This window comes from Clostridium sp. CTA-17, assembly GCF_054767895.1.
The window spans coordinates 57,672-115,342 of the sequence record NZ_BAAABF010000001.1; the positions used below are offsets into that span (position 1 = coordinate 57,672).

At 27.7% G+C, this 57,671-nt stretch carries 54 protein-coding genes, 1 riboswitch and 1 other annotated feature (1 of these 56 only partly in view); of the genes, 42 read left to right on the forward strand and 12 right to left on the reverse strand.

Annotated elements, in window-relative coordinates; all coding sequences use genetic code 11:
* The 10 genes from trpS to ACYUCG_RS00275 form a co-directional block, all read left to right on the forward strand.
* Window positions 1-875: the 3' portion of a tryptophan--tRNA ligase gene (trpS, locus tag ACYUCG_RS00230; protein ID WP_460267813.1), read on the forward strand. Its footprint begins 124 nt before the window's first position; 875 of the gene's 999 nt are visible here — the last part of the coding sequence; the start codon falls outside the window, past its left edge; it ends in the stop codon at window positions 873-875.
* Between the two features lie 337 nt (window positions 876-1,212).
* Complete coding sequence (locus ACYUCG_RS00235; RefSeq protein ID WP_460267815.1) at window positions 1,213-1,752, forward strand: hypothetical protein; 540 nt, start codon at window positions 1,213-1,215, stop codon at window positions 1,750-1,752.
* Window positions 1,753-1,834: 82 nt separating this feature from the next.
* The gene (locus tag ACYUCG_RS00240) at window positions 1,835-2,947 is read left to right on the forward strand and encodes an anaerobic sulfatase maturase (protein ID WP_460267817.1); all 1,113 of its coding nucleotides are present in this window, start codon (window positions 1,835-1,837) and stop codon (window positions 2,945-2,947) included.
* 161 nt (window positions 2,948-3,108) lie between these two features.
* Window positions 3,109-3,939, forward strand: a complete 831-nt coding sequence (locus ACYUCG_RS00245; protein WP_460267819.1) for a phosphate ABC transporter substrate-binding protein — start codon at window positions 3,109-3,111, stop codon at window positions 3,937-3,939.
* A gap of 223 nt (window positions 3,940-4,162) precedes the next feature.
* Window positions 4,163-4,981 (forward strand): phosphate ABC transporter substrate-binding protein, encoded by an 819-nt coding sequence (locus ACYUCG_RS00250; RefSeq protein WP_460267821.1) that lies wholly within the window; start codon window positions 4,163-4,165, stop codon window positions 4,979-4,981.
* Window positions 4,982-5,062: 81 nt separating this feature from the next.
* Window positions 5,063-5,950, forward strand: a complete 888-nt coding sequence (gene pstC, locus ACYUCG_RS00255; protein WP_265876330.1) for a phosphate ABC transporter permease subunit PstC — start codon at window positions 5,063-5,065, stop codon at window positions 5,948-5,950.
* Window positions 5,951-5,952: 2 nt separating this feature from the next.
* The gene (gene pstA / locus ACYUCG_RS00260) at window positions 5,953-6,777 is read left to right on the forward strand and encodes a phosphate ABC transporter permease PstA (RefSeq protein WP_110029478.1); all 825 of its coding nucleotides are present in this window, start codon (window positions 5,953-5,955) and stop codon (window positions 6,775-6,777) included.
* A gap of 17 nt (window positions 6,778-6,794) precedes the next feature.
* Window positions 6,795-7,556 carry a phosphate ABC transporter ATP-binding protein PstB gene (gene pstB, locus ACYUCG_RS00265; protein ID WP_003453508.1) on the forward strand — a complete coding sequence of 254 codons (762 nt, stop codon included), beginning with the start codon at window positions 6,795-6,797 and terminating at the stop codon, window positions 7,554-7,556.
* Between the two features lie 24 nt (window positions 7,557-7,580).
* Window positions 7,581-8,234, forward strand: a complete 654-nt coding sequence (phoU, locus tag ACYUCG_RS00270) for a phosphate signaling complex protein PhoU (protein WP_240297730.1) — start codon at window positions 7,581-7,583, stop codon at window positions 8,232-8,234.
* A gap of 159 nt (window positions 8,235-8,393) precedes the next feature.
* Window positions 8,394-9,089 carry a response regulator transcription factor gene (locus ACYUCG_RS00275; protein WP_060796538.1) on the forward strand — a complete coding sequence of 232 codons (696 nt, stop codon included), beginning with the start codon at window positions 8,394-8,396 and terminating at the stop codon, window positions 9,087-9,089.
* 177 nt (window positions 9,090-9,266) lie between these two features.
* On the opposite strand, the gene ACYUCG_RS00280 is transcribed toward ACYUCG_RS00275, so the two are convergent.
* The 5 genes from ACYUCG_RS00280 to ACYUCG_RS00300 form a co-directional block, all read right to left on the reverse strand.
* Complete coding sequence (locus tag ACYUCG_RS00280; protein WP_240297731.1) at window positions 9,267-9,890, reverse strand: DUF3793 family protein; 624 nt, start codon at window positions 9,888-9,890, stop codon at window positions 9,267-9,269.
* A 33-nt stretch (window positions 9,891-9,923) separates the two neighbouring features.
* Window positions 9,924-10,340: a flavodoxin gene (locus tag ACYUCG_RS00285; protein WP_060796540.1), complete on the reverse strand. Its 417-nt coding sequence runs from the start codon at window positions 10,338-10,340 to the stop codon at window positions 9,924-9,926.
* 419 nt (window positions 10,341-10,759) lie between these two features.
* Window positions 10,760-12,418 carry a glutamine--tRNA ligase/YqeY domain fusion protein gene (locus tag ACYUCG_RS00290; RefSeq protein WP_061426548.1) on the reverse strand — a complete coding sequence of 553 codons (1,659 nt, stop codon included), beginning with the start codon at window positions 12,416-12,418 and terminating at the stop codon, window positions 10,760-10,762.
* A 251-nt stretch (window positions 12,419-12,669) separates the two neighbouring features.
* Window positions 12,670-12,825 (reverse strand): zinc-ribbon domain-containing protein, encoded by a 156-nt coding sequence (locus ACYUCG_RS00295; RefSeq protein ID WP_003452998.1) that lies wholly within the window; start codon window positions 12,823-12,825, stop codon window positions 12,670-12,672.
* A gap of 154 nt (window positions 12,826-12,979) precedes the next feature.
* Window positions 12,980-14,068, reverse strand: coding sequence for a GerAB/ArcD/ProY family transporter (locus ACYUCG_RS00300; protein WP_242862270.1), 1,089 nt, complete (start codon window positions 14,066-14,068; stop codon window positions 12,980-12,982).
* A gap of 95 nt (window positions 14,069-14,163) precedes the next feature.
* Between ACYUCG_RS00300 and ACYUCG_RS00305 the strand changes: the two genes are divergently transcribed.
* The 14 genes from ACYUCG_RS00305 (at window position 14,164) to ACYUCG_RS00370 (ending at window position 31,925) form a co-directional block, all read left to right on the forward strand.
* Window positions 14,164-15,585 carry a spore germination protein gene (locus tag ACYUCG_RS00305; protein WP_060796543.1) on the forward strand — a complete coding sequence of 474 codons (1,422 nt, stop codon included), beginning with the start codon at window positions 14,164-14,166 and terminating at the stop codon, window positions 15,583-15,585.
* Window positions 15,560-16,684 carry a Ger(x)C family spore germination protein gene (locus ACYUCG_RS00310; protein WP_060796544.1) on the forward strand — a complete coding sequence of 375 codons (1,125 nt, stop codon included), beginning with the start codon at window positions 15,560-15,562 and terminating at the stop codon, window positions 16,682-16,684. Before ACYUCG_RS00305 ends, ACYUCG_RS00310 begins: the two co-directional genes overlap by 26 nt.
* A 194-nt stretch (window positions 16,685-16,878) precedes the next feature.
* Window positions 16,879-18,012: an AlbA family DNA-binding domain-containing protein gene (locus ACYUCG_RS00315; RefSeq protein WP_460267823.1), complete on the forward strand. Its 1,134-nt coding sequence runs from the start codon at window positions 16,879-16,881 to the stop codon at window positions 18,010-18,012.
* A gap of 76 nt (window positions 18,013-18,088) precedes the next feature.
* Window positions 18,089-18,502, forward strand: a complete 414-nt coding sequence (locus tag ACYUCG_RS00320; protein ID WP_460267824.1) for a hypothetical protein — start codon at window positions 18,089-18,091, stop codon at window positions 18,500-18,502.
* Between the two features lie 296 nt (window positions 18,503-18,798).
* The gene (tyrS, locus tag ACYUCG_RS00325) at window positions 18,799-20,019 is read left to right on the forward strand and encodes a tyrosine--tRNA ligase (protein WP_240297735.1); all 1,221 of its coding nucleotides are present in this window, start codon (window positions 18,799-18,801) and stop codon (window positions 20,017-20,019) included.
* 420 nt (window positions 20,020-20,439) lie between these two features.
* Window positions 20,440-21,132, forward strand: coding sequence for a metallophosphoesterase (locus ACYUCG_RS00330; protein WP_011590287.1), 693 nt, complete (start codon window positions 20,440-20,442; stop codon window positions 21,130-21,132).
* Window positions 21,133-21,250: 118 nt separating this feature from the next.
* Window positions 21,251-22,042, forward strand: a complete 792-nt coding sequence (locus tag ACYUCG_RS00335) for a GTP pyrophosphokinase (protein ID WP_087328339.1) — start codon at window positions 21,251-21,253, stop codon at window positions 22,040-22,042.
* Window positions 22,043-22,351: 309 nt separating this feature from the next.
* Entirely contained in the window at window positions 22,352-23,137 is a 786-nt protein-coding gene (locus tag ACYUCG_RS00340) for a hypothetical protein (RefSeq protein ID WP_111917164.1), read from the forward strand.
* Window positions 23,138-23,253: 116 nt separating this feature from the next.
* Window positions 23,254-24,369 (forward strand): AAA family ATPase, encoded by a 1,116-nt coding sequence (locus ACYUCG_RS00345; protein ID WP_078233391.1) that lies wholly within the window; start codon window positions 23,254-23,256, stop codon window positions 24,367-24,369.
* Between the two features lie 13 nt (window positions 24,370-24,382).
* On the forward strand, window positions 24,383-25,720 hold the full coding sequence (locus tag ACYUCG_RS00350; RefSeq protein ID WP_208342456.1) for a vWA domain-containing protein: 1,338 nt from the start codon (window positions 24,383-24,385) through the stop codon (window positions 25,718-25,720).
* A gap of 159 nt (window positions 25,721-25,879) precedes the next feature.
* The gene (locus ACYUCG_RS00355) at window positions 25,880-27,271 is read left to right on the forward strand and encodes a polysaccharide deacetylase family protein (RefSeq protein ID WP_460267825.1); all 1,392 of its coding nucleotides are present in this window, start codon (window positions 25,880-25,882) and stop codon (window positions 27,269-27,271) included.
* Window positions 27,272-27,363: 92 nt separating this feature from the next.
* Complete coding sequence (locus ACYUCG_RS00360; protein WP_460267826.1) at window positions 27,364-29,343, forward strand: glycosyltransferase; 1,980 nt, start codon at window positions 27,364-27,366, stop codon at window positions 29,341-29,343.
* A 258-nt stretch (window positions 29,344-29,601) separates the two neighbouring features.
* The gene (locus tag ACYUCG_RS00365) at window positions 29,602-31,095 is read left to right on the forward strand and encodes a YjjI family glycine radical enzyme (protein WP_198604484.1); all 1,494 of its coding nucleotides are present in this window, start codon (window positions 29,602-29,604) and stop codon (window positions 31,093-31,095) included.
* A gap of 8 nt (window positions 31,096-31,103) precedes the next feature.
* Complete coding sequence (locus tag ACYUCG_RS00370) at window positions 31,104-31,925, forward strand: YjjW family glycine radical enzyme activase (protein ID WP_283704049.1); 822 nt, start codon at window positions 31,104-31,106, stop codon at window positions 31,923-31,925.
* Between the two features lie 180 nt (window positions 31,926-32,105).
* Here the strand turns inward: ACYUCG_RS00370 and ACYUCG_RS00375 are convergent, their stop codons facing one another.
* The gene (locus ACYUCG_RS00375) at window positions 32,106-32,885 is read right to left on the reverse strand and encodes a DeoR/GlpR family DNA-binding transcription regulator (protein WP_421751027.1); all 780 of its coding nucleotides are present in this window, start codon (window positions 32,883-32,885) and stop codon (window positions 32,106-32,108) included.
* 445 nt (window positions 32,886-33,330) lie between these two features.
* On the opposite strand from ACYUCG_RS00375, the gene ulaG reads away from it, so the two are divergent.
* The 7 genes from ulaG (at window position 33,331) to ACYUCG_RS00410 (ending at window position 39,738) form a co-directional block, all read left to right on the forward strand.
* Window positions 33,331-34,395, forward strand: coding sequence for an L-ascorbate 6-phosphate lactonase (gene ulaG / locus ACYUCG_RS00380; RefSeq protein WP_003457064.1), 1,065 nt, complete (start codon window positions 33,331-33,333; stop codon window positions 34,393-34,395).
* Window positions 34,396-34,419: 24 nt separating this feature from the next.
* A complete protein-coding gene (locus tag ACYUCG_RS00385) occupies window positions 34,420-34,854 on the forward strand; it encodes a PTS sugar transporter subunit IIA (RefSeq protein ID WP_460267827.1) in 435 nt (144 codons plus the stop codon).
* 184 nt (window positions 34,855-35,038) lie between these two features.
* Window positions 35,039-36,505: a PTS ascorbate transporter subunit IIC gene (locus ACYUCG_RS00390; protein ID WP_003456976.1), complete on the forward strand. Its 1,467-nt coding sequence runs from the start codon at window positions 35,039-35,041 to the stop codon at window positions 36,503-36,505.
* Between the two features lie 96 nt (window positions 36,506-36,601).
* Complete coding sequence (locus ACYUCG_RS00395) at window positions 36,602-36,892, forward strand: PTS sugar transporter subunit IIB (RefSeq protein ID WP_003457096.1); 291 nt, start codon at window positions 36,602-36,604, stop codon at window positions 36,890-36,892.
* Window positions 36,893-36,999: 107 nt separating this feature from the next.
* Window positions 37,000-38,034 carry a hypothetical protein gene (locus ACYUCG_RS00400; protein ID WP_460267828.1) on the forward strand — a complete coding sequence of 345 codons (1,035 nt, stop codon included), beginning with the start codon at window positions 37,000-37,002 and terminating at the stop codon, window positions 38,032-38,034.
* 138 nt (window positions 38,035-38,172) lie between these two features.
* Window positions 38,173-38,871 carry an L-ribulose-5-phosphate 4-epimerase gene (gene araD / locus ACYUCG_RS00405; RefSeq protein WP_003456978.1) on the forward strand — a complete coding sequence of 233 codons (699 nt, stop codon included), beginning with the start codon at window positions 38,173-38,175 and terminating at the stop codon, window positions 38,869-38,871.
* A gap of 18 nt (window positions 38,872-38,889) precedes the next feature.
* Entirely contained in the window at window positions 38,890-39,738 is an 849-nt protein-coding gene (locus ACYUCG_RS00410; protein ID WP_003468452.1) for an L-ribulose-5-phosphate 3-epimerase, read from the forward strand.
* 124 nt (window positions 39,739-39,862) lie between these two features.
* Here ACYUCG_RS00410 and ACYUCG_RS00415 read toward each other — a convergent pair whose 3' ends face one another.
* The 4 genes from ACYUCG_RS00415 to ACYUCG_RS00430 form a co-directional block, all read right to left on the reverse strand.
* Window positions 39,863-40,663: a tetratricopeptide repeat protein gene (locus tag ACYUCG_RS00415; protein ID WP_060796555.1), complete on the reverse strand. Its 801-nt coding sequence runs from the start codon at window positions 40,661-40,663 to the stop codon at window positions 39,863-39,865.
* 334 nt (window positions 40,664-40,997) lie between these two features.
* Window positions 40,998-42,308, reverse strand: a complete 1,311-nt coding sequence (locus ACYUCG_RS00420; protein ID WP_460267829.1) for an alpha-L-fucosidase — start codon at window positions 42,306-42,308, stop codon at window positions 40,998-41,000.
* 291 nt (window positions 42,309-42,599) lie between these two features.
* Window positions 42,600-42,926, reverse strand: a complete 327-nt coding sequence (locus tag ACYUCG_RS00425) for a HesB-like protein (protein ID WP_011590297.1) — start codon at window positions 42,924-42,926, stop codon at window positions 42,600-42,602.
* A 101-nt stretch (window positions 42,927-43,027) separates the two neighbouring features.
* Window positions 43,028-43,372, reverse strand: coding sequence for a HesB-like protein (locus ACYUCG_RS00430; protein ID WP_460267830.1), 345 nt, complete (start codon window positions 43,370-43,372; stop codon window positions 43,028-43,030).
* 453 nt (window positions 43,373-43,825) lie between these two features.
* Here ACYUCG_RS00430 and ACYUCG_RS00435 point away from each other — a divergent pair, with 453 nt between their 5' ends.
* Window positions 43,826-44,557: a hypothetical protein gene (locus ACYUCG_RS00435; protein ID WP_060796557.1), complete on the forward strand. Its 732-nt coding sequence runs from the start codon at window positions 43,826-43,828 to the stop codon at window positions 44,555-44,557.
* A gap of 507 nt (window positions 44,558-45,064) precedes the next feature.
* Complete coding sequence (locus tag ACYUCG_RS00440; protein WP_139932915.1) at window positions 45,065-46,078, forward strand: pectate lyase-like adhesive domain-containing protein; 1,014 nt, start codon at window positions 45,065-45,067, stop codon at window positions 46,076-46,078.
* A 146-nt stretch (window positions 46,079-46,224) separates the two neighbouring features.
* Here the strand turns inward: ACYUCG_RS00440 and leuS are convergent, their stop codons facing one another.
* A complete protein-coding gene (gene leuS / locus ACYUCG_RS00445; RefSeq protein ID WP_460267831.1) occupies window positions 46,225-48,675 on the reverse strand; it encodes a leucine--tRNA ligase in 2,451 nt (816 codons plus the stop codon).
* An 89-nt stretch (window positions 48,676-48,764) separates the two neighbouring features.
* Window positions 48,765-48,972, reverse strand: a binding site (T-box leader).
* Window positions 48,973-49,115: 143 nt separating this feature from the next.
* On the opposite strand from leuS, the gene ACYUCG_RS00450 reads away from it, so the two are divergent.
* From ACYUCG_RS00450 to ACYUCG_RS00460, 3 genes are all read left to right on the forward strand, one after another.
* On the forward strand, window positions 49,116-49,259 hold the full coding sequence (locus tag ACYUCG_RS00450) for a hypothetical protein (RefSeq protein ID WP_003453032.1): 144 nt from the start codon (window positions 49,116-49,118) through the stop codon (window positions 49,257-49,259).
* Between the two features lie 371 nt (window positions 49,260-49,630).
* On the forward strand, window positions 49,631-49,810 hold the full coding sequence (locus ACYUCG_RS00455) for a hypothetical protein (RefSeq protein ID WP_283684000.1): 180 nt from the start codon (window positions 49,631-49,633) through the stop codon (window positions 49,808-49,810).
* A gap of 41 nt (window positions 49,811-49,851) precedes the next feature.
* Window positions 49,852-51,108, forward strand: a complete 1,257-nt coding sequence (locus ACYUCG_RS00460; protein WP_460267832.1) for a chloride channel protein — start codon at window positions 49,852-49,854, stop codon at window positions 51,106-51,108.
* Between the two features lie 70 nt (window positions 51,109-51,178).
* On the opposite strand, the gene ACYUCG_RS00465 is transcribed toward ACYUCG_RS00460, so the two are convergent.
* Window positions 51,179-51,745 (reverse strand): NUDIX hydrolase, encoded by a 567-nt coding sequence (locus tag ACYUCG_RS00465; protein ID WP_060796562.1) that lies wholly within the window; start codon window positions 51,743-51,745, stop codon window positions 51,179-51,181.
* Between the two features lie 302 nt (window positions 51,746-52,047).
* Between ACYUCG_RS00465 and ACYUCG_RS00470 the strand changes: the two genes are divergently transcribed.
* From ACYUCG_RS00470 to ACYUCG_RS00495, 6 genes are all read left to right on the forward strand, one after another.
* Window positions 52,048-52,410 carry a hypothetical protein gene (locus ACYUCG_RS00470; RefSeq protein WP_315632178.1) on the forward strand — a complete coding sequence of 121 codons (363 nt, stop codon included), beginning with the start codon at window positions 52,048-52,050 and terminating at the stop codon, window positions 52,408-52,410.
* 204 nt (window positions 52,411-52,614) lie between these two features.
* The gene (locus ACYUCG_RS00475) at window positions 52,615-53,601 is read left to right on the forward strand and encodes a biotin--[acetyl-CoA-carboxylase] ligase (RefSeq protein WP_139932919.1); all 987 of its coding nucleotides are present in this window, start codon (window positions 52,615-52,617) and stop codon (window positions 53,599-53,601) included.
* A gap of 155 nt (window positions 53,602-53,756) precedes the next feature.
* Complete coding sequence (locus ACYUCG_RS00480; RefSeq protein ID WP_460267833.1) at window positions 53,757-54,842, forward strand: NERD domain-containing protein; 1,086 nt, start codon at window positions 53,757-53,759, stop codon at window positions 54,840-54,842.
* A 269-nt stretch (window positions 54,843-55,111) separates the two neighbouring features.
* Entirely contained in the window at window positions 55,112-55,846 is a 735-nt protein-coding gene (locus tag ACYUCG_RS00485) for a DUF4184 family protein (protein WP_460267834.1), read from the forward strand.
* 189 nt (window positions 55,847-56,035) lie between these two features.
* Window positions 56,036-56,341, forward strand: a complete 306-nt coding sequence (locus tag ACYUCG_RS00490) for a hypothetical protein (protein ID WP_240297749.1) — start codon at window positions 56,036-56,038, stop codon at window positions 56,339-56,341.
* 246 nt (window positions 56,342-56,587) lie between these two features.
* Window positions 56,588-57,238, forward strand: coding sequence for a dUTP diphosphatase (locus ACYUCG_RS00495; RefSeq protein ID WP_139932923.1), 651 nt, complete (start codon window positions 56,588-56,590; stop codon window positions 57,236-57,238).
* A 250-nt stretch (window positions 57,239-57,488) separates the two neighbouring features.
* Window positions 57,489-57,589, forward strand: a riboswitch (TPP riboswitch).
* The last annotated feature ends 82 nt before the right edge of the window (window positions 57,590-57,671 follow it).

A 57,671-nucleotide genomic window follows, 5' to 3' on the forward strand; every position in this document is an offset into this window, starting at 1 on the left:
GCGTTGTTGATTTACATGCCATAACAGTAAAGCAATTACCAGCAGATTTAAGAAGAAGAACTTTAGAAGTTTTAGCTATATATATAGCATCAGGAATAAATCCAGAGAAAAATACATTATTTATACAATCACATGTACCAGCTCATTCAGAAGCTTCATGGCTTTTAACATGTAATTCATATATGGGTGAATTAAGCAGAATGACTCAGTATAAAGATAAATCAAAGAAAATGGGAGATTCAATAGGAGCCGGATTATTTAACTATCCAGTTCTTATGGCAGCTGATATACTTTTATATAATGCAGATCTTGTTCCAGTGGGAAAAGACCAAATGCAACATTTAGAGCTTGCTAGAGATATTGGTACTAGATTTAACAATTCTTATAGTCCAACATTCACTATACCAGAGGGATATGTTCCAAAAGAGGGCGCAAAAATAATGGATTTACAAGATCCAAGCAAAAAGATGTCTAAATCAGATGCTAATACAAATGGTTTCATATTAATAATGGATGAGCCTAATGTCATAAGAAAGAAAATTTCAAGAGCTGTAACAGATAGTATTGGTGTTGTAAATTATACTGATGAACAGCCAGGAGTTAAGAATTTAATAAATATTCTTTGTGCAATAAAAGGATATACTCCTGAGGAAGTTGTAAAAATGTATGATGGCAAAGGATATGCTGAATTTAAAAATGATGTAGCAGAAGCTATAGTTGAAGAGTTAGCTCCAGTTCAAGAAAAGGTTAAAGCTTTATTAGGAGATAAAAAAGCTTTAGAGGAAATATACAAAAAGGGTGCAGAAAAAGCAAATTATGCTGCAATGAAAACTCTTAGAAAAATGCAAAAGAAAATAGGATTAATCCCAAGATAGGAATTAAGAACTCTATTAAGTAAAGTTCACTAGATATAGCTTAGTAATTATTGAATTTCGTGAAGAATTTCTATTAATTCTTCCATAAATATAATTAAGGCTTCGAAACTTCCGTTGGTCAAACAGTCTCAGCCTTTTAACATTATATTTATTCCAGAATAAATGAAATTCTAATCACTTATTCAAATATTACTTCGCGTATATCTAGTGAACTTTTTTATACAATAAAGTTATTATTTCCTTTAATTTGTAAAAATGATACAATAAAGAAAATTAATAATTTGTTAAGTGATTTTATGGAGACCTTGCTTTTAGCAGAGGGAACAAAGGAGGATTTATGATTATTAGATTCATTGCATGTATTTTGATATTAGGTGGTTTAATTATTTATAGGAATAATAAATTAAAAACTATTAAGTTAGAAAAGAAAAAAACAGATTCAAAAGTTATTAGTTTATTATATGATAAAATATCAAATGTATTACTAATATTTTTCGCTTTTGACTTGGTAGTTGGAGTTATGGCAAGACAAGCTAATAATCTTACATCAACTATATGGAGAGTATTAACTATTATTTTTTGTTTTGGAATTTTTATATATGCTACAAAGAAAAGTGTTAAAAGTACTATTATTATAAGAAAAAATGATTTTATCCTTTTTGTAAATGGAGAGGAAAAGATTAATTTTCATGATGTTAAAGAAATTAATATAAGCAATACAGCTAATAAGTATGTTTATTTAATTACTATACTTTTAAAAGATGGTAAAGAATATAGTATTAAAGGAAGAGATCAATATGAAATGAATAAGGTAGTAAGATTAATTAATGAAAAGATTGGTTATAAAGCTTTAAAAGAAGAGTTAGCAAATGTTTAATATTATTAAGGATAGTTATTATATATAATAAATTTTATTAGAAGGTTTATTATAATTGGGAAAAGTAAGAGGGGGAATTGGGATGCCACCATTAAGTTTGCTTATTAAGCCAGCTTCTAGTGGATGTAATTTAAAATGCACTTATTGCTTTTATCATTCTTTAAGTGACAATAGAAATGTTAAGAGCTATGGTATTATGAAAGATGAAGTTTTAGAAAGTATGGTCAAAAGAGTTTTAAATGAAGCTGATGGACATTGTAGTTTTGCTTTTCAGGGAGGAGAACCTACTTTAGCAGGATTAGAATTTTTTGAAAAGTTAATTGAGCTTCAAAGGAAACATAATTATAAAAATTTAAAAATATATAATAGTTTGCAAACAAATGGGACTTTAATAGATGAAAGTTGGGCAAAGTTTTTAAGTGAAAATAAATTTCTTGTAGGACTATCTATGGATGGCCCTAAAGAAATACACAATTTAAATAGAAAAGATTGTTACGGTTTAGATACTTTTAGTAAGGTAGAAAGGGCATCAGAGTTATTTAAAAAGTATAATGTTGAATTTAATATATTATGCGTTGTGACCTCTAATACAGCTAGGCATGTAAATAAAGTATATAAATATTTTAAGGAAAAAGATTTTAAATTTCTTCAATTTATAAATTGTCTTGACCCATTGTATGAAGAAAATGGTAAATATAATTATTCTTTAAAACCAAAGGATTATACTAAGTTTTTAAAGAATTTATTTGACTTGTGGTATGAAGATTTTCTAAATGGAAATAGAATAAGCATTAGATATTTTGATGGTTTATTAGAAACAATTTTACTAGGAAGGTCATCATCTTGTGGAATGAATGGGACATGTACCTGTCAGTTTGTTGTGGAAAGTGATGGGAGTGTTTATCCTTGTGACTTTTATGTTTTAGATAAATGGAGACTAGGCAACATACATGATATGACAATGAAAGAATTATTTGAAACCAATAAAAATCATGAGTTTATAAAATCATCCTTTAAAGTTCATGAAGAATGCAAAAAGTGCAAGTGGTTTAGACTTTGTAAAGGTGGATGTAGAAGGTGCAGAGATTCAAAGGAAGATTCAGTTTTAGAGTTAAACTACTATTGTCAAAGCTACAAGGAATTCTTTGAATATGCCTTTCCAAGGTTAATAAATGTTGCTAACACTATTAAATAATTAATGTAGTGTTTTACCACTTAATCCATAACTTTTATTTTTTATATTTTTATAGAGCCTTTTTAACATGGACTTAACCTTAGTATAATTTCCTTTTAACATTGAGAAGATAATATAAGAGTGTACTCAATATTAACTGAGATTTTGGAGGGAATTTAAATATGTTTAAAAAGAGATTAATAGCAATTATAGGTACTGTATTTATAGGTGCCACAGCCATGGTTGGATGTAATTCTGGGGGAAGTGAAGCAAAATCTACAAATGCAGTTAGTATATCTGGATCAACTTCTGTAGGGCCAGTTATGGAAGCAGAGGCAGAGGCTTTTAAGACTAAGAAACCAGATGTATCTATAGAAATAAATCAAATAGGGTCATCAGCAGGCATTAAAAATGCTATGGAGGGAGTTTCAGAAATAGGAATGGCTTCTAGAGACCTTAAGGCAGAAGAAAAACAAGCAGGACTTAACGAAGTAGAAATAGCTTATGATGGAATAGCTTTAATAACACATAAAAATAATCCAGTGAAGGATTTAACATTAGCTCAAATAAAAGATATATATACAGGTAAAATAACAAATTGGAAAGAACTTGGAGGGAATGATGCTCCAATAGTGGTTGTTTCTAGAGAGGATGGATCTGGAACAAGAGATGCTTTCCAAGAAATAGTAGGATTTAAGGCTGAAGAGTTAACTGTTAATTCTCAGATATCAGATGGATCAGGAAATATCAAGTCCTTAGTTCAAGGTAATGAAAATGCAATAGGATATATATCTTTTAGTTATGTTGATGATAGTGTAAGTGCAGTAAAGGTTGATGGAGTTGAAGCAACACCAGAAAATGTTTTAAATAAATCTTACAAAGTTTCAAGACCTTTCTTAGCAGTCTATAAGGAAGAGAATTTAACAGAATCAGGTAAGAGTTTTATAGATTTCATATTAAGTGAAGAAGGGCAAGACATAGTAGCTAAAGAACACTTAATAAAAGTAAAATAGTTCGCTTATATATTTAATATACATTTAATCCTAAGAATAGATTATTTATATTCTTAGGATTTTTTTATTAGATTTTTTTACATAGATTTAACATAGAAATAATATTAACTTAACCTAAGAGAAATAAGATTAATCTTGTAAGCGAAACAAAAATATAAAATTAAATAAAAATAAATTATTAGATTTTAAAATGTATATTAAATTTATATAAGCGGAGGAAAAAATGAATAGGAGAAGAGTAGTAATTGCATTAAGTAGTATTTTAGCAATGGGCTTTTTATTAACAGGATGTGGTGGAGGATCAAGAGCTAATATAATAAAAATTTCAGGCTCAAGTTCAGTAGGACCATTAGTAGAGGCTGAAGCAGAAGTTTTTAAAAAGGATATGCCAGATATTACTATTGAGGTAAACCAATTAGGATCATCAGCAGGAATAAAAGATGCTATAAATGGAACTGTAGAGATAGGAATTTCTTCAAGAGATTTAAAGGAAAAGGAATTAGAATCTGGAATTAAAGAAAAACCTATTGCCTATGATGGTATGTCAGTAATAATTAACAATGAAAATCCAGTGCGAAATCTTACAATGGAGCAGATTAGAGATATATATACAGGAAAAATAACAAACTGGAAAGAGGTTGGTGGAGAAGATACTCCAATAGTATTAGTTTCAAGGGAAGATGGATCAGGAACAAGAGATGCCTTCCAAGAAATTGTTGGATTCAATTCAGAGGAAATAAGTCCACAGGCTCAGATTTCAGATGGTTCTGGAAGTATTAAAACAATGGTAGCAGGAAATAAGAATGCAATAGGATATATATCCTTTAGTTATGTAGATGATTCAGTGCACGCAGTTAGCATTGATGGAGTAAAGCCTACAGCTGAAAATGTACAAAATAAAAAGTACAAGCTATCAAGACCATTTTTATTAGTATATAAAGAGGGAAATTTAAATGAAAATTCAAAGAAATTTATAGATTTCATAATGAGTAAAGAAGGACAAGAAATAGTTGAAGAAGATGGATTAATAAGTGTAACTTAATACTTATTTATTAAAGAGAATTAATTTAAGAAAAATGTCAAAGATATATTTATTGGAGATTAATTTAAGGTGGAGGTAAATATGGAAGCTAAAAGTCAGAATAATAAGAGTAAATATTTCATAGAAAGCTTAACTGAAAAGATATTTTTAATTAGTGCTTCAGTAGCTGTAATAAGTTTACTTTTAATAATAGGATTTGTTTTTTATAAGGGATTAAGACCCTTCATAATAGAAGGATATTCTTTCTGGGATTTCATATTTGGTACACAATGGATACCAAGTGCAAATAAATATGGAATATTACCTATGATTGTGGCTTCTTTAGGTGCTACAATAGGAGCTTTATTAATAGGTGTTCCTGTGGGAATATTAACATCAATATTCATAGCAGAGATAGCACCAAAGAAAATAGCAAAAATTATGTCAGGAGCAGTAGAACTTTTAGCTGGAATACCTTCTGTTTTATATGGAGTATTTGGATTAGCAATAATAGTTCCTACAATACAAGAGGCATTTAATTTACCTAAAGGGCAAAGTTTGCTAGCTGTAATAATAGTATTAGCAATAATGATGTTACCAACGGTAATAACAGTATCAGAGACTGCTATAAGGGCTGTACCTAATGCATATAAAGAAGGATCATTAGCCTTAGGAGCATCAAAAACTGAAACAATATTTAAAGTTATTGTACCAGCGGCCAAATCAGGAATAATGACAGGGGTAGTATTAGGAATAGGTAGAGCAATTGGAGAAACAATGGCAGTTATATTAGTAGCGGGAAATACACCTGTTATTCCAAGTTCTATAATGGATAGTGTAAGACCTCTTACAACTAATATAGCCTTAGAAATGGGTTATGCATTTGGAACTCACCAAGAAATGCTATTTGCAACAGGGGTAGTATTATTTACATTCATATTAATACTAAACTTAGTACTTAGTAAACTTTCTAACAAGGGCGGTAAATAAATATGAGAAAAGTTAAAGATAATATATTAAATGGGTTAGTTTGGTTATCAGCCATATTTACAATAGGAATTCTTGTAATTATTTTAGGATTCATATTTGTAAAGGGCATAGGAAAAATAAATTTAACATTCTTAACAAGTAATTATTCAGCTAGTGGCGGTGGTGGAATATTGCCAATGATAGTAACAACCTTATGGACTGTTTTACTTTCCTTAGCAGTTGCTACTCCCATAGGAGTTTTGGGAGCTGTATATTTACAAGAATATGCTAAACAAGGAAAGATGGTTAAGTTTATAAGATTTGCTACTGAAAGTTTAGCAGGTATTCCTTCAATTGTTTATGGATTATTTGGAGGTATATTCTTTGTAGTAGCTTTAAAAATGGGGTATTCAATTTTAGCAGGTTCATTAACAGTATCAATAATAATCTTACCTGTAATAATTAGAACAACAGAAGAGGCATTAAAAACTGTGCCGGAATCATATAGAGAAGCATCCTTAGGATTAGGTGCTACAAAGTTTCAAACTTTATATAAAGTAATATTACCAAGTGCAATGCCTGGAATACTTTCAGGAGTAATATTATCAATAGGACGTATAATTGGAGAATCAGCAGCTATATTACTTACTGCTGGAACTGTTGCACAAATGCCAAAAGGAATTTTTTCAAGTGCAAGAACACTTACAGTTCAAGCTTACCTTGTAACAAAGGAAAAAGGAGATATAGAAACAGCAGCTGCAGTTGGAATAGTTCTTATAGTTATAATACTAGCATTAAATATTTCAGCTAAGTTAATAGCTAAAAAATTTAATAAGGCAAACTATTAATTTAAGGTGGTATTAAGATGAGTGATAAGAAAACAAAAATTCAAGTAAGAGATTTAGATTTATTTTATGCAAGTAATCATGCGTTAAAGAAAATTAATATAGATATAAAAGAAAATGAAGTTACAGCATTAATTGGTCCTTCAGGATGTGGTAAATCAACTTTCCTTCGTACTTTGAATAGAATGAATGATTTGATTCCTATAGTTAGAATTGAAGGAGAAATACAGGTTGATGGAAAAGATATATACAAAGACGATGATGTTATAGCACTTCGTACTAAAGTAGGGATGGTATTTCAAAAGCCTAATCTTTTCCCAATGAGCATATATGACAATGTTGCTTATGGACCAAGAGTACATGGAATAAAAGATAAAAAGGTTTTAGATAAAATTGTTGAAGAGAGTTTAAGAGATGCTGCTATTTGGGATGAGGTTAAGAATAGATTAAAATCTTCTGCCTTAGGTCTTTCAGGAGGGCAGCAACAAAGAATATGTATTGCTAGAGCTATAGCTATGAATCCAGAAATAATTCTTATGGATGAGCCAACATCAGCTTTAGACCCAATATCAACATTAAAAGTAGAAGAGCTTATAAGAAAGCTTGAGGATAAATATACTATAGTAATAGTAACACATAATATGCAGCAAGCGGCGCGTATATCAGATAAAACAGCATTCTTCTTAAATGGAGAACTTGTAGAGTTTAGTGATACTAATACAATCTTTACAAATCCAAGAGATAAGAGAACAGAAGATTATATAACAGGAAGATTTGGCTAAAATTATAAGGGGTGATTAAAGTAAATGAGTATAGATGATTTAAGAATAAGTATAAAAGAATTAAAAGCTGAAACTAAAGAAATGATGGAATTATGTGAATTAGCCATAGAAAAATCAGTAGATTCAATAGTTAATAAGGACTTAGAAGTTGCTAGAGAAGTTATAAAAATGGATGATGATATAGATAACTTAAGAAATAAAATAATTGAGAAATCTATTGAACTTACTGCTTTAAAACAGCCTATGGCTAAAGATTTAAGAAATGTATATGCCTTATCAACTATAGCTATGGAACTTGAGAGAGTAGGAGATTATTCAGTTAATATAGCTATGGAAACAATAAAAATAGATAATGAAGAGCATATTACAGGAATGGTAGGAATACCTAAAATGAAATCAGTTTGTTTAAATATGCTAAAGGCTGCTAAAAATGCATTAGATAGTAATGAAACAAAATTAGCTTATGATGCCGCATTAGAAGATAATATAGTTGATGATTTATATAATGATGTTTATGTAAATTTATTAGCTGCAATGCATAAAGATTCTAACAATATAAATCAAGGTGTTAAATTAATATTTGTTGCTAGGTATTTAGAGAGAATAGGTGATCATATAACTAATGTTTGTGAGAATATAGTTTATGCCATAAAAGGTGATATGACTGAACTTGGATAATAACATAAAATATAAATAAGATAAAATTTAGCTTATTAGGTCTGACTTAATTAGTATAATAATTTAAAGATATATCTATAAGTGGTATATCTTTTTTTGTTTTCAATATTATGATAAGCTATAAAATAGGGTAGTGTTTTGGGTAAAGGAGGGACAAGTATGACAAATAAAAAAGTCCTAATAGTAGATGATGAGGAACATATTAGAGAACTTATAAAATTTAACTTAAAAAAAGAAGGCTATGATACAGAAGTTGCTGTTAATGGAACTGAAGCTCTAAAGATTATAAGAGAAATTAAGTTTGATTTAATACTTTTAGATTTAATGCTTCCAGAAATAGATGGTTTAGAAGTATGTAAAGAAATTAGAAGAAATGAAGAAACTTCAGATATTCCAGTAATGATGATTACAGCAAAGGGGGAAGAGTTTGATAAAGTATTAGGCTTAGAACTTGGAGCAGATGATTATATAACAAAGCCATTTTCAATAAGAGAACTTATGGCTAGAGTAAAAGCTTTACTTAGAAGAAGTAATGTTAAAAAAGAAGAAAATATAATTAAATTTGGTGATGTAGTAGTTAATTTTAAAACAAGAGAAGTAACAAAAGGAACTCAAAATGTAGAATTAACATTAAAGGAGTTTGAATTATTAAAGCTTCTTATAAAGAATAAGGGTAATATATTAACTAGAGAACTTTTACTTGATAAAATTTGGGGATATGAATACATAGGGGAAACAAGAACAGTAGATGTTCATATTAGACATTTACGTAAAAAGGTTGAAAGCGATGATAAAAATCCTCAATATATTCAAACTATAAGAGGGGTTGGATATAAGTTTACAAGTAATGAGTAATTACAATCTAAAGTATAAATTTTATAATTAGTTGTAAGAGTAGTATATCAAGAAGCAAATTAACTATATGAAGAATAAATTAAATTTATAGGTGTAGTAAATTTAGAGTAAAAATAAGAAAAAAATAAAACCACTCAGATAATGGCAGAAATCTGAGTGGTTTATTAGCAATGAGAGTCAAATATTAAATTTATATACATTATTTGTCAAGTTATAAACTTCTTTTAAATCCTTACCAGAAAGTAAGTGATTCATTATTATTTCTTTTGAACTATCATAAAGTTCAAAGATTTCTTGGGCTTTTTTCTCTTCTTCATATACCTTCCAATATCCACAAAGAAGGCATTTGCTCTTAGTACATTCCATAAAGCATTCTACATCTTTAACTGGAATTCCTAGAAAAATACCTAATTCATGAGGACAATGGAATGAATCATATCTATTAACTAAATGAGTTAATATTTCATCAATACTCATAGTTAATCTATAGTCGAGTTTTTCTAAAAAATCCATGGAAGATTTTTTATATACAGTATTCATTAAATTTATTTCATCATAAATTAATATTACCTTAGAATTTATAGTTTCTCTAAGCAATATGTGCTTTAAATTAAGATCTTTTAAGAAAGCTTCACCATACACATCCCAAAGTTTATATAAATTATGACCTTGCTTTGAAAGAGTAATGGTGGAAGAAGGCTTAATCCCTGTTATTACAGGAGAAATTAAATATGATATAAAGGATCTCATATATTTTTCGTTGTTAAGAGTTTCTAAGAGATTAAGAAAATCATTATTCATTTCAGCTTCTTCCACCTTTCTTTCAGATAAATTTTAAAGTGCTTTACCAGCAGCTTTACAATTTTCTATGTCTTCTCCTTCTGGAGTATTATTAACTATTAATGTATTTACTACATTTGCACCGTAGCCTTCCATTCTATCTTTCCAAGTATCCATCCATTCACCAGTTCCCCAGTCATATGAACCGAATAATAAAGTTGGTTTTCCAGATACAAGTCCTGAAATTTCTTCAACAAATGGGTCCATTTCGCCTTCTTCAATAGTTTCACATCCCATAGCAGGAGAACCTAAAGCTAATACATCACATCCTTCTACATCTAGAGTAGATGCATCAGAAACATTTAAAAGTTTTACTTCTAATCCGTTTTCTTTAGCTCCTTCAGCTATTAAGTTAGCCATAGATTCTGTATTACCAGAACCTGACCAATAAATAACATTTAATTTTTTCATATATATCACCTCGTAAATTTAATTCTTATTATTAATGAAAATCAATTTCAATTAGTTCATGTCATTATAATACAATAGTAAGATAATAATGTCAATAGTAAATGATAATAATTTTCAATGGGTGGTGAAATCTTTTTTGAATGAAGTAGAATAAAGAGAAATAAATTTTATTAGACTTCTTTGAAAATTAAAGGTAAGGAAAATTTGTAATAGATTTTTGAGGAGATTAAGGAATATAGGAAAATATTTAACTTAAATTAGAGAAAATAAATACAAGTAAAATTTTATTAATAGATTTAAATAAGAAAAAGGGCATTATCAAATATTAATGATAAAACTTACAAATAGTATAAATAGAATAGAGTTGTAGGTTTTAGCAAAAAATATTTTGAATATATGCCCTTAAATATTATTTCTTATTATTTTAATTTAAATGAACTCTTTAATGAAACTATTCTGTTGAATACTAAATTATCATCACTTGTGAAATTAGGATCAACATTGAAGTAACCATGTCTAAATAATTGATATTTATCTTGAGGTTTAGCATCTTTAGCACTTGGCTCAATGAATCCCTTACATATAGTTAATGAGTTAGGATTTATTTGCTCAAGGAAGTGCTTTCCTTCATTTTCTTCACAATCATCTAAGATTAATGGTTCATATAATCTAAACTCAGCAGGAATACAGTTATTAGCATCAACCCAGTGGATTGTTCCTTTAACTTTTCTTCCAGTAAATCCAGTTCCACTCTTAGTTTCTGGGTCATAAGTACAGTGAATTTCTGTAACTTCGCCATTTTCATCTTTTATTACTTCGTTACATTTTACAAAATAAGCACCTTTTAATCTTACTTCGTTTCCTGGGAATAATCTGAAATATTTCTTTGGAGGATTTTCCATGAAATCTTCTCTTTCAATATAAACTTCTCTTGAGAATGTAACAGCTCTTTTACCAGCTGATTCATCCTTAGGATTATTTTCTATTTCAAGAATTTCTGATTCTCCTTCAGGATAGTTTGTTATAACTAATTTAAGTGGATTTATAACAGCCATAGCTCTTGGAGCAGTTTCTTGAAGATCTTCTCTTATGAAATGCTCAAGCATTTGAGAATCAACAGTAGAATCTGCCTTAGCAACTCCTATAGCTTTACAGAAGTTTCTTATTGACTTAGGAGTGTAACCTCTTCTTCTAAGTCCAGCAACAGTAGGCATTCTTGGGTCATCCCAACCATCAACTATGCCTTCATCAACTAATTGCTTTAATTTTCTTTTACTCATAACAGTGTTTGTGATATTAAGTCTTGCAAACTCAATTTGTCTTGGAACACTTTCCATTTCACATTCTTTAACGAACCAATCATATAATGGTCTGTGATCAGCAAATTCTAAAGTACAAATAGAGTGAGTTATTCCTTCAATAGCATCTTCTAATGGATGAGCAAAGTCATACATAGGGTAGATACACCATTTATCACCTGTATTATGGTGGCTAGCATGAGCAATTCTATAAATTATAGGATCTCTAAAGTTTATGTTAGGTGAGCTCATATCTATTTTAGCTCTTAAAACTTTTGAACCGTCCTCAAATTCACCTTTTCTCATTCTTTCAAATAGATCTAAGTTTTCTTCAACTGATCTATTTCTATATGGACTTTCCTTACCAGGCTCAGTAAGAGTACCTCTATATTCTTTGATTTCTTCTGGAGTTAAATCACAAACATAAGCTTTTCCTTTTTTAATTAAAAGTAGAGCTCTTTTATACATTTCATCAAAATAGTTTGATGCGAAATGTAATTCGCTCCAGTTATAACCTAACCAATTAACATCTTCTTTAATAGATTCAACGTACTCAGTATCCTCTTTAGTTGGATTAGTATCATCAAATCTTAGGTTAGTTCTTCCATTAAACTCTTTTCCTAATTCAAAGTTTAGAACTATAGACTTTGCATGACCTATATGTAAATATCCATTAGGTTCAGGTGGAAAACGAGTTATTATTGTATCATGTTTTTTGCTATCTAAATCATCTATTATTATATTTCTTATAAAATTTGATGAGTGCTCAGCATTTGACATTGTTTATCATCCCTTTTCTCTCATTTTTATATACTCATAAATATACCATAAAAAGAAAAATCTATCCATAATATATTAAAAAATGAGTATATAGTTTTTTATAAAATTATATTTAATTATGTATAAGAATCATAAGTTAGATTGCTCTATATAATATTTCCAAATAAGATTAATTTTATGAAATAGAAATGAAAAAAGTTCTGCAAAGTGCAGAACTTTTAATTTATGAATAAACTTGCGTTAATTATCAATTATCTATTCATTTTTTGAGCTTTTCTTGCTTTTCTGCAAGCTGGGCATCTAACTGGATCGTTTTCAAATCCTTTTTCTTTGAAGAATTCTTGCTCTCCTACAGTGAATACGAATTCTTTTCCACAGTCTTTACAAACTAAATTTTTATCTTCCATTTCTTTTACCTCCTGTAAAATTTACTAGGTACGTTTGAAATCTATACTATAAAACTAATAAAATAAATTTTACAGGACAGAAATAAAGTACATATCTACTAAATTTTATTTTATATATTGATTATATCATATAGAAAAAAGAATACAATACTTTTTACCTCAAATATTTAAATTTCTGACGCTTAAAATAAGCTAGTGTATATATGATTATAGGGCATATAAACAGCACTATTAAAAGTATGTATTGATAGTATTTTAATAGTATAAAAAGTGTGTATATATTCTTAGCAGCTAAGTAAGAAAAGGCATATACTATTACTGAAATTAATGCTATAAAATTACGTTTGTATTGTACCCTATCTTTCCAGATTGTATACAATGAAAAAATAGTTATTAGATACTTTACAACCCAAGAAAGAGTAGAGGAAATCATTACAAAAACATTTCCATTCTCTACAAAACCACCAAAATAAATTCTTTGAGTTTGAACAAATTGAGGATAAAATACATTTGCAGATCTCAAAGAACCTAAAGTTGATATTAATATAACAACACACAAAGCACAAAATATAGATGTTAAGAGTATTGTGGTTATTGAGATTTTTTTTAAGTTTTTCTTATCATCTATTCTTGGAAGAATAGGCAAAACTATAGCTAAGCTTGATAAGGAACCTAATTGAGTTAAAGCACAAAGAATATATTCTGAAATTCTTCTATCCTTAAATATAGGAAGAAGAAATGTGTAATCTATATATTTAATGTTTAATAATGCTAATAACAAATTAATTGCCAGTACAATGCTTACACAAACTATACATATTATAAGTATGCTATTAAATCTATTTTTACCTATTAAAAACACAGTTATTATGAAAAATAATAAACAATACCATATTGGACTTTGAGCAAAAATATTAACGTTTATAGAAGATGAACTTACAGAAGCTGATTCTATGCACATTAATACTAAAGTCAGTGAAAATATTAATATATAAATATTTCCTAATGGTTTACCAAGAACTATATAGCAAGTTTCTTTAAAGTCATAATAGTCTATCTTGGAGATTACACTAAAAATAAAGGAAGTTACAAAGAAAAATATAATTCCAGAGATTATAGTGAAAATCCAAGTATCTCTTCCACCTATTTTTATAAATAAGGATGTATAGTTAACCAAAGATGTACTTATGGCAGCAATGATAAAAAATATAAAATGTCTTGCAGTTAGCTTTCCCAAAGACATCACCTCATTTCTTTTATAATTTCAAATTTTAGTATTCTCAAAAAAATGAATATTAAACATAATACTAGCGGATAATATTTTTGGGTGATAAATGAATGCAAAAACAATTAGATTTCTTAAAAGACAAATTAAAAGATAGTTTTGATGTTAAGTATAGGGAGGTGGATACAGCTTTAGGACCGGCCACAATTGTTTTTATGGATGTTTTATGTTCTACTCAGTTCATAAGTGAGTACATAGTAAAACCATTAACTTTAGTTAAGGATGGAATAAAAGATGAAAATGATATTATGACTAAGGTTATAGATATAAATATAACAAATTGGTCAAAGGATAAAAATGATACATTACTTCATGTCTTATCAGGTGATGTAGTAATAATCTTTGATAAGTTTGATAAGGTAATTTATTGCGAAACAAAGGGTTATACAAGAAGAGGTGTTGGAATTCCAATAACAGAAGCAGTAATAAAGGGGCCTAGAGAAGGATTTAATGAGGCCTTTGTTGATAATGTTACCTTATTAAGAAGAAGAATAAAAAATCATAATTTAAAATTCGAGCCTTTATACGTAGGGGAAGATACTCAAACTGTAGTATGCATATCTTATATAAAAAATAAAGCTCCAAAGGAATTAATTGATGAAATCAGAGAAAAAATAAAAAATTTAGATTATAAGTTTATATTAGATACTAATTATATTGAGGCTAAACTTAGAGAAGATAGAACTTTATTTGATACTGTTGGATACACAGAAAAAGCAGATGAGGTTGCAGCAAAACTATTAGAAGGAAGGGTTGCAATAATAGTAGATGGTACTCCTTTTGTTCTTACAGTACCTTTCTTTTTTATAGAAAACTTTCAAACACCAGATGATTATTATTTAAATAGGTATTTTACTAGTTTTACTAGAATTTTAAGATGGATAGCATTTTTTATTGCTATGTTTTTACCAGGAATATATGTTGCATTAGTTACTCATCATTTTTCGGTTTTACCTAGTTTATTTGTCTTTAGATTAGCAGTTGCTAGGGCAGGGGTTCCATTCCCAATAGTAGCAGAGGTCATAATAATGATGTTATTATTTCAAATAATAAAGGAAGCAGGTTTAAGATTGCCCCAACCTATAGGGACATCTATGAGTTTAGTATCAGGACTTATTTTAGGAGAGGCTGCTGTGGGGGCTGGCATTGCTTCAAGGATAACTATTGTAGTAGTGGCTTTAAGTGCAGTTTGTTATTTCTTAATTCCTAAGCTTTATGGTGCGGTATCAGTTTGGAGTATAGGAATAGTAATTATATCTTCGCTTTTTGGAATTCCTGGTGTGATTTTAATAAGCGTTGTATTATTATCTCACTTAGCACATTTAAGAAGTTGTGAATATCAATACTTATTCCCACTAGGAACTTTAAATAGATATAAATTTAAAGACATTATTATGAGAGGAAGATTAGACGAAATATCAAAAGATATAGTCGGTAAGGATGGTAAAAATGAACCTAAAGAAAGTTATAGCTAGTTTATTAAGCATAATAATTATGTCAACCATGCTTATTGGTTGCTATAATTATAAGGATATAAATAGAGTTACATTTGTAACAAGTATAATATTTGATGAAAATGAAGTGGGAAATATAGATATATATTTAGATTGTGTAAAACCATATAGAAGTTCAAATGAAAGTTCTGATAAAGGAAGAAGAGTATTATATAAAGGTACTGGAAAAACAGTTTTAGAAGCTATGAAAGATATAAATATGTATTCTAGTAGTAAGTTAGACTTTACTCAATGCAAAGGATATATATTTACAGAGAAGGCAGCTAAAAATGGTATAAGAAAGTACATAGATATTATAAATAAGAATCAAGAATTCATGATTAGACCATATATGTTTGTTTTATTTGGTTCTCCAGAAGAACTTTTAAATGATGTAACTGTTGATGAAGAATATTTAGGTGTTTTTATTGATGATTTAGTTCAAAGGATGAATAAAAGTCCTAGGGTTATAGCTATTGATGCTAATGATTATTTAGAGCTGAGAACTAATTATGGAAATCTACTAGTTTTAGGTGCATTAAGTATAAGAGATGATATGAAAGAAAAAAGATTAGAACTAAGCGGAGGAGCCTTGCTAAAAAATGAGGTCTTAGTTAGAAGAATAACTGCAGAGGAAGGCATGAGCTATAATCTTTTAATAGGGGATTTAAAAAAAGGAACTCTAGAAGTTATGAACCCCCAAGATCCTAATACTTTTATAACATTGGATATATCCAATGCAAAAACAAAGACATCAATAAGTTATGATGGAGAAAATATAACTCTTTATAAGGATATAAAAGTTAAATGTTTAATTGGGGAATCACAATCAAGACTCATTGTAGATGAAAAACTTTTAAATCTTTTAGAGTTAGAAGAAGAGGCAGTAATAAAACAATACTTAGAACTTTTCTTTGAAAGCTTTAAAGAGAGTGATATAGACATTGTAAATGTTGGTAATCTTTTTTATAGAAAATATCCAGACGAGGTATTAGAAAAGGATCCTATAAGCATTACAAATTTAAAGATTAATGTTGATGTTGAAATTGATGGCACAACAATTACAGGAAATACACTTTAAAATAAGTCTATATTTTAAGTAGAAATTGCTTTTAATATGCAGATTAAGAGCTAATTTAATAAATAGTTTCTTAAATTATAAATACAATCAATTTAAAAAAGCCTATAGAATATAATGTTCTATGGGCTTTAATTTTATGCTATATTTTATTTAAGGTATATGGGCAATAATATTTATTAAAGAAGAGGGTTATTATGAATGAGAATAAACTGAGAAATTTAATAAAGAAAAATGAATATGAAAAATTAGATTTTAAATTAAAAATAGAGTTGTTTACAGAAAGTGTTAAAAAAGAACTTGCAAAGGATATATGTGCTATAGCTAATTCCAGAGGGGGAAGAGGGTATATAATAATAGGAGTTGAGGATAAAACAAAGAAAATAGTTGGTGTGGATGCTGATTATATTACTGAAGAAAGAGTTCAACAAATAGTGGCATCAAGGATTGAACCGCCTGTTCCAATAAGTTTAGAGGAATGTTTTTTAGATGGAAAAAGATTATTGGTAATAGTAATATTTAATAGCTATCAAAGGCCTTATCAAATAAGAGAAAATGGAGCTTTTTATATAAGAAGAGGTTCAACTACAGATATTATGAGAAAACAAGAGCTTTTATCAGAATTTCAAAAAGGTATAAGCTTTAATTTGGAGACATGCCCCATAGTAAATAGTAGTATAGATTTTTTAAATGAGGAATTAGTAAAAAGATATTTTTATCTAAAGGGTATTAAGATATCTAAGGAAAATAGAGAATTTTTACTTAGTAGTAGCAATATAATTTATAAAAATAATATCTCTGGAAAATCAATGTGTACACTAGGTGGATTATTAGTTTTTTCAGATGTAAATAGTATTTATATACCACACAATATGATAAAAATAAGAAATTTATTAGGTGAAGAACAAACCTTTATAATAAGAGGCAATATTTTAGATATGATGAAAAGTATGGAGAAAAAAATAAGAGAAATAGTACCTAATGAATATCCTGTAGCCTTAATAATTGATACTATAAGAAATATTATGATATACAGAGATTACTCACAATATAATAAGATTGTTGAGGTAGTCTTAGGAAAGAAAGAGTTAACAGTATATTGTCCAGGGGAAATTGTAAAAAGATATAGGGATGGACGTATAGGATATATAAAAAGAAATATGTGGATATATGAAAAAATAATAAGCTTAGATAGCAGAGATGGGGAAATGAATTACAATTTAGGGGGAAAAGAAGTAAAAGAGAGCTTTACTAACAAGGTGAAAGTTATAACCGTTAATGAAGAGAATATAACTAAATTTATATTTAATAAATATAGAACAATAGGTTAATATTTTGGAGTCATTACGAATATGATATATAAAGTAAGTTTTTACCTGATAAAATTATTATTAAGGGGTGGTAAAGATGATTCAACTATTCTTTAACCAAAGAGGTGCTGGAAAAAGCAAAAATTTAGTTAAACTAGCTAATGAAGAAATTGAAAAGTCTAAAGGAAGTATTATTTTTATTGATGATGATAATAAAAGAATGCTTCAGTTAAATAAAAAGGTTAGACTTATACCTATGGATAATTACTGTATAAACAGTTATGATCAATTTTATGGATTTTTACAAGGGATAATTTCTAGAGATTATGATGTAGAAAGTATATATATTGATAGCATAGCAAATATTTTGGAGGATATAGAATTAGAGGACCTAGAAAATTATTTGGGGAAAATAGAACTTATGAGCAGAGAATTAGATGTAAACGTATTTGTAAATATTCATGGAGATGTGAAAGTAATGCCTGAAAATATCAAGAAATATGTGGCTTAAGCTTTAGCTAGTTTAGAAAATAAATTGTTTTATATAGATTTGTGTAGTATTTATGATATTTAATACTATGGGTATAATAAGAACTATAATTAAAAGTTATGGTTCTTATTTTTTTATATATTTTTAGTCAGACTTGTTTTTGGCTAGTTATTTAGATTTGTATGATTAAAAAAATAGCTTTTTTTTAAAATCAATTGAGAATTAATATAATAAAGGATATACTATATACTATATGATATGCTAAATATAGCACCAGCAAGTAAGCTGGATTAGAATTTTTTTGGAGGGATAAACAAATGGCTAATGTATTAGATACGTTAATGGAACGTGGGTACATAAAACAGTTTACTCATGAAGCTGAAACAAGAGAACTTTTAGAGAAGGAAAAAGTTACTTTTTATATAGGATTTGACCCAACAGCTGATAGTTTACATGTAGGACACTTCATTGCAATGATGTTTATGGCTCATATGCAAAAGGCTGGACATAGACCAATAGCTTTAATTGGTGGAGGTACAGCTACAATTGGAGATCCAAGTGGTAAGACTGATATGAGAAAGATGATGACAAATGAGACTATAGCTCATAATGTTGCTTGTATCAAAAAGCAAATGGAGAAATTCATCGATTTTTCAGATGATAAAGCTATACTTGTTAACAATGCTGATTGGTTATTAAACCAAAACTATGTTGAATTCTTAAGAGAGGTTGGAGTTCACTTCTCAGTTAACAGAATGCTTTCAGCAGAATGTTTTAAACAAAGACTTGAAAGAGGTCTTTCATTCTTAGAATTTAACTACATGTTAATGCAAGGATATGACTTCTATGTTTTAAATAAAAAATACAACTGTAAAATGGAGCTAGGTGGAGATGACCAATGGTCAAACATGATAGCTGGCGTTGAACTTGTAAGAAAGAAATCACAAGAAAGTGCATATGCTATGACTTGTACATTATTAACTAACTCAGAAGGACAAAAAATGGGTAAAACAGTTAATGGTGCATTATGGTTAGATCCAGAGAAAACTTCTCCATACGAGTTCTACCAATACTGGAGAAATGTTAATGATGCAGACGTTGAAAAATGCTTAAAATTATTAACATTTGTTCCAATGGATGAAGTTAGAAGACTTTCAAGTTTAGAAGGTTCTCAAATAAATGAAGCTAAAAAAGTTTTAGCATTTGAGGTAACTAAACTTATACATGGTGAAGAGGAAGCTACAAAGGCTCAACAAGCTGCTGAAGCTTTATTTGGAAAAGGTGGAGACATGAGTAATGTTCCAACTTATGAAATGGGAAAAGATAAGTTAGGTTCAGAACTTTTAGATATTTTAGTTGAAGCTGAAATAGTTCCATCAAAAGCTGAAGGAAAAAGACTTGTTAAACAAGGTGGATTATCATTAAATGGAGAAAAAGTTGCTGATTTTAAAAAGACATTAGAAGAGGCTGACTTCGAAAATGGTGAAGCTTTAATTAAAAGAGGTAAGAAAAACTACAATAAAATAGTTTTAGCATAATTCTTTTTTAGAAGAGTGTATTAGAATATATTAGCTAATTATTATTAAGGGTAATATATTCTATTTACACTCTTTTATTTATATGTGATTTTAATTAGATATTTACACTTAATTTAATCTAGTTATTTATTAAATAATAATATATAAATCGAGGGGGTTACAATTAATTAAGAAGTAAATTTAAAAACTTTGAGTATTGAAATTATAAAGTTGAATTTGATGAAAAATGTGCTTTTTATAAATTGTATTTTAAAAGTATTTCTACCACTTTGAAACTTGTATATATAATTAATAAAAGTGTATAATAAATTACTGACAAAATGTAGATTAATTTAGATGATTTATTTTAGGTTACTAAAGAAAATATTTTCTCTAATAATTACATGTAAGATTAAATAGAAATATGAAAGGTGATGAAATATGGCGTTATATGCTATCTCTGATTTGCATTTAGCACTTAATACAGATAAACCAATGGATATCTTTGGTGAGAAGTGGCGTAATCATCATGAGAAGATAAAAGAAAATTGGAATAATAAAATTACTGAGGAAGATACTGTTTTAATAGCAGGGGATATTTCTTGGTCAATGAAATCAGATGAAAGTAAAGATGATTTAGATTGGATAGACGCACTTCCAGGTAAAAAGATAATAATTAAAGGGAATCATGATTATTGGTGGGGAAGTATTTCTAAATTGAATAAAATGTATGAAAATACAAAGTTCATACAAAATAATTTTTTTACATATAAAGATTGGGCTATATGTGGAAGCAGAGGATGGATTTGTGAAGGTTCTGATAAATTCACACAAAAGGATAAAAAGATTTTTGATAGGGAACAAATAAGATTAAGATTATCTTTAGAAGAAGCTAAAAAGGCAGGTCATGAAAAGATAATATGCATGGTACATTATCCACCTACAAATGAGAAGTTTGAGGATTCAGCTTTTATCAATATATTTAAAGAGTTTGGTGTTGATAAGGTTATTTATGGTCATCTTCATGGTATGGCACTTAAGGGCAAAGTATTAAATGAAGAGAGAGATGGAATAGATTATAAGCTTACAAGCTGTGATTTTATAAATTTTGACCCAATAAAAATCTTAGATTAATACACTGTTTCATGTAAAATTAAGATTTTGAAATATTTAGTTTTAATACTTTTTTTGGTATAATGAGCGAGGAGAGTTAAATAAATCTCTCTAAGAGAGTTAGGAAATAGGTGGTTCTATGGCTATACAAAATTGGAAAGACTTTTTAACTCCTTATGATCAAGCAGTAAGTGAATTAAAGGTAAAGTTAAGAAGTATTAGAAAAGAATTTAGAAGAAAAAATGAATATTCTCCAATCGAGTTTGTAACTGGAAGGGTGAAAGAGGTATCTAGTATATTAGAAAAGGCAAATAAATATAGTATTCCTGTAGATAGAATCCAATATGAGATGGAGGATATTGCAGGTATAAGAATAATGTGCCAATTTGTTGATGATATAGATACTGTTGTCAATATTATAAGGAATAGAAAAGATATGCAAGTTCTTTATGAAAAGGACTATGTTAGTAATGTAAAACCAAGTGGCTATAGAAGCTATCATGTGGTTATAAGATATCCTATAAATATGGCAGATGGACAAAAAGATATACTTGCTGAATTTCAAATAAGAACTTTAGCAATGAATTTCTGGGCTACAATAGAACATTCTTTAAATTATAAGTATAAAAAGAATCTGCCAAAGGACATACAATTAAAATTAAAACGTGCAGCTGATGCAGCATTTACTTTAGATGAAGAAATGCTTGAAATAAAAGATGAAATAAAGGATGCTCAAACTTTATTTGAGGTTAAATCAGATATTATAAGTACTATAATGAATAGTATATTAAATCTTATTTCAATAGGAAAAGTGGCTGAGGCTTCTAGATATCAAATAAGTTTAAATAAACTTATTGAAGAGGGAGAAGTTTGGGAACTTAATAATTTATTAAGAGCTGTCCAAAGAGACATAGATAAGTATAATGTATAATATTTAAATAAAAGTAGTTTTTAATGCCACCTTATTTAAAGGTGGTGTTTTTATTTTTAAACTTTATTTTAAGTGAAAGTTGATTTTTATATAAATATTTAGAGGAAAATTAATTTGGTAAAGAAATTTTATTGTTTATTTTAAAATTTTATTTTATGTCTTTATATTTAATAATAATTGTTATATAATAATAAATGTAATTTAGAAAGTTGATAGAATTACTCAACTTTAACGGAGCAACACATTATTTGAGTTTTAAAATGATTGAGCATTTATTGAGAGAAAAATAAAATTGAGGAAGTGTAATTTATGAATGCTATGGATAATTTAGAATTAAAAAAGATTAAGGAAAATCCTTTATATATAAGAGAAATAGAAAACCCATCAGAAGAGATGCAGCTAGAGGCTATTAAGAAAAATCCATTTACAATTCAATATGTTGAAAATCAATGTGAAAAATGTAAAGAGGAAGCTGTAAGAAGAAATCCAACTACTATAGAGTATGTTAAAAATCCATCAGAGGAAATATGCATATTAGCAGTAAAATCTCTATGGAATGCCTTAAAGCTTATTAAGGAACCTTCAGAAAAGGTGGTTGAAGAGGCTGTTAAAACCAAGGGGTGGGCTATACAATTTGTGAAAAATCCTTCAGAAAAGTTAAAACAAATAGCTGTTTCTAGGGACTATGATGCAATAAAGTATATAGAAGATCCATCACCAGAAGTTCAGCTTATAGCTGTTAAAAATCATTGGTCAGCAATTAAATTTATAAAAAATCCTACTTTGGAAGCAATGAGAGCTTCAGTTAAGGAAGATGCTGAGGCAATAAACTTTTTACCAAACTATACATATGAAGATTTAGAAACTTTTATAGGAGACAATATAAATGTTGTTAAATATCTTTATGAAAGTATAGATGTTGATATGGTTGTTGATATACTTACAAAAAAAGTTGCAGAAGAGAATGTAGATGAAAGGTATCTTTTAGATTTTATTGATTTAGAAGTCTTAGAGATGAACAAAGTAGAATTTATCAAAGAATATGGAAGTAAAAGAGCAAAGATAATATTAGTTGATAGTATGTTATCAATATAAAAATAGAGATTTAAAAATATAAATATAGATTAGTTGAGAAAATATTTTAGATTTTTCACAAGAGAGGTTATAAGGTAAGTTTCACGGAGAGATTTATAGAAAGAAGGGACACTAAAGTGGATTTTAAAGAAGCGTTAAGTACAGTTAATTTAGTTCTTATGACAGGAGAAGTACCTCTTTTAATAGGAGAAAGTGGTATAGGAAAAACTTCTTTAGCAAAGGAACTTAGTAGAATAAATAATTACCATTTGGTTACTATAGATGGAAATCTTCTTAAAGAGGGAGAAATAGGTGGTCTTCCAATGGTAGAGAAGAAAGAAATCCTATTTAAAGGAGACGTAGTTAAAAAAAGCGTAACAAAATATGCTACACATGTAAAACTTATGGAAATTGATGATCATATTGAAAAGGGAGAAAAAGTTCTTTTATTTATTGATGAATTAAATAGATGTGAGCATGCAGTGCAACAAGAACTTATGAACCTTATATTAAATAGAGAAATAAATGGATATAAGTTAAATGAGGATGTATATATATTAGCAGCTATGAATCCATCAAATAAATATGATAACTATGAAGATAGTGATTATCAGGTTATTGAAATGGATCCAGCCCAAGAAGATAGATTTGTTTGGATAGATATTAGTTCAAATCTTAAAGAGTGGATGAGTTGGGCAATGGGAGAAGGAAATATCCATGAACATATAATAGAATTTTTATCAACATTCCCTGAATATTTCCACACTCCTAATTCACTAGAAACAATAAAAGCTACTCCAAGAAGCTGGGAGAGGGTTTCTAAGGCTTATAGAGTGTATTTATCAAATAAAAAGAACTTTTCTAAGGAAATATTATATAATGCTTTAAAGGGAAATGTAGGCTCAACAATAGCACAAGAATTTATAGCATATATAAGTAATCTTAATAAGCCTATTATTTCTAATGAAGAAATTTTTGAAAGTGATGTTTTAGGATTTAACATTAGAGAGAGAATAATGAGTGAAAATCATTCAAGAATGTATATAATAGCTAAGAGTGCTTTATATTATCTTGAAGGATTAAAGGATTATAATAAAGAATTAGAAGTATTTTCAGATTTGTTATCTTGTTATCCAAAGGATTTAAGATTAGGAATAATGAAGGAAATAAAAAGCGATCACTCAGAAGAATTATATAGAAATTTATTAAATGAGGATAAGTTCTTAGAAGCATTCTTTGAGATATATAGCTAGGTGGTGAAATCTTATGGATTTTGAAAGAACTAGGAGGAAACTTCTTAATATAGCAATGGAAGCTGAAGAGGAGAATAAGCCTTTAACAGATGATTTTAAGAGAGAATTTTGGAGTTTAATAGAGAAGGTAATAATCTCTCTTTATGATAAAGAAAATTCATTTTTTGGTCAGTTTTTAATTCATGTAAAGAGAGAAATAAGAACTGATATTAAATGGCCTATAGCCACTAAACCAGAAATGGGATATTTCACAATGGTATTTAACCCAAGAATAATATTAGAATGTGATTTAAAAGAGGTTCAGGCCCTTTTAAAGCATGAAGTATATCATATAATGATGTCTCATTATGCTAGAGAAAAGGCTTTAAGTAGAAAATATTCAAAACTTGCTGTTAGTATAGCTATGGATATAGCCATAAATCAGTATATAAAGAATTTACCTCCATATAGTAAAAGGCTAGATTATATAAATTTAGAATATAATCTAGAGTTAAAGCCAGATATGCCTATGGAAAAATATGCAGAAGAAATTCAAAAAGCAATTGAAAGAAGAAAAAAATATGGTATTACTGGTGATGATAAAAATGCTGGTGATTTAGTAAGCCAAGAAAAATCCCATGAAGTATGGGAAGAGGTTTCTATAAGCTTAGATAGTTTAGAGGGAACAACTAAGAAAACAGCCATAAACGCATATAAGGGCAAGGCTCCTAAGGATTTAGAAAAAATAATCTTACTAATGAAAGAAAAACCAGAGATAAAGTGGAGTGAATTTTTAAAGGATATAATTCCTACAACAAGAGGAAGTTATAGAAAAACTATAACAAGAAAAGATAGACGTCTTCCAGAAAGATTAGACCTTAGAGGTAAATTGCCAAATTCTATTCCAAAAATATTAATAGCAATAGATGTTTCAGCATCCATCTCTGATAAAGAGTTTGAAAATATAATAATAGAAGTTTTAGGTATAGTAAGAAATAAAAATGCTGAAATAAAAGTTATTGAATGTGATGATGAAATAAGAAGAGTGTATGATTTAAAAGGAATAAAAGATATAAAGCCAAGAAGTAAGAAAAATGGTTCAACAAGATTTTCTCCAGTATTTAGATATATAAAAGAAAATAATATGAGAAATCATATTCTTGTATATTTTACAGATGGAGTTGGAGAAAAAGATTTAGAAGTTAAGCCTATAAATTATAGAACTCTTTGGGTTTTAACAGGCAAGGAACAATTAAGTTTAAATAAATCTTTTGGAACTGTTAAACATTTAGAAAAAGAAAAAGGGGATGGATATACCCTTATGGATGGTTTACAAGATATGAAGGATAATCTTCATGATTGGGCTAGATAAAGTGAAAATATAGCACATGTTGATTTAATTGAAAATCAATATGTGCTATATTGTTTTTATATGGTTTATTAATTATAAAAAATATAACTTAATTAAATAGCAAATCCGTAGTTGAATTTATAAGGTATATTTTAAGAAAAAATATAAAGGGGGAATTCGGTGAAGAAAAATATTAAGAACATAGCTTTAGTATTATTAATAATTTTTGTGGTGGCTTTAATTGTTATAACATTTAAAATAATTAAATTTAGAAAAAATACAATGACAGATATAAAAGCTTGTGGAAATAAAATAACTTTTAATTCTAATGTTAAAAGAGAAGAAATAGAATATTTAAAAGTGGATGGAGAGAAGGATAGACCAGTAAATAAGGTTGAAGGGTTAAATTTATTTATAAATAATAGTAAAGTTAATTTAAGTGATAAAATTTATGAAAAGAATTTAAGGTATTATATTTCTTTAGAAGATTTAGAGAAAAATGGACAAGTATCAATTGATGGAAATAAGATTTTAAGCAAGACAAATAAAAATTACATAGATTTAGAGAAAAAAGAACTTTTAAAAGAAAAGGATAAATTAGATTTAAGAGGAGAAGTTTTAGATTTAGATCATAAAAAATACATTTCTATAAATGATTTTAAAGAGCTTATTGAAGCGAGAGATGATTGGTATGAAAATAAAAACTCAATTTATATGTTTCAGGGAAAACTTAATAATATAAACTGTAATTATAAAGTTAATGAAGGAAAAGCTGCTTTAATAAGAATAGAGGATGTTAGTGCTGGTGGAGTTTTTTCTAAAGATAATAACATGGAAAAAATGAAATATTTAAGTGACTACTTTAAATCTAATAATATAGTATTTCATATAGCTTGGATACCTAGATACATAAATCCTGAAGAAAACATAGATAATGATTTGCTTAAAAATAATAATTTTGAAAATGTTCATTTTATAAATATGTTAGATCATTTAATAAATAGAGGGGCTGTAATTGGTCTTCATGGATACACTCACCAACATAATAATCAAATAAGTGGAGTTGGAGTAGAGTTAAAATGGAATGTTAATAGCAATAAAAATAAAGTTTTAAAGGTTGTTGAATCATCATTAAAGACAGCTAAGACCTTAAATATACCTATAGGTTTCTTTGAAAGTCCACATTACAAAGCAGATAGAAATCAGCAAAAAATAATAGAACAATACTTCCCAGTTATGTTTGAACCCTATGCTGGATATTGGAACTTAAATCCATTAATAAGTTTTAGTAATAAGTCAACATTATATGTGCCTGCTCCTTTAGGATATGTTAAGGACAATGGAGAGACTGTAGCTAGAAGAATTAGAAATTATAGCAATGAAATTTTAACGGCATTTTTCATACATCCATATATGTTTTTAGGTAGTATAGAGAATAAAAATAATAGTGCAAACAATGAGGAAATATATGAGTTTAATGAAAATTCACCTATATTAAAGATAATATCAGCCTTAAAAGAAAGAGGATGCAAAACCATAACTGTTAATGAATTAAACAATCAAATTACATAGTAAAAGCTCCTCTGTGAGTAGAGGAGCAAAATATATGTAAAAGTCTCACCAAAATATAATATTAATCATATTATAAAAATTGAGGTGATATAATGAAAAAATTGTTGTTCATTACTTGGAGCGTATCATATGGATACGGAACTGAAAAATCTTTAGCAGATGTTTTAAATAGATTTGATAATACAAAATATGATATAAGTATTTTACCTTTATTTAAGTATTCCAATAATTCAATATTTAATAGTAATATAAAGTTATTAGAGCCGATTATTGATTATACAGATGAAAAATTAGATGAAGTTAAAGCTCTAAAAAATTATTATAACTTACTTTCAAATCCTAGCCTTTTTAATAAATGGCTTCGTAAAAAATATGATTGTATTATAGCTTGTAACCATAATGCTCCTTCATATTTTGCTTCATATATAGTTGGAGGTAAAAAAATTATTTGGATTAGAGGAGATATGTCTGAACTTGATTATACTGTTCTTGATAAAACAACAAATGAATATAAAATGGTAAAACAGGAACATGAAATGCAAGCAAATGTATTGAAAGTATTTGATAAGATTGTTGTTATTTCTGAAGTAACCAAAACTACACTTAAAGAGTTATTTGGAATAACAAAAAATGTAGTCAAAATTTCAAATTCAGTTGATGGCGAAAAGATAAAACTTTTAAGCAAAAAAACAGTTGAAATTCCAGAAAAAATGCTTTTTACAACCTTAGGAAGGCTTGATTATAATAAAAATCAAATACTACTTTTAAAAGCAGCAAAAGAAGTAAAAAAATATTGTGATGATTTTATAATTTATATTCTTGGAGATGGAGATGAACGCTTAAAACTGGAAAGGTATATAAATGATAATAAACTAAATGAAAATGTTAGAATACTTGGATTTGTTGAAAATCCATACCCTTATGTAAAAAACAGTATTGCAACTATTTTAACTTCATTAAGTGAGGGGTTTAGTCTTGCTCTTGTTGAAAGTGTTATGCTTAATACACCTATAATTTCAACAGATGTGGGAGTGGCAAGAGAATTGATTGAAAAGTATAACTGTGGAACAATAATTGATTATAATGAAAAAGAATTAGCACAGGTATTAATTAGATATTTGAATAAATATGATGGATGTAAAAAAATTTTTAGTATAGGTGATGAGTATGATATTAAGACAGAAGTAGAAAAAACTAGATCTTTAATTGAAAATGTATTGGGAACGGCACGTGTTAATTCAAAAATTGAAAAGTTACCGTATCCAGAGTATACAATAAAATATTGTGATCTTAATAACATCAGTATAAAAAATGATACTATGTATGTACTAAGAGTATTAAAAGATAATGTTCCTTATGAATATCTGATTAATAGAAAAAGCAATAGTGATAAATTGATAGTTTTTAACAATGGTGCTATTGCTGGTGGAAATGTAAATGTACCTGTATTTCAAAGGCATAGCTGGGCTAATCAAATAAAAACATCATCTGTTTTCTGTATGGATCCTACTATTTATATAGATGATTATCTACAGCTTGGATGGGGTGTAGGAAAAAATGAAAATTATTATCTTGAAAATAGTAGTCTAATACTCAAAACAATAATAGAAAAGATGAATATAAGCCTTGATAATACGGTTATTTATGGTACTTCAGCAGGAGGTTACCTATCAATTATTATGGGAATATATTTAAAAGGTGCAAAGGTTGTTGCAGACAATGCACAGTTAGATACTACAAGGTGGGTTTTCAAAGAAGCATTAGATAGTGTGATAACATTTTGTTTTGACAATGTTAGCGATTCTCTAAAGTATAAAGAAAGATTTAGCATTGTAGAGGCATTTAAAAAAAGTGGTTATGTGCCTAAAATTTATTTGCATGTAAATTTATGCTCTGTAGCAGACAACTCTACTCAATTAATACCATTTTTGTATAGTATGGAAGAAAGTAATGATATTTTAGGTTATAATGATATTGAAGTTATACTACATTATGAAAAAGAAAAAGGACATAATGGATTAAGTTATAACGATGCGATTAAATTTTTATATAAAGTATTAGATGAAAATTAGAGAATATCTTATTATACTGTGAAAAAATATCTTAATTAGTTTTTAAATTATATAAGTTTTAATAACTATTTAATATAAAAAACCTGCAATATGATTTAATATTTTGCAGGTTAATCAAAGATATCAATCTTGTAACTTCTATATGTTGATATTTTTGATTAGCCTGTTTGTAAACTAAACAAATTATATAAATTTTTAGAATGGCAATTATGGTATTTTATTTAACAGGTTGATATGTTTTAAGGGGAGGAAAAAAGTATGAATAGAGTATTAGAGATACTAAAGGATAGGTCATTAACATATCATCAGCAAATTAAAGATTTAGCTGCTTATGCAGAAAGTACAATTGAAGTATTAAATGTTGATGATGAAACAAAAAAATTAATAGATGAAGGTTGTATATGTACTCTTTTTGAAGGAAATGCACCATTTAGACCTAGATACATAATTCCAGATTATTCTTTACTTATGGAAAAGGGATGTGAATTTTTAAATCTTTCAGTTCCAGAGGATATATGGGAAGCAACTAATAACCTATTAATTTTCTATAAGCATGTGCCTTCAATAACTACATTTCCAGTTTACCTTGGGAATATAGATGAACTTTTAGAGCCATTTATAGAAGATGAAAGGGAAGCGAAAAGAGCAATTAAATTATTTTTACAACATATAGATAGAACATTAACTGATTCTTTTGTACATGCTAATATAGGTCCAAGAGAGACTGTAGCAGGAAGATTAATACTAGAGTCTATGGATGAACTTCAATGTGCAGTTCCGAATTTAAGTATGAAGTATGATTTAGAAAATACTCCAGAGAGTTTTATAAATTTATGTGCAAAGGTTGCTTTAAGTACAGCTAAACCTAGTTTTGCAAATCATAAAATGGATGTGAAAAGCTTTGGAACAGATAGATATGCTATAGCAAGTTGTTATAATGGATTTCATATTGGTGGGGGTGGATATACCCTTGTAAGAATAAAATTAAATGAGGTAGCTAAAAAGGCTAGTTCAGTAGAGGACTTTTTAGAGAATGTATTACCTTATGTGAGTACTAAAATGATTCAGTATATTGATGAAAGAATAAGATTTTTAGTTGAGGAAACTCAGTTCTTTACTTCTAATTTCTTAGTAAAAGAAGGATTTATTCAGAAAAAATTATTTACAGGAATGTTTGGAGTAGTAGGTCTAGCAGAGGCTGTAAATACTTTATTAGGAGCAGAGAAACAAAGTGATAGATTTGGGTATTCAGAAAAAGCTAATAAACTTGGATTAAGAATAATAGAGAAATTAAATAAAATAGTATCAGAACATGAAGCTAAACATGTAAATTGTTTTGGAGGACACTATGTTCTTCATGCACAAGTAGGAATTGATTTAGATCAGAATGTATCACCAGGATGTAGAATACCAGTTGGAGAAGAACCAGAATTATTTAATCATATAATGCAATCAGCACCATTCCATAAATATTTTTATAATGGAATAGGAGATATATTTGTATTTGAAGATACATATAATGATCATCCAGAAGCCTTAGTTGATATTATAAAGGGTGCCTTTAATTCAGGAATAAGATACATGTCTGTTTATGGAAGTGGAGCAGATGTAGTAAGGGTAACTGGATATTTAGCTAAGCGTTCAGAGGTGGAGAAACTTGAAAGAGGAGAGGCTGTTCTTAATAATACAGACTTATTTGCCATGGGAGCAAAGAATAATTGTCATGCCTTTGAAAGAAAAATTAGAAAGTAAGTGATATTATGGCTTTAATAAATAAGATAATTCCATTTTCTTGTGTTGATGGACCAGGAAATAGAATGGTTATATTTTTTCAAGGATGTAATTTTCAATGTTTATATTGCCACAATCCTGAGACTATAAATAAATGTATATCTTGTGGAAAATGTGTTGAAAATTGTGAAGTAGGTGCCTTATCAATTAGTGAGGGGAAAGTTATTTGGGATGAGGAAGAATGTATTTCTTGTGATAAATGCATAAAGTTATGTGAACATATGTCTTCTCCTAAAACTAAGGAATATTCAGTAGAAGAACTTGTAAAAAAGATAGAAAAAGACAGCTTTTTTATAAGAGGAATAACTGTTAGTGGTGGAGAATGCACTTTAAACTCTGAATTTTTAATAAAGCTTTTTAGAGAAGTTAAAAAGCTTGGATTGAATTGCTTTGTTGATACTAATGGTAATACTAAATTAGATGATGAGCTTATAAATCTTACAGATAAGTTTATGCTTGATGTTAAGTCAATTGATGAAAAAGAAAATATTTGGCTAACTAAATCATCAAATAAATTAGTTTTAGAAAATTTAAAAAGAATATTAGAGTTAGACAAGATGTATGAAGTTAGAACTGTTATAGCTAAAGGACTAAATAGCGAAAAAACAGTGGATGAAGTATCTAAAATCATTGGCGATAAATGTAGATATAAACTTATAAAATATAGACCCTTTGGAGTTAGAGAAGAGGGTATAAAGGTTCATGGAACTATAAGTCCAGAAGATAGTTATATGAATGAATTAAAAGAAAAATCTATAGTTAATGGATGTATTGACACAATAATAACTTAATATTTATTAGAATTAGAGGATAATTTAGTACAAAGAAATTAAATATTAGAGAATAGAAAAGAATATGAAAGCTTTAAAAAATATATAGCTATATAAGTAAAAAGATAAAAGCAATTAATTTGCTTTTATCTTTTTTTACTTAAGCTTTATAAATTTTAATAAAAATATTGAAATAGTATTTTACGAGAATATTATTTTTACTCCTTTTTCTCTTAATTTTTCAAGTTCAGACTTATCATCTTCGATTTCATTTGTGATTACATAATTAACTTTAGAAATATCTCCACTAGAAAAGTTATGATGTATTCCTATTTTTGAGTTATCTGCTAAGACAAAAGTTGGCCCATTACAATTATCAAGCATCTTCATATTTACTGTGGTTTCCTGAAGAACAGATGTACTGATTCCTGTATTAGCGTTTATACCACTAACTCCTATAAAACATTTAGTTGCAGTTATTTTAGAAATTATCTGAGTGGCTATATCACCAACCATAGATTGTTTTCTTCCATATACTTCACCGCCTGTAAGTATTATCTCTACATTAGGTGATAAATTCATACCTAAGATTTTGCCATTGTTTGTAATTACCATAACTCTTTTACCTTCTATATATTCTAAGAGTTTTATTGCAGTTGAACTAGAGTTTATAAATATACTATCTCCGTCTTCTATAAATTCAGCAGCTTTTTTAGCTATAGAATCTTTAATTTTTTCTCTTTCAATATTACTATGATTGAAATAAGGGTCTTCACTCAAAGCTCCTTCAATAAGTTCAGCCCCGCCATATTTTCTTCTTATAACCCCTTCTTTTTCTAGATTTTGAAAATCTCTTCTTATTGTTATATTAGATGTTTTTAATAAAGTAGCCAATTCTTCTGTTTTAGCAAATTTATTTTCTTTTAAATATTTTAATATTGCCTGTTGTCTTTTAAAAACAAAGCCTTTTGCGTTTTTCATTATAAATGCCTCCTAACCGATATTGTTTGGTATTATTTTCTATAAATATCTCTCCGAATATTATAAATATAAAATTAAATTATATATAGATAATTTGAAAAAGTTACTAAAACTTGTAGATAGTAATTTTTTAAAATATGAAGTTGTATTTAATCTTAATGATTAAATACTGAAGTTTATTATAGATAGCACTAAATTCGATATTGCTATTTATAATAATTGTACATAAAAGAACAGTATAAATCAACGCAAATAGAACAAAAACGATCAAAAAGAACATTAAAATCGAAAATAAGTTAATTAATAGCACAAAAAAACAGAAAAAAAGCAAAAACAATCAAAAAAGACTTGCAAAGAAAACAATTACAGTATATAATTTAATCATAAAGTGATTAAACGAACTTATCAAACGTTCAGAATAATCAAAATGGGTGGAGGTATAATTATGAGTAAAGTAAATGAAATAACAAGAGAATCATGGATTTTAAATACATTTCCAGAATGGGGAACTTGGTTAAATGAAGAGATAGAAAATGAAGTAGTTAAACCAGGAACATTTTCTATGTGGTGGCTTGGATGTACAGGTATATGGCTTAAAACTCAAGGAAATACAAACATATGTATAGATTTTTGGTGCGGAAGCGGAAAAAGAACAAAGAAAAATCCTTACATAAATCCAGAACATCAAATGGCAAGAATGTGTGGAGGTAAGAAACTACAACCTAATTTAAGAGTTGCACCTTTTGTATTAGATCCATTTGCAATAAAGAATGTTGATGCGATAATATCAACACATGATCATAACGATCATATAGATATAAATGTTGCCGCTGCAGTTTTAAAAAATTGTTCAGAAGATGTTCCATTTATAGGACCACAAGCATGTGTTGATAAATGGATAGGATGGGGAGTACCAAAGGAAAGATGTATAGTTGTTAAACCGGGAGATGTAATAAAAATAAAAGATATTCAATTACATGCTTTAGAATCTTTTGATAGAACAGCTTTAATAACAGCTCCTCCAGAAGGAGACTTAAGAGGAAAAATGCCAGTAGATATGGATTATAAGGCTGTTAACTATTTAATAGAAACTCCAGGAGGAAATCTTTATCATAGTGGAGATTCACATTATTCAAATTATTATGCTAAACATGGAAATGATTATAAAATAGATGTTGCCCTTGGATCATATGGAGAAAACCCAAGAGGTATTACAGATAAAATGACATCAGTAGATATTTTAAGAATGGCTGAGGCATTAAATACTCAAGTAGTAATACCATTCCATCATGATATATGGTCAAACTTCCAAGCTGATACAAATGAAATTTTAGCATTATACGACATGAAAAAATATAGATTACAGTATAAATTTACACCATTTATATGGCAAGTAGGTGGAAAGTTTACATTCCCAGAAGATAAGGATAAGAGAGAATATCATTATCCAAGAGGATTCGATGACTGTTTCTCTGTAGATATAAACTTACCATATAACTCATTCCTATAAGATTTAAGAGTGGAGGAAATTATCATGTTAAAAGAATTAATAGAAAAAGGTAGATATTCTTTTCATGATGGCTTTGATAATTGGGAGGATGCAGTTAAGGCTGCATGTGCTCCCTTAGAAAAAGAAAAAGTTATCGAAAAAGAGTATGCGGATTTAATAATAAATAGTATTAAAAAACATGGACCATATATAGTAATTGCGCCAAGGATTGCTATACCACATGCACAAGAAGGACATGGAGTTAATGAAACAGCTATATGCTTTATGAAAACGAATACTCCAGTGAGCTTTGGTGAAGGAGAAGAGTATGATGCTCAATTATTCTTTGTTTTAGCTTCAGTAGATAATGAAGTACATTTAAAGAATTTAACTAAAATGGTTGAGTTAATTTCAGATGAAGAAACTGTAGAAAAGCTTTTAGAAGCTCAATCAGTTGAGGATCTTAAAAAATTAGTATAAGAGATTTTTAAAAAAAGTTTTAAAGTTTCTACAGTGCTTTAGGTAGGTTTTAAACTAAAGTACTGTAGAAATTATAGTAAATATTTAAGTCTAATCTTATTTAGTTTTCAGTTAAGTTATAAATTAAAACAGTTTACATAATATTGGAACAAGTTAAGAAAAGGGATATGGGAGGAGAAGTATTATGGATTTTATAATCTACATTTGGGAGTTTTTCCAAAATAACATTCTGACAAAACCTGCATTTTTCATTGGATTTATAGTTCTTATTGGTTACTTGTTACTTAAGAGACCTTTTTATGATGCTTTGGCAGGATTTATAAAGGCAACAGTCGGTTATTTAATTTTAAATGTTGCAGCAGGTGGACTTGTTAGTAACTTCCGTCCAATTCTTGCAGGCCTTAAAGATAGATTTAATTTACAGGCGGCAGTTATAGATCCTTATTTTGGACAAACGGCGGCTCAAGAGGCTATAGGGAATATAGGAAAATCTTTTTCTATGATGATGGTAGTTTTACTTATAGCATTCTTATTCAACTTAGTACTTGTATTACTTAGAAAATTTACAAAGGTTCGTACAGTATTTATTACAGGACATGTAATGGTACAACAATCAGCTACAGCTTTATGGTTAGTATTTTTCTGTTTCCCAAACTTAAGTAATATGGGAGTAGTAGTAATGTTAGGATTACTTCTTGGAACATACTGGGCAGTATTTTCTAATCTTACAGTTGAACCATGCCAAGACCTTACTGAAGGTGGTGGATTTGCAATAGGTCACCAACAAATGTTAGGAGTTTGGATAACTGATAAAATAGCTGGAAAAATAGGAAATAGTAAAAAGAGTATTGAGGATTTAGAACTTCCAGGATTCTTATCTATATTTAGTGATAACGTTGTAGCAACTGGTATATTAATGACTGTTTTCTTCGGAATAATCATGGGAATACTAGGACCAGATTTAATGCATACAATCGATAAGGGATTTGATCAAAATACAAATTTCTTATTTTACATACTAGAAAAATCACTTAACTTTGCAGTTTACTTAAGTATATTACAAATGGGTGTTAGAATGTTCGTTTCAGAACTTACTGAATCATTCCAAGGTATTTCAAATAAAATACTTCCAGGATCAGTACCAGCTGTAGACTGTGCAGCAACTTATGGATTTGGACATCCAAATGCAGTTACTATTGGATTTTTATTTGGAGCAGTAGGTCAATTTATAGCAATAATAGGACTTGTAGTTTTCCAAAGTCCAGTACTTATAATAAGTGGATTCGTACCATTATTCTTTGACAATGCTACATTTGCAGTGTTTGCTAACAGAAAAGGTGGATTGAAGGCTGCCATGATAATTCCATTCGTTTCAGGAGTTATACAGGTTTTAGGTGGAGCATTTGCCGCTTACTATTTTGGATTAGCTCAATTTGGAGGATGGCATGGAAACTTTGACTGGGATACATTATGGCCAGTAGTTGGAGTTCTTATGGACAAGTTTGCTTATGTAGGGGTTGGAATAGCAGTAGTAGGAATGCTTTTAATACCACAAATTCAATATTTTAAAAATAAAAAGGGTTACTTCAAGTTAGTTGAAGATTATGAAGGATATTTAGAAGACAAAGAAAAGGAAAGAGTACAAAATTAGATTTAAATCAATTGATAGTTAGTACCACTTTGTTAAGTACTAACTATCAAAATAAAATAGATAAAAATAATTGGTGTTAATTAGGAGGAGATATTTATGTTAAAAGTAATAGCAGCATGTGGAAATGGAATGGGATCAAGTCAAATTATAAAAATGAAAATAGAGAAGATATTTAAAAAGTTAAATATTCCTGTATCAATTCATCATACAAGTATAGGAGCAGCAAAAACAGAAGCTTCAAGTTATGATGTAGTATTCTGTTCAGATGCATTAAAAGGAAATTTCGATAAAGCAAAGGCTTCAGGAACTATTGTTATAGGACTTAAAAACCTTTTATCAGAAAAAGAAATTGAAGAAAAGATTGTAGAAAATATAGTAAACAAATAAATATAAAAGTTATGATATAGTACTTATTTCTTAGAGTGTTAAGAGATAGGTACTATGTTATAAATAAGACTTTATTTTAATTATTTATAATCTAGGAGGAATATAAGATGAAAATAGAAAAGAAGTTTTTAACTGACTTACATAGATGTTATGCAACAAGTAGTACTGTTATTGATGGAGATAGAAAAATACTTATAGCAACTGAAGGAGAAGGTCCTTGCTTTATGTATGAGGGAGATGATTTTAAACAATCAACTGTTTGGGATGGTCCAGGAGGAACAATGTCTATAATTCCTATCCCAGGAAAAAATGGAGATTTTCTAGCAGTTCAAAGATTTTTCCCTACATTTCAATCAGAAGATGCTGAGATAGTATGGGGAAGATATGAAAATGGAAAGTGGGAAATAAAAACATTATTTAAGTTACCATATCTACATCGTTTTGATATTTTAGAAGCTAATGGAAAGCTATATTTCTTAGGAGCAGTTTTATGCAATAGTAAGCAATTTAAAGATGATTGGAGCGATCCAGGTAAGATATATGTAGGAGAAATTCCAGAAGATTTAAATAAACCTATTGAGCTTAAGGTTATAAAAGAAGGATTAACTAAAAATCATGGATATTGTAGAGCATATCATAATGGAAAAATGGTTGGTTTAGTAACATCTCAAGAAGGAGTATTTAGAGTAACACCCCCTCAAAGTGATGATGAGGAATGGACTATTGAAAAAATAATGGATAGACCTATAAGTGATGTAGCTGTTGTAGATATAGATGAAGATGGTGAAGATGAACTAGTTACTATTGAAGAATTCCATGGTAAACATTTTAGAATAAATAAAAAGTATGGAGATGAATATAAAATTATTTATGAGTATCCAAAAGAAATGGATTTTGGACATGTTGTTTGGGGTGGTAAGCTAAGAGGAGTTCCAACTATAATAGGTGGTTATAGAAGATGCGATAAGGATTTATTTTATATTCAATGTACTGATAAAGAAAAATTAGAGTTTGAAACTGTAGTTATTGAGTCTGGGGTTGGACCAAGTAATGTTGCCGTTTTAAATGAAGATGATAGAGATATAATAATATCTGCAAATAGAGAGTTAGGACAAGCTGCCTTATATATTGTTACTGATTAATAGAAGATAATAAGTTTGTCTTACTTTGTTAACTAATAAGAGAGCTTTATTTTAAATTTTATTAAGTGAATTAATATTAAATACTTAAGAATAAATTTTGTTATAAGGGTTATTAAGAGTCTAAGGAGGATCTTTTATATGTTAGAGAACTTAAAAAAAGAAGTTTACGAAGCTAATATGCTTCTTCCAAAATATAATTTAGTAACTTTTACATGGGGAAATGTTTCTGCCATAGATAGAGAAAAAGGACTTGTTGTAATTAAACCATCAGGAGTTGAGTATGACACAATGAAACCAGAAGATATGGTTGTGGTTGATTTAGAGGGAAATATTGTTGAAGGGAAATATAAACCTTCATCAGATACAGATACTCATTTAAAACTTTACAAGGAGTTTAAGAATATAGGAGGAATAGTTCATACACATTCTAGATGGGCAACAATATTTGCTCAAGCAGGAAGAGGAATAAAGCCATATGGAACAACTCAGGCAGATTATTTTGCTGATGAAATCCCTTGTACAAGAGACATGACTAGAGAAGAGATTGAAGGAAATTATGAATATAATACAGGGGTTGTAATTGTTGAAAGATTCAAAGACATGAATCCAGAGAATATTCCAGCAGTACTTGTTAAAAATCATGGTCCATTTACTTGGGGAAAGGATGCTAAAGATGCTGTTCATAATGCTGTTGTCCTAGAAGAAGTGGCAATGATGGCATATAACACAGAAATATTAGCAAATAAAAATGTAGATAGTATGTCTGATGACTTATTAAATAAACACTTTTCAAGAAAGCATGGTCCAAATGCTTACTATGGACAAACAGGAGCTTAAGAAAAGGAGCGGATTAAAATGAAGGAATATTTTATTGGATTATATGAGAAAGCTATGCCTAATACACTTACTTGGAGGGAAAAGCTTCAATGTGCAAAAGAGAATAACTTTGATTTTTTAGAGGTTAGCATAGATGAAACTGATGAAAAATTAAAAAGACTTGATATGACAAAAGAAGAAAGACAGGTTTTAGTAGACCTTATGTATGAAGTTGGGCTTCCAATAAGAACTATGTGTCTTAGTGGACATAGAAAATATCCTATAGGAAGTGCAGATGAAACAACTAGAAATCGTGGTATGAGAATAATGGAGAAGGCCATAGAGCTAGCTGATGATTTAGGAATTAGGATAATTCAATTAGCAGGGTATGATGTTTACTATGAAGAGGGTAGTGAAGAAACAAGAAAATTATTCTATGAAAATCTAAAAAAAGCTGTTGAAATGGCGGCTAGATCAGGAATAATTTTAGCTTTTGAAACTATGGAAACTGAGTTTATGAACACAGTTGAAAAAGCCATGAATTATGTTAAAAAGATTGATTCACCATACTTAGGGGTTTATCCTGACTGTGGAAATATAACTAATGCCGCTACTAAATATAATAAAAATGTTATTGAAGATTTAAGAAGTGGTAAAGGTCATATAATGGCTGTTCATCTTAAGGAAACAAAACCAGGTAAGTTTAGAGAGATTCCATTTGGAACTGGACATGTTGATTTTGAAAGTATAATAAAAGAATCATATAACATGGGAGTAAGAAGATTTGTTACTGAGTTCTGGTACACAGGTACTGGTGATTATAGAGTTGAAATAAAGAATTCAAGAAAATTTATAGAGGAAAAATTCAATAAAGCCTTAGAAAAGTAAAATTAAAAGGGCTTATATAAAAATAACTTTTTATAAAACTTACAAACAGTATGAAGGGAAATTTAGTAATTCTCAGAATATGTTTGTAAGTTTTATTATTATATTTTTATATAGCCCACTTTTACTATATGTTTAATTCTTGTATAGCAGCTCTAATTTTATCCTTATTAAGGGCTGAAAGATAAGACTCTCTTTTAGTTAAGGCTTTATCGAAAGATTCTAAAGCTCCTTTAGTGTCTCCTTCATCTTTTAGGATTAAGCCATAATAATAATATGGTTCTGGTATTCCAGGATCTTCGTCTAATAGTTTAGTATATACTTCCTTAGCCTTTTCTATATTTCCAGTGAAATAATAAGATTGAGCTAAGTTATCCATTATAACCTTGTTATCTTGATCATATTCATAAGCTAAAAGGTTATATTCTAAGGCTTCTTCATATCTTTTATCTAATATTAAGAAATAACCTAAAGTCTCATAAACAGTTGTATGTTCATATTGTGTATGAAGATTTTTTAAGTTTTCAATAGCTTTTTTTAAATCACCATTTTTCCAAGTTATAAGAGAATCTGTCATTGTATAAGAAGCTCTTAATCTTTCTGGTAGTTTATCATAATCAATAACATTGAGAAGCTTAGTGGCTTCTTCTAAATTCCCTAAGTAAAGAGTAAGATATGCATATTGAAGTCTTATGCTATCACTAGCATTTTTATATGTACAAGCTTTTTTATAAAGTTCTAGAGCTTTTTCTCTTTCACCATTTCTAAAGGAAACATTACCTTTGTAAGCTAAAATATAAGGCTTTTTCTTATTATATTTGTATAAAGCATAGATTACTACAACAAGTAATGCAAAAATATATTGTTTCATCATTACTAATACAAATGCTAATATTAAAGCAATTATAAAATCATAAGCTGTATTCATTTTTTACGCCTCCAGTAAATACAAAATATTGCAATTATATTATAAGAATAATTTTAATGGAATTTTATTCTTAATACAACTTTACTTAATTATATTTACAAAAAAATTATTTTAATTTAACAGTAAAATAAAAGAGGGTTGTATCAAAACAAAAATCAATAAAACTTATGAAAAATATAAAGAAAATATATTTATAAGTTTTAAATATAAGTTTTAAATATAAGTTTTGATATAACCCTTTTTCTTTAAAAAGCAAAAAACTCTATTAAGGATAGTTTTTTGCTTTCACTTTTTATATTTATTCTTGTATTTTATAAAACGTTATTTATTAAAATTATCCTAAATATGCACCAATATGATTAATCATAGGTGGGTTTTTATATTTAGTAAATGAAATTTTAATTTTATCAGTTTTGATATTATTAAGTTTTGCTATATGTCTATATCCTATAGAAGTACCATTGTAAAGTTCAAACCAACCATTGTTATATGCATAAACTTTAAATTCTTCTACATTTTGACCTTCAGCAATCCACTCTCTAATTTCTAAAATATTAAATTCAGTGATAGTTTTAAAATCTATTTCTATATAAGGGTTAACAGCATTTTCATTAGCTATCCAATAAGATTTCTTATAGTCATCAATTAAATTATAGCTATCGCTAGAAGATGAATTTGTAGCTAATATAGAGGAACCCTTAATAAGGTTATTAGAAAAAGTTTCTTTTATATATTTAGAAAAATCAGAAAGTAAACTTAATTCATTATCATTTAGTAATCCATCTGTATTAGGAGATAAAACTAATACTAAATTTGTATTTCTTCCTAATGAATTATTATACACATGTTTTAAATTTGATAATGAATCTTTATTATGGTTTAAACAGTCAGATAGGGAGTAAATACTTTCTCCAACAATCCAAGTATCTCCATAAATATTTCCTTTTCTAATCTCTTCGTTGTTAAAATCTTCTTTTAAAAGATCTAAATTTATAGAAGAGTAGAAATAGTTTTTAGATGACTCTATATCAGAATAATATGTCCAACGTACATCTGGTCCAATAGGGCTAGATATCATACATTTAGGATTTATTTCTTTAATTACTTTAAAGTATCCTTCAAAATCAAGAGAGTCATAATATTCATCTAAAGAGGTCATATCCATAATAACTTCACTTACTTGTGAATAATTAGTCATAAGTTCTTTTAATTGAGCTACATAGTAATTATCATATTCTTCAGGAGTTAAGTTTAAAGTGAGATAATCTTTTAAAGTAAGATGAATACCAAATTTAAGTCCAAACTTTTTACAAGATTTACTAACTTTTTTTACTAAATCATCATAATTATTCTCTAAAGAAAAAGTATTTATATTAACCTTTGAACAATTGCTTTGCCATAAACAAATACCATTATTAAGCTTAGCAGTTAAAATAACTTTCTTAAATCCAAATTTAAATAGATTTTCTATCCATATATCTGTGTTAAATGAAGTCTCTTTTTTTAATAAAGAAGGAGCCTCATCATTATTTTCAGAATTAGCTGTAAATGTATTCATTTGGAGGTCTAAAAAAGCTATTAGTTCATCTTCTTGGTATTTTCTTTGTTCTTTAGTTGGAGTTAGGTTTACTAGAGTTGTATTCATTATCTCTCCTCCTTAAAAATAAAGCGTTTATTAAATTATAATACTAAAATTAAACATAAACAACCATATTAGTAAAAATATTGAAATTTAATTTAGTTTAAAAATTTTTAAAGAATAAAGTGAAAAAGAGAAATTTTAAATTTCGTTAGTATTTTAAGTAGTATAAATTAATTTTAAAATACTTAAATAAAATTTATATTTATATAAGTTAAATTTATTTTTTATTAGAGTTTTAATTTAAGAGAAGATAAAAAATAGAGATGGAATAAAGTCCATCTCTATATGTAAAAATTAATGACAGCTTGAGCAAGAAGAGCATCCGCCTTCGCTTTCTTTAACTGGTTTTAATGATAATCCTCTACCACCATTTTCATCTGAAGAAAGCAGAGTGAATCCTTCAAAATCTTTAACAAGTTCTTTATCAACGAAGAATGTTATATCTTCAATTTTAACAACTTCATCATTATCTGATTGTTCATCCAGAACAATATTAAATACTGGGCCGCCTCAGCCAACTCCTGCTAGATTTATTCTTATGTCAAATTTTTCTACGCCGTTTTCTTGTAGAAAAGATTTGAACTCAGTATAAGCTTCATTGCTCATTTTAACAACTGACATATCTATTTCCTCCTAAATTTTAATTTAAAGCAAAATTGCCTTATATAGTTTATTATTAATATATTTTAAAATAATATCACACTAAAATAGAAATATTATAATTAGTGACAGCTACCACAGCTACCACAGTTTCCACTACAACCGCCACCTTCATAGTCGCTCATTAATGGATCAAGAGTTAATCCTTCTCCAAAGTTTTCTTCATCAGAAAGTATTGAGAAACCTAAAAATACATCGATTAAAGAAGAATCAATAACAAAAGTTAAGTCTTTTATTATTTCAACCTCATCACCTTCATTTTTTTCTCCTGCAGTTACATAAAACATAGGGCCCATAGGTCCGTTCCCACCAAAGTTTATTCTAATAACATCACTATCTATATCATTGGATTTTAGGAACTCTTTAAATTCAATATAAGCATCATCGCTCATTGCTACCTTTTTCATTTGATCACCTACTTAATTTCGATTAATTAATAATTAATATTAATTGATTAAATTATATAATTTTAAACAAAATAAATCAAGACTATTTTAGTAGGAATTTAAATGTAGAATTTTATTTTATATATAAATGATAAAAAATAGAAAATAATTATGATGTTTTTGTAATAATATGAAAATTTTTATGAAAAATATATTGAGAAGTTCCTTACATCAAATTAAAATAAAAGAGTTAAATAAAATATGAAAACATACTAAAAATATAATTATTATGAACTTTAAGGTTCAACGTTTTAATAAAAGTTTATATCTCAATTAAAGGTTGATTTCATATATATTTAGATCTAACTTAATTTAGTAAGGACTTTTATTAATGTGGTTTTTAATAATATATCTAAAAGAAATATAGACTAATAAAAATAAATTGTTTTCTGAGAAGATTAGAAAGGAAAAAGTATGATACCATATAACATAGATTATTGTGAAGAAAAAATAAAAGAATATAAAAATAAAATAAAAGAGAATAAAAAAGGTGATTTCATTATTAGATATAGTGAGGGAAAAGAATTTGATGGCTATTTATATGAACATAAGCAGTCATTGAAAGAAAGTCCTATAGAACTATATGAAGGAGAAAAGCTTTGGATGAGAATTTCACCACATGAGATTCAAGGAGCTTTTGAAGGTATAAAAAGAGCAAAAGGTAAGGTAGGGGTTCTAGGATTAGGATTAGGATACTTCGTTCAGGAAATAGCAAAAAGTGATCAAGTAACCGAAATAGTTGTCTATGAAATGAGTGAAGAAATAATTGACTTATACTTAGAAAACTTTGGAGAAAATTCTAAGATAAGAATAGTAAAAGGAGATGGATTTAAAGCAGAGAGGGAAAAGTTTGACTTTTTCTATGTGGATATATATGAATATAAATTAACTACTAAAGTTGTTGAAGATTATGCTAAATTAACAAAACTTCATGATATTGTAGAATATAGCTTTTTTGGAGTGGAGTCTTTTATATTAAGTTGTCCAACTAGTGAAATAATATGGGTTTATATATTAGAAGAGTGGATGGATATGTCAAAGGATTTATTTACAAGGTTTAATCATAGTGAGTATATTGAATATTTTTCACCGATAGAGGAAAATAAGGTATTAGAGGTACTTAAAGAATTTGGGAAAGTTCTTTAAATTTTATTACTAATTCATAAAAATAGATGTTTTAAATTTATTTTATTTATTAATTGATTTACTAATTAGTTAGAAATTTTAAATTCATAATTTTGAAGTTAGGTTATAATATGATTTATTATTAAATTATTATCTTATATTAATTGTAATAAGGATTTTAATTTATGAAACATTTTATAACCTTTTTGTATTTAAATTTTAACCTTCTAAATTATGATAAAAGATATAATGTAGACTAATATAGAAATTTTAGATCATAGTATTTATTTTATTTGATTAATGAAATAATGATCAAATTCTTATAATTTTAAATGTTATTATTCAGTATATATGGTTTTAAAAACATAAAATATACATTAATAATTTATAAGATTTTAGTAGAGTTAAAAAAAATCTATGATATGTCAAAAAAATCTATAATTTATTTTTTGAAAACCTATACAAAAAATGATATAATTAGTTCATAATATAAATATAAGAAAAATAATAAGAAGAGGTGAGTTTAGTATGGCACATAAAAAGGTGGCAAAAATAATAGCAACTGCTATAGTAGTAAATAACCTCTCCAGTAGCGTAGTTTTAGGCAAAGAAGTAAATTTAATAGAGAAAAACAAAGATAATTCAGTTATAAATCAAAGTATAAGTCAGAGTAAAAGATATAATAATATTTTTAGAATAGAAAAAACAGTAGGGGATACAGAAGAATTCTTAAAAATAATAAATGATGGGAACTTAGAAGAGATAAAATTATCAAGGGACATTGACCTTAGCAATTTAATTTCTAATGGAGTAGATATTAAGAGTTCAAATGTTGTAATAGATGGTCAAGGATATAGTATCTATGTTCCTAAATTAGCCGAAAATCTTAATAGAGATTTTTTTACACTACAGGGAGATGGAATTGTGCTAAAAAATTTAAATATAGTATGTAAGGATGATGATGAAACTTTAAATAATAATAATAACCTTATTACTATATCAGGAGATGACATAACTTTGGAAAATGTTTTCATAGAGTCTGATTTTAATAGGGCAGTAAACATTTCACAGGGAAAGAATATTCATATTAATGATTGTAAAATAGTAAATAATCAAGAAAAAGGTAATGGATTAAAGGTTGAAAATGCAGTAGTAACCTTAAATAATCTTGATTTACAAAATAAATCTGGAGTTGGTATTGATATTTTAGGAAAAGATTCAAAGGTTGATTTAAAAGGAGACATAAAAATAAATTCTCCAATTGAAGTGAGAGGACAATTTAGAGATGGTGGTATTTTAACTTGTGATAATAATCAGTTAATCCACGAAAAAAGAGTCTTTGGATATACTTATTATAATATTGCAAAGGAAACAGAGTTAGTTAGAAATAAAGATGAGTTTTTAGAAGCAATAGATAATAATATAGTTAAGAATATAAAATTAATGAATAACATTGATTTAAGAGGACATGAATCAGAGTATTATAAAGTTTTTGAAAAAGAAATAAAGGTTGATAAAAATAATTATCATATAACAATGTAAAGTTTAAAGGTATCTAAACGGAGTCAAATCTCAGCGTTTAGATACCTTTTTATAATATAATATATAATTTGTTATTTAAAAGTGTTAATTATTAAGATTAGTATTAACTTTTAATCAATTAAAAAATTTGCAACGTTAATATTATATTACTTAACAACTATATTTACAAGTCTACCTTTTATAACTATTACTTTTACAACTGTTTTTCCTTCTGTTGAAGCTATGATTTTCTCATCAGCTAAAGCAGCGGCTTTTATTCCTTCTTCATCTAAATCAGAAGAAACCATTATTTTGTTTTTGATTTTTCCGTTAACTTGGATAGCTATTTCAACTTCGTCTTTAACTAAAGCTTTAGGGTCAAATTTTGGCCATGCTTCATTGAAGATTGAGTATGAATTTCCAAGTAAGCTCCATTGTTCTTCACTGAAGTGAGGTGCAAATGGTGCTAATAATCTTAAATAATCAGAAACTACATCTTTTAAGAAATCAAGATTCATTTCTTTCTCTTGTGTATATTTAGATAAAGCATTTATGAATTCCATCATTCTAGCTATTGCTGTATTAAATTGAAGTTTATCTGTATCATCAGTAACAGATTTTATAGTATTGTGTCTCCAATAGTTAAGCTCTTTTTCAGCCTTATCCATTGTAGTTTTATTATTTTCACCTTTTGAGATTGCTTCTCTAGCAGTATCTATAATTCTTTCAATTCTTTCAACGAATCTATTTACAGATTTGATTCCATCATCACTCCAAGCTCCACCTTCAGTGTAAGCAAAACCAAACATTAGGTACATTCTAAATACATCTGCACCATATTCTTTTATATAATCGTCAGGAGATATTGTGTTTCCTTTTGATTTACTCATTTTTAATCCGTCTGGTCCTAAGATTAATCCTTGGTGAGTTAATGAAGTAAATGGTTCATCAAAGTTTAGGTATCCCATATCTCTTAGGGCTTTAGTTATGAACCTTGCGTAAAGAAGATGCATACAAGCATGTTCAGGTCCACCAACGTATTTATCAACTGGTAACATTTTGTTGATTAGTTCAGGATTAAACGGAGCCTCAGTATTTTTATTATCAGGATATCTTAAGTAATACCATGATGAACATACGAAAGTATCTAAAGTATCAGTTTCTCTCTTAGCTGGTTTTCCACAGTGAGGGCAAGTTGTGTTAACAAATGCTTCGCTCTTAGCTAGTGGAGATTTTCCATCTGGAGCAAATTCAACATCATATGGTAATTCAACTGGTAATTGACTTTCAGGTACAGGAACTATACCACATTCTTCGCAGTAAACTACAGGAATTGGAGCTCCCCAGTATCTTTGTCTTGAAACTAACCAGTCTCTTAATCTAAAGTTAACTTTCTTTTCTCCAAGACCCATTGAAGCTAGTTTTTCAACTATTTTTTCTTTAGCCTCAGCTGTAGTTAATCCATCAAATTCACCTGAGTTAACTAATATACCGTGCTCGCAGAATGGAAGAGTAGTTTCACTACCATCTTTAGCTTCTATAACTCTATTTATTGGAAGATTGAATTTTTCAGCAAAAGCAAAATCTCTTTCATCATGAGCAGGAACAGCCATAACAGCTCCAGTTCCGTAAGTTGCTAAAACGTAGTCTCCAACCCATATAGGAACTTCTTTACCTGTTAATGGATGAATAGCATATGCACCAGTGAATACACCAGTTTTTTCTCTTGAAATAGATTGTCTTTCTATATCAGATTGTTTTTTAGCTTCTTCTTTATAATTTTCAACAGCTTCTTTTTGTTCAGCTGAAACTATTTTGTCTACTAATGGATTTTCAGGAGCTAAAACAACATAGCTAACTCCGCATAAAGTATCAACTCTTGTTGTGAATACATCAAAGTTTAAATCGCTATCTTTAACTTTGAAATTAACTTGAGAACCAGTTGATCTTCCTATCCAGTGTTTTTGCATAGCAACTGTTTTTTCTGGCCAATCTAAACCATCTAATTTATCTAATAATTCATCAGCATAATCAGTTATTTTAAAGAACCATTGAGTAAGATCTTTTTTAGTAACCTCTGTTGAACATCTTTCACAAGCTCCGTCAACTACTTGCTCGTTAGCAAGAACTGTTTGACATGATGGACACCAGTTTACAGGAGCTTTTTTTCTATAAGCTAATCCTTTTTCGTATAATTTTAGGAATAGCCATTGAGTCCATTTATAATATTCAGGTGAGCAAGTTACAACTTCATTTTCCCAGTTAAACATAGCTCCCATAGCTTTTAATTGTTCTTCCATTTTAGCTATATTTTTTATTGTAGAATCTTGAGGATGTATTCCTGTTTTTATAGCAAAGTTTTCAGCTGGTAAACCGAAAGCATCAAATCCCATTGGTTGGAATACATTATATCCTTGCATTCTTTTAAATCTAGCCCATGAATCAACTGGTCCATAGTTAAACCAGTGACCTGCATGTAATTGGCTACCTGAAGGGTATGAGAACATTTCTAAAACGTAAAGTTTCTCTCCTTCTTTATTTGGATCAAATTTATAAAGGCCTGATTCAGCCCATTTGTCTTGCCATTTCTTATCTATGGCAGTACTATAGTTACCCATTAACTAATCCTCCTCTAAGTCTATATAATTAATTATTATTTGCTAGAATCAAATAAAAACAAATAAAAAAACCTTCCATCTCTTAAAATTTAAGAGACGAAAGGATATTCGCGGTACCACTCTTATTAGGAAAATTTCTTTTCCTCACTCGATTTTATAACGGGTTTTTCCCGTATGTGCTTTTTTTCACACATATGCTCATAGGCAAGTTCATATTTTCATACCATTGTGTCACAGCAAACCACAACTCTCTTTAGGTTATGAGATAATATTACTACTCCTAATCAAAGCTTTTAATGATTCAGTTTTTATATATTATATATCAAAAGTTTAAAATAAGTCAATTAAAGTTTCTAATAAATACCTAGGATGAAAAAAATATAATTACAAAAAATAAGTTTGAACAAGTTTCAATAAAAAATAGAAAGAGGTAATTATTCATGGGAAAAAAATTAAAATCAGCAACAAATAATCAATGGGTATCAACAACTGTAGACCCTAATATGGTTCCTGCAAAAGATAGACAGCCTAAAACAGCAGGTGATAATCAATGGACATCAACTTCTAAAAATCCAATGAAATAGTAAAAATATGGGCTTAGTTTAGAAAATTATTTTTTCTAAATTAAGTCCATATTTTATTAATACAATGATTAAAAATTAACTTTTAATAAGTAATTAAATGTAAATTTGAAAATATACTAATTTAAAAGGAAAAATTAAATTAGGATTTTTAAAGGGGGAGGGGATACTAAGTAGATTATTAGGAGGACTATTTGTTGCATGGATTTTGAGTTTATTTAACTTTGACAAGATGATTATAAATTCTATATATGAAGTTTGTGATATAGAAACATCAAAAGATCTTTATTATGTTATTTTTACTTTAATAGAATTAATAGGTTATCTTTTAAAATATTGATATTTTTACATTGGTAATATATGGGAGGTGATGAGTGTTAGGTGGATTATTATGGGGTCTATTAATTGCTTGGATATTAAGTATTTTTAATTTTGATTATATGTTTATAAATACGGTATATGAACTTTGGGGATTAAAAATATCAACTGATGTGTATTATGTGGTATTTGCATTATTGGGATTAATATGTGGTATTATAAATAAGGATACTTAAATATTACAAAACAAAGGATTAGTTAAGGAGAAACTTTAGGAATGAAAAAATATTTTAGTTTAGGAATTTTAATTCTCTATGGAATAGTTCTGGGTGGGATAGTAGGAGCTGTTAGTTGGCTCTTTTTGTATGTTGTTAGTTCAGGAATACATTTTATGTGGAATGAACTGCCAGGAAAGTTTAATTTACCATACTGGACAATATTAGTATGTAGTATTGGTGGAATTTTAGTAGGATTATGTCAAAAATATTTAGGGGAATATCCAAAACTTATGCCAGAAGTTATGGCAGAATTTAAAGAAACTAAGAGAGTAGATTACAAAAATGTTCCAAAGGCTTGTGTATCTGCTTTAATTACACTATTTTTTGGAGCTAGTTTGGGACCAGAAGCTGCTCTTGTTAATATTATAGGCGGACTTTCTACTTTAGTTGGAGATTTTTTAAAGTGGATTGTTAAGGATAAAGAGTTAGAAAAGTATGATAGTTTAGTAACAGAATTTAGTATGGAAGCTACGCTAGGACTTATATTTCATGCACCATTAATAGGATTAACTCCATTGATAGAAGATGATGATTCAAGTGTAAGAAAGAATATTAAAACAATAGTTTATTCAATGACAACGGCTGCTGGATTTGGTGTTTTAATATTATTATCACAAATTGACAATAGACCATCTTTTATAGTTCATTTTGGAAGTTTTAATCTCGGAATGAGTGAAATAATATCAATAATTCCACTAATAATTTGTGGAATTTTAATGGCATTACTATATGGTGGGTATGGGAAAATTCTACATAAGATTTTTTTACCTTTAAAAAATTACAAAATAATAAGGGCATTAATTGGAGGAATAATTTTAGGAATAGTGGGAACATGGTTACCATATACACTATTTTCAGGAGAGCATGAAGTAAAAGAGTTAGTTAAAGAATGGAGTAGTTTATCAATAGGCATTCTTATATTAATTAGTTTGGTGAAATTATTCTTAACAGAGGTGTGCCTATCTACTGGATGGAGAGGTGGACATATATTCCCAGTAGTATTTTCAGGAGTTTCAATGGGATATGCTCTTTCAACAATCTTCTCAATTGATCCAGTTGTCACAGTTACTATAGTTACAACCGCATTTACAAGTGCAGTTTTAAGGAATGCTGTAGTTACTTTACTTTTATTAGTTTTATTTTTCCCAAGCTCATTAATATGGATTATGTTAATAGCTGCATTTTTATCAGCTTATGTCTTAAAAAGATGGGATTCAAGAGGAAATAAAGAAGAGAGTGTTAAAAAAGTTGCCTAAATTTTATAATAAATATTAAATTTTAAAAGCTATGTTTTAATTAAAACATAGCTTAAATTTTTTTGTTTCTTTAAAATTTACTTTGAGTTTTTAGTTTATTTATTAGCTTTTCATATATTGGAATCATATGAGGTTCACTGCAATAGGTACTTATTTCATTAAAAGGAATCCACATAACACCACTATTTTCATCCTCTTTAAGCATAAGAGTTTCATCTTCTGAGCATTCTATTAAATAAGTAAGATTTAAATGAAGATGGGATGAAACATATTTTCCTCTTTTTATGTGACCATTTACTGTTAACACATCTAATGCGAAAGCTTTATCTAAAATAGGGATAGGATTTTTAACTCCAGTTTCTTCTTTTAATTCCTTCATTGCAACTTTCAGTTGATCTTCTTCATTATCTGAATGACCACCAGTCCATGCCCAAGAATTATATATGTTATGATGAATCATCAAAAATTTATTTCTTTCTTTATTTACAGCAAAGGCTGAGCTAGTTAAATGAGCAATAGTATTATCTCTTGTTAATATATCATCAAAATCATTTAAGCATCTTAAAAATAATTCTTTATCCCTTTCTTCTTGTTCGTTAAAAGGAATATAATCTTTTATATCTTCAATATAATTCACCTTAAACACCACCTAGTTATTTTTATTTAAATTATACATCAAAATAAAAAAATAAGATTAAATAATAAAGGTTAAATTTTAAATTATTAACAAAATTTTAAATAAAAATTGGAAAATTATTTTCTTTTTTCTTTTTGTAGGATATAATCATATTACTGAGAATAATAAAATAAATAGTTTATTATTTTTAATACTTTATTATAAATTAGAATCCAAAATTTTTTATATAAATAAAAAACCACACAAATAATATAATTAATTATCTTTAAAGAACCAATGAAAGAGTTAAGGAGATGATTTAAATGGAAAAAGACATAAAAATTAATGAGAGTTTAATTTCAACTTGTAATGATGATTATTTAAATGCTATGTCTTTAGTAAAAGAAAAATTAAGTATATACTTAGAGGAACCTAAAGTGTTTTCAAATGAATATGTTTTAGGAACACCAGGATTTAAAGACAATTTAAGAGATAATTTAAAAAGAGCATTAGCAATAATTTTTGATTTTGTTGCAGTTTATAAAAAATACGAAGTAAATGAAAATATAAAAAATATTTTAGAAAAGGCTAGAAATATTTATGCTATCTTAGAAGAAGCACAAGGAAATATTAATGAGGATGTTTTAAAATCATTAAGAGAAATTAGAGCAATAGAATTTAAATAGTTTTTATGGAAAGGTTAGTAATATTAAAAGTTGCTAACCTTTTTTTATATAAAAAATTATTTTAAAATTTAAATTGTAGACTTAAATATGAAAAAAGGTTGTCAATAATAGGCATAAAAAATATAATCAAGGAGAGTATTAATTAATAATTAAAGAAAATTAGTTTTAATAAGTTTAATATAAATAAATTAGGAGGCTAGTTCAATGTCAGTTAAAGAGTCAGTGTTGAAGATTCTAGAAGAAAATAGGGAGAGAAGTATATCAGGAGAAGAATTAGCTAAACATTTATCAGTTTCTAGGGCCGCTATATGGAAGGCTATAAAATCTTTAAGGGGAGAAGGATACAATATTTCTGCTGTAACTAATAGAGGATATCAGTTAACAAAGGATAATGACTTAATATCGCCAGAGGGAATAAAAATATTTTTAAATCCTAAATATAGTGACAACTATATAAGGGTATATAAAACTATAGATTCAACTAATCAAGAAGCTAAGAAGCTTTTAATGGATAATGACATACCACATGGTACAATATTACTTGCAGAGGAACAAACAGCAGGTAGGGGCAGATTTCAAAGAAAGTTCTTTTCACCTTCTAACAAAGGAATATATATGAGTGTTATTTTAAGACCTAACATAGAACTTTCAAAAGCTATACATATAACAACCTCAGCAGCCATATCTGTTTGTAGGGCAATAGAAACATTAACTAAAAAAAGACCTAAAATAAAGTGGGTTAATGATATATTTTTAGATGATAAAAAAATTTGCGGTATATTAACAGAGGCAACAGGAAACTTTGAGAGTGGAAGAGTTGAAAATGTTGTTGTTGGAATTGGAGTGAATTTTAAAACTGATTCAAAAGATTTCCCAGAAGATATAAAAAATATTGCAGGATCAATATTTCAAGGAGAAAAGCCAACTGTTACAAGAAATCAGTTAGTTGCTGAGATTTTAAATGAACTTTTTGAATTATGTGAAAATCTAGAGGATAAAAGCATAATGACAGAGTATAGAGTTTTATCTTTAGTATTAGGAAAAGAAGTAAGTTTTTTAAAGAATAATAAGCTGAATAAAGGATTGGCAATTGATATTACTGATGAGGGTGCTTTAGTTGTTAAGTATGAAAATGGTGAAATAGATTACTTAAATTCAGGTGAAGTATCAGTAAAAACATTAAATAAGTAATTTTTAATAATTAAGGAAGAGTGTTAGAAGCAATTATTTTTAAATGTTTCTAACACTCTTTAATTTTATGATTTTAGCTTAAAAATACAGTGTTAACAAAAAGTTACAAAATATGCTACAATATGAATGAAATGTTAATAGGAGGTAGTATATAAATGTTAAAAGAAATTATTTTCGGAATTTCTTCTATAAAGGAACCTACATGGCTTAAAGAATTCAATGAGAATAATAAACAATTAGAAGATTTAAAGATTCTTAGTGGAAAAGTTTATAGTGAGAAAAAGAAATTAATAGATAGAGATATTATGTACTTAACTTATGGTATTGAGGGAGAAAAAAATGTTAGTTATGAAATAAAAAATTCCTATATACCAATGTTAGCTTTACATGATATTAGGATAGAGGACGGGGAATCAGTTGCCCAAATGGATTATATTCTAATAACTAAAAGTTTTATTTTAGTCTTAGAAACTAAGGCCTTAAGTGGAGATATAACTGTAAATGAGTCAGGAGAATTCATAAGATATTTTAAAAATAAAGAAGGAAAAGTTTATAGAAAGGAAGGAATATATAGTCCAGTAGCTCAAAATGAAAGACATGTTAGAGTATTAACTGAGTATTTAAAGAAAAATAAAATGATAAAAAAATATCCTATATATTCTTGTGTAGTAATTGCAAACTCTAAAAGTGTAATAAATAAGTATAAAGCACCAAAGGAAATAAAATCACAAATTATAAAATATGATCAATTAACATCTTTTATAAAAGAGAAATTAAACTATCATAAGATAAAGCAAGATTTTAAGGTTTTAGATAAAGTAGAATATTCAATAGGTAAATTTTTATTAGAAAATAATAAACCTGTAGAGTTTGATTATTATAAAAAATACTCCTTAAGTGAAGAGGATTTTATAAAAAAAGAGTCAGAAGTATGTAGTGAAGAAAAATCAAACAATGATAATTTTAATGATGAGGTTTTATTTAATAGAGATAATAAATCTTACGAAGGTAAAATATTAAGTAGTAAGAATAAAGAAGAACTAAGGAGAAAACTTAAACAATTAAGAATAAATTTTGCAATAAAAGAAAAACTTCCTCCTTATTGCATTTTTAATGATGAGACTCTAAATGATCTTTTAGATAAAATGCCAAAGAATAAAGAAGAGCTTATGAAAGTCAAGGGATTGGCTAAGGTGAAGATTAATAAATATGGGGAAGAAATATTAGGAGTTTTAAATTAAAATGGAATTTTTAAAGAAAAATGAGTTATGGTTATTAATAATTAATGTTATTTTGTTTCTTGCAATAACTTCAGTAGAGTCTCAAATAAATAAAATAATATTTTTTATAATATTTCTCTTGAATAATATTCTTATTTATTTAGTACAAAAAAATAATTCAAATAAATAGGTTTCATGTTAATGGATTAAAAGAAAAATTTTGGTCGTTTTTACTTAGTCTTTTATATGTTATAATTGGGTAATATTCAATATAATAAGGGGGAGTAAGTATGCCTTTTACCCTAGCGCATCCAGCAGCTGTAGTTTTTTTAAAGAATAAAAAGTTTAATCTTACAGCTTTAATTTTAGGGAGTATGGCTCCAGATTTTATATATTTTCTTAATTTTAGACCTTATGGAAATTTAGGACACCAAATATTAGGCTTTTTTATATTAAATTTGCCTTTATGTATTTTATTAGCGTATATTTTTCATAACTTTATAAAATCTCCACTTATAAGTCATTTGCCGAGACCTTTAGATAACTGGTATGGTTACTTAAGAACAGAACAATTTGGCTTACATTCATGGAAAGAAGTAATTGTTTTCATATATTCAGCTTTGTTAGGAATGATTACCCATGTTTTATGGGATGGATTTACTCATAAAACTGGATTCTTTGTGCGTCATATCACTTGGCTCCAACAAAAAATTATAATATTTGGTGGACATGAAATTTATATATATAAGTTAGTTCAACATACAAGTACTGTTATTGGAATAATTATAGTATTATTTTTCTTATATAAACTTAGGGATAGTAATACTAGAATTTTGTGGGGACATAAAAGTTTTAAGGATAAGTTTATATATGATTTAATAGTTATAATAACTGCAATAATAGTTTTAGTTTTAAGCTACATAATATTTAAGCACTTAAGTATTCCTTACGGAATTGGAAACCTTGTGGTTTCAAGTATAAATGGGATTTTTATTGGAGTTTTAATTGCTTCCTTTAAAAAATAATTTGTAAAAAGATATATTTTTATTAGTTTATTCTTTATGTTTATACTAAAAATAAAGAAGAGTATTATCTCTATAGATTGGGTGGATTTAAAGTCTAAATGATATATTAATTTTAATTGTAAAGTTCACTTACTATTCTTTAAAATGGTATAATATAGCTATTAAGGATGAATTGAAAGGGAAGAAACTATGGATAGAATGCTTTTATTACAAAATATATTGGAAGCATTAGTGTTTGTTGTATCAACAATTCTATTTGCTATTGTATATGGATTAATTGATAAAAAAATAAGATTAACTGATAAAATATTTGGAGCTTTTAAGATCAATCCTAAGTGGGAATGGATTATCCACATAGTTATAGCTTTAATTTTAATTGTGTTAGTTCATTATTTTGGAGTTTATATATTTAAGATATGGAACTTAGTAACTGTATTTATAACAGGTGCTATTGCTGGAATTTGTATATATAACATGAATAGAAATAATTTTTAAAAATTATTTTAAATAAGTAAAAAGTAACAGGTTAGATTGATTAAACCTGTTATTTTTTTATAAAGAATTAAGTTTTTCTATAAAAAAATTCTTAATAAAAGTAATAAGTTGTAAATGTAAGAATAAAGAAAATATATTAACAAAATGTTAATAATACAACTTTCAATTAAGAATATGGATGATTTACACATTTGTTAATAAGGGAAATTTAAAATATAATTTTTACTAAAGATGGAGGTGAGTTTTATGGCTGGAGAACAAAGAGTAAGAGATGTATATATTCAATATGATAAAAATGGAGAAACACCTAAATATGAAACACCATTAGCCGCAGGAGCAGACCTTTTTGCAACAGAGGATATGGTTATAAGACCCTTTGAAAAGGTTGCAATTCCACTAGGGTTAAAATTTGCAATTCCTGATAATATGGAGCTTCAAATTAGGGCCAGAAGTGGACTTTCTTTAAGAACAAACTTAAAAATTTCAAACTCAATAGGAACTATTGATGCTGATTCAGTTAGTGATATATCAGTAATTTTAGAAAATAATTATAATATAGCCAATCTTCCTTATGAGATAGCTAATGATATAAGTATATTAGATGATTTAAAAAATAATTATACTGAAGTAAGATTAAGCGACTATTTAGAATCTAAAGGACATGATGTAAGTTCTTATGAGGATGAAGGGAAAAAAGCTTATAAAAAATTATTAAAAACATATATTTATTTAGATAAGAATGGAAATCCATATGGAACTATATACATAAAAAAAGGAAATAGAATTGCTCAGATGGTTTTAGCAAAATATTATAAAGCTAATTTTATAGAAACAGATGACGTTTCTAAACTTAAAAGTGTAAATAGAGGCGGTGGATTTGGTCATACAGGCTTTTAAAATTCCATTGTTTTGTAGAGAAAACTTAAATTATAATATATAAATCGGAATAGTTAGGAAAGTTTTAGAATGAGATAGGAACTTATTCTAAAGCTTTTTTAATTTCTACTTATATTTTACTTGGTTTTAATTTAGTATATTTTTTATACTTAGCTTAAATAATTATTAAGTATATTATTACTTATTTTTATAAATTTACTTGAAATTGAAAAAAATTGATAGTATAATTTAGAAAAAGTGAATATTTAATCGTAAGTGCTAGGGGTGCATTTTATATGCTGAGAGGATAATATCTAACCCTTAAAACCTGATGTAGTTAGTACTACCGTAGGGAAGCATAAACTGTTGTTTATTTATATTTATGCTTTAAAAAGTTATAAATGTATCTATATAAGTGTTTATTAAGCTTGCCTTAGGGCAAGCTTTTATTTTT

Bases quoted from the DNA above. Each gene is read 5' to 3' on its own strand.
- ACYUCG_RS00400 (WP_460267828.1), top strand. From the start codon at position 37,000: ATGAAAATAGAAAAGAAGTTTTTAACTGACTTACATAGATGTTATGCA.
- ACYUCG_RS00295 (WP_003452998.1), bottom strand. From the start codon at position 12,825: ATGGAAGATAAAAATTTAGTTTGTAAAGACTGTGGAAAAGAATTCGTA.
- phoU (WP_240297730.1), top strand. From the start codon at position 7,581: ATGAGTATAGATGATTTAAGAATAAGTATAAAAGAATTAAAAGCTGAA.
- ACYUCG_RS00275 (WP_060796538.1), top strand. From the start codon at position 8,394: ATGACAAATAAAAAAGTCCTAATAGTAGATGATGAGGAACATATTAGA.
- ACYUCG_RS00475 (WP_139932919.1), top strand. From the start codon at position 52,615: ATGTCAGTTAAAGAGTCAGTGTTGAAGATTCTAGAAGAAAATAGGGAG.
- ulaG (WP_003457064.1), top strand. From the start codon at position 33,331: ATGAGTAAAGTAAATGAAATAACAAGAGAATCATGGATTTTAAATACA.
- ACYUCG_RS00440 (WP_139932915.1), top strand. From the start codon at position 45,065: ATGGCACATAAAAAGGTGGCAAAAATAATAGCAACTGCTATAGTAGTA.
- ACYUCG_RS00370 (WP_283704049.1), top strand. From the start codon at position 31,104: ATGGCTTTAATAAATAAGATAATTCCATTTTCTTGTGTTGATGGACCA.
- ACYUCG_RS00335 (WP_087328339.1), top strand. From the start codon at position 21,251: ATGGCTATACAAAATTGGAAAGACTTTTTAACTCCTTATGATCAAGCA.
- ACYUCG_RS00430 (WP_460267830.1), bottom strand. From the start codon at position 43,372: ATGAAAAAGGTAGCAATGAGCGATGATGCTTATATTGAATTTAAAGAG.
- ACYUCG_RS00360 (WP_460267826.1), top strand. From the start codon at position 27,364: ATGAAAAAATTGTTGTTCATTACTTGGAGCGTATCATATGGATACGGA.
- ACYUCG_RS00390 (WP_003456976.1), top strand. From the start codon at position 35,039: ATGGATTTTATAATCTACATTTGGGAGTTTTTCCAAAATAACATTCTG.
- ACYUCG_RS00300 (WP_242862270.1), bottom strand. From the start codon at position 14,068: ATGTCTTTGGGAAAGCTAACTGCAAGACATTTTATATTTTTTATCATT.
- ACYUCG_RS00435 (WP_060796557.1), top strand. From the start codon at position 43,826: ATGATACCATATAACATAGATTATTGTGAAGAAAAAATAAAAGAATAT.
- ACYUCG_RS00495 (WP_139932923.1), top strand. From the start codon at position 56,588: ATGGCTGGAGAACAAAGAGTAAGAGATGTATATATTCAATATGATAAA.
- ACYUCG_RS00450 (WP_003453032.1), top strand. From the start codon at position 49,116: ATGGGAAAAAAATTAAAATCAGCAACAAATAATCAATGGGTATCAACA.
- ACYUCG_RS00385 (WP_460267827.1), top strand. From the start codon at position 34,420: ATGTTAAAAGAATTAATAGAAAAAGGTAGATATTCTTTTCATGATGGC.
- leuS (WP_460267831.1), bottom strand. From the start codon at position 48,675: ATGGGTAACTATAGTACTGCCATAGATAAGAAATGGCAAGACAAATGG.
- ACYUCG_RS00395 (WP_003457096.1), top strand. From the start codon at position 36,602: ATGTTAAAAGTAATAGCAGCATGTGGAAATGGAATGGGATCAAGTCAA.
- ACYUCG_RS00240 (WP_460267817.1), top strand. From the start codon at position 1,835: ATGCCACCATTAAGTTTGCTTATTAAGCCAGCTTCTAGTGGATGTAAT.
- ACYUCG_RS00340 (WP_111917164.1), top strand. From the start codon at position 22,352: ATGAATGCTATGGATAATTTAGAATTAAAAAAGATTAAGGAAAATCCT.
- ACYUCG_RS00290 (WP_061426548.1), bottom strand. From the start codon at position 12,418: ATGTCAAATGCTGAGCACTCATCAAATTTTATAAGAAATATAATAATA.
- ACYUCG_RS00310 (WP_060796544.1), top strand. From the start codon at position 15,560: ATGAACCTAAAGAAAGTTATAGCTAGTTTATTAAGCATAATAATTATG.
- ACYUCG_RS00330 (WP_011590287.1), top strand. From the start codon at position 20,440: ATGGCGTTATATGCTATCTCTGATTTGCATTTAGCACTTAATACAGAT.
- ACYUCG_RS00415 (WP_060796555.1), bottom strand. From the start codon at position 40,663: ATGAATACAGCTTATGATTTTATAATTGCTTTAATATTAGCATTTGTA.
- ACYUCG_RS00460 (WP_460267832.1), top strand. From the start codon at position 49,852: ATGAAAAAATATTTTAGTTTAGGAATTTTAATTCTCTATGGAATAGTT.
- ACYUCG_RS00420 (WP_460267829.1), bottom strand. From the start codon at position 42,308: ATGAATACAACTCTAGTAAACCTAACTCCAACTAAAGAACAAAGAAAA.
- pstC (WP_265876330.1), top strand. From the start codon at position 5,063: ATGGAAGCTAAAAGTCAGAATAATAAGAGTAAATATTTCATAGAAAGC.
- ACYUCG_RS00245 (WP_460267819.1), top strand. From the start codon at position 3,109: ATGTTTAAAAAGAGATTAATAGCAATTATAGGTACTGTATTTATAGGT.
- ACYUCG_RS00470 (WP_315632178.1), top strand. From the start codon at position 52,048: ATGGAAAAAGACATAAAAATTAATGAGAGTTTAATTTCAACTTGTAAT.
- ACYUCG_RS00280 (WP_240297731.1), bottom strand. From the start codon at position 9,890: ATGAATAATGATTTTCTTAATCTCTTAGAAACTCTTAACAACGAAAAA.
- tyrS (WP_240297735.1), top strand. From the start codon at position 18,799: ATGGCTAATGTATTAGATACGTTAATGGAACGTGGGTACATAAAACAG.
- ACYUCG_RS00305 (WP_060796543.1), top strand. From the start codon at position 14,164: ATGCAAAAACAATTAGATTTCTTAAAAGACAAATTAAAAGATAGTTTT.
- ACYUCG_RS00250 (WP_460267821.1), top strand. From the start codon at position 4,163: ATGAATAGGAGAAGAGTAGTAATTGCATTAAGTAGTATTTTAGCAATG.
- ACYUCG_RS00410 (WP_003468452.1), top strand. From the start codon at position 38,890: ATGAAGGAATATTTTATTGGATTATATGAGAAAGCTATGCCTAATACA.
- ACYUCG_RS00235 (WP_460267815.1), top strand. From the start codon at position 1,213: ATGATTATTAGATTCATTGCATGTATTTTGATATTAGGTGGTTTAATT.
- araD (WP_003456978.1), top strand. From the start codon at position 38,173: ATGTTAGAGAACTTAAAAAAAGAAGTTTACGAAGCTAATATGCTTCTT.
- ACYUCG_RS00375 (WP_421751027.1), bottom strand. From the start codon at position 32,885: ATGAAAAACGCAAAAGGCTTTGTTTTTAAAAGACAACAGGCAATATTA.
- ACYUCG_RS00285 (WP_060796540.1), bottom strand. From the start codon at position 10,340: ATGAAAAAATTAAATGTTATTTATTGGTCAGGTTCTGGTAATACAGAA.
- ACYUCG_RS00365 (WP_198604484.1), top strand. From the start codon at position 29,602: ATGAATAGAGTATTAGAGATACTAAAGGATAGGTCATTAACATATCAT.
- ACYUCG_RS00320 (WP_460267824.1), top strand. From the start codon at position 18,089: ATGATTCAACTATTCTTTAACCAAAGAGGTGCTGGAAAAAGCAAAAAT.
- pstB (WP_003453508.1), top strand. From the start codon at position 6,795: ATGAGTGATAAGAAAACAAAAATTCAAGTAAGAGATTTAGATTTATTT.
- pstA (WP_110029478.1), top strand. From the start codon at position 5,953: ATGAGAAAAGTTAAAGATAATATATTAAATGGGTTAGTTTGGTTATCA.
- ACYUCG_RS00350 (WP_208342456.1), top strand. From the start codon at position 24,383: ATGGATTTTGAAAGAACTAGGAGGAAACTTCTTAATATAGCAATGGAA.
- ACYUCG_RS00485 (WP_460267834.1), top strand. From the start codon at position 55,112: ATGCCTTTTACCCTAGCGCATCCAGCAGCTGTAGTTTTTTTAAAGAAT.
- ACYUCG_RS00490 (WP_240297749.1), top strand. From the start codon at position 56,036: ATGGATAGAATGCTTTTATTACAAAATATATTGGAAGCATTAGTGTTT.
- ACYUCG_RS00315 (WP_460267823.1), top strand. From the start codon at position 16,879: ATGAATGAGAATAAACTGAGAAATTTAATAAAGAAAAATGAATATGAA.
- ACYUCG_RS00480 (WP_460267833.1), top strand. From the start codon at position 53,757: ATGTTAAAAGAAATTATTTTCGGAATTTCTTCTATAAAGGAACCTACA.